The 56,619-nt window shown below is 67.1% G+C and carries 50 protein-coding genes and 2 pseudogenes (1 of these 52 only partly in view); 30 read left to right on the forward strand and 22 right to left on the reverse strand.

All coding sequences use genetic code 11. The features are described from left to right. Positions 1-162: 162 nt before the first annotated feature. Positions 163-564: a DUF1801 domain-containing protein gene (locus ACFVYC_RS19935; protein ID WP_387553527.1), complete on the reverse strand. Its 402-nt coding sequence runs from the start codon at positions 562-564 to the stop codon at positions 163-165. A gap of 58 nt (positions 565-622) precedes the next feature. Here ACFVYC_RS19935 and ACFVYC_RS19940 point away from each other — a divergent pair, with 58 nt between their 5' ends. Further along, the gene (locus ACFVYC_RS19940; protein WP_387553529.1) at positions 623-949 is read left to right on the forward strand and encodes a hypothetical protein; all 327 of its coding nucleotides are present in this window, start codon (positions 623-625) and stop codon (positions 947-949) included. Positions 950-1,216: 267 nt separating this feature from the next. Here the strand turns inward: ACFVYC_RS19940 and ACFVYC_RS19945 are convergent, their stop codons facing one another. Continuing rightward, complete coding sequence (locus tag ACFVYC_RS19945) at positions 1,217-1,516, reverse strand: hypothetical protein (protein WP_387553531.1); 300 nt, start codon at positions 1,514-1,516, stop codon at positions 1,217-1,219. Between the two features lie 344 nt (positions 1,517-1,860). Between ACFVYC_RS19945 and ACFVYC_RS19950 the strand changes: the two genes are divergently transcribed. The 5 genes from ACFVYC_RS19950 to ACFVYC_RS19970 all read left to right on the forward strand — a co-directional run bounded on the left by ACFVYC_RS19950 (position 1,861) and on the right by ACFVYC_RS19970 (position 5,695). Next, the gene (locus ACFVYC_RS19950; RefSeq protein ID WP_387553534.1) at positions 1,861-2,397 is read left to right on the forward strand and encodes a proteasome activator; all 537 of its coding nucleotides are present in this window, start codon (positions 1,861-1,863) and stop codon (positions 2,395-2,397) included. A 93-nt stretch (positions 2,398-2,490) separates the two neighbouring features. Then, the gene (locus tag ACFVYC_RS19955; protein ID WP_387553535.1) at positions 2,491-2,667 is read left to right on the forward strand and encodes a hypothetical protein; all 177 of its coding nucleotides are present in this window, start codon (positions 2,491-2,493) and stop codon (positions 2,665-2,667) included. A 340-nt stretch (positions 2,668-3,007) separates the two neighbouring features. Beyond that, positions 3,008-3,388, forward strand: a complete 381-nt coding sequence (locus ACFVYC_RS19960) for a VOC family protein (RefSeq protein ID WP_387553536.1) — start codon at positions 3,008-3,010, stop codon at positions 3,386-3,388. Between the two features lie 157 nt (positions 3,389-3,545). Beyond that, on the forward strand, positions 3,546-4,727 hold the full coding sequence (locus ACFVYC_RS19965) for a DUF1524 domain-containing protein (RefSeq protein ID WP_387553538.1): 1,182 nt from the start codon (positions 3,546-3,548) through the stop codon (positions 4,725-4,727). 65 nt (positions 4,728-4,792) lie between these two features. Further along, entirely contained in the window at positions 4,793-5,695 is a 903-nt protein-coding gene (locus ACFVYC_RS19970) for an excalibur calcium-binding domain-containing protein (RefSeq protein ID WP_387553540.1), read from the forward strand. Positions 5,696-5,821: 126 nt separating this feature from the next. Here the strand turns inward: ACFVYC_RS19970 and ACFVYC_RS19975 are convergent, their stop codons facing one another. Both ACFVYC_RS19975 and ACFVYC_RS19980 read right to left on the reverse strand, forming a co-directional pair. After that, on the reverse strand, positions 5,822-6,256 hold the full coding sequence (locus ACFVYC_RS19975) for an ester cyclase (RefSeq protein WP_387553542.1): 435 nt from the start codon (positions 6,254-6,256) through the stop codon (positions 5,822-5,824). 129 nt (positions 6,257-6,385) lie between these two features. After that, positions 6,386-6,784: a DUF1304 domain-containing protein gene (locus tag ACFVYC_RS19980; protein ID WP_387553544.1), complete on the reverse strand. Its 399-nt coding sequence runs from the start codon at positions 6,782-6,784 to the stop codon at positions 6,386-6,388. Positions 6,785-6,905: 121 nt separating this feature from the next. Here ACFVYC_RS19980 and ACFVYC_RS19985 point away from each other — a divergent pair, with 121 nt between their 5' ends. The 4 genes from ACFVYC_RS19985 (at position 6,906) to ACFVYC_RS20000 (ending at position 11,120) form a co-directional block, all read left to right on the forward strand. Beyond that, positions 6,906-7,955: a helix-turn-helix transcriptional regulator gene (locus tag ACFVYC_RS19985; protein WP_387553546.1), complete on the forward strand. Its 1,050-nt coding sequence runs from the start codon at positions 6,906-6,908 to the stop codon at positions 7,953-7,955. 311 nt (positions 7,956-8,266) lie between these two features. Continuing rightward, positions 8,267-8,929 (forward strand): LuxR C-terminal-related transcriptional regulator, encoded by a 663-nt coding sequence (locus ACFVYC_RS19990; protein WP_387553547.1) that lies wholly within the window; start codon positions 8,267-8,269, stop codon positions 8,927-8,929. Next, on the forward strand, positions 8,926-10,125 hold the full coding sequence (locus tag ACFVYC_RS19995; RefSeq protein ID WP_387553549.1) for a sensor histidine kinase: 1,200 nt from the start codon (positions 8,926-8,928) through the stop codon (positions 10,123-10,125). Before ACFVYC_RS19990 ends, ACFVYC_RS19995 begins: the two co-directional genes overlap by 4 nt. Beyond that, positions 10,122-11,120, forward strand: a complete 999-nt coding sequence (locus tag ACFVYC_RS20000; RefSeq protein WP_387553551.1) for a hypothetical protein — start codon at positions 10,122-10,124, stop codon at positions 11,118-11,120. The genes ACFVYC_RS19995 and ACFVYC_RS20000 overlap by 4 nt, the downstream gene beginning before the upstream one ends. 7 nt (positions 11,121-11,127) lie before the next feature. Here ACFVYC_RS20000 and ACFVYC_RS20005 read toward each other — a convergent pair. Then, positions 11,128-12,424, reverse strand: a pseudogene (locus ACFVYC_RS20005) (hemolysin family protein). A gap of 105 nt (positions 12,425-12,529) precedes the next feature. Here ACFVYC_RS20005 and ACFVYC_RS20010 point away from each other — a divergent pair. Beyond that, positions 12,530-13,744, forward strand: coding sequence for a hypothetical protein (locus ACFVYC_RS20010; RefSeq protein ID WP_387553553.1), 1,215 nt, complete (start codon positions 12,530-12,532; stop codon positions 13,742-13,744). A 5-nt stretch (positions 13,745-13,749) separates the two neighbouring features. Here ACFVYC_RS20010 and ACFVYC_RS20015 read toward each other — a convergent pair whose 3' ends face one another. Next, positions 13,750-15,333 carry a serine hydrolase domain-containing protein gene (locus ACFVYC_RS20015; protein WP_387553555.1) on the reverse strand — a complete coding sequence of 528 codons (1,584 nt, stop codon included), beginning with the start codon at positions 15,331-15,333 and terminating at the stop codon, positions 13,750-13,752. A gap of 147 nt (positions 15,334-15,480) precedes the next feature. On the opposite strand from ACFVYC_RS20015, the gene ACFVYC_RS20020 reads away from it, so the two are divergent. Next, the gene (locus ACFVYC_RS20020; protein WP_387553557.1) at positions 15,481-16,668 is read left to right on the forward strand and encodes an FAD-dependent monooxygenase; all 1,188 of its coding nucleotides are present in this window, start codon (positions 15,481-15,483) and stop codon (positions 16,666-16,668) included. Here the strand turns inward: ACFVYC_RS20020 and ACFVYC_RS20025 are convergent. The 3 genes from ACFVYC_RS20025 to ACFVYC_RS20035 form a co-directional block, all read right to left on the reverse strand. Further along, entirely contained in the window at positions 16,665-17,711 is a 1,047-nt protein-coding gene (locus tag ACFVYC_RS20025) for a glycerophosphodiester phosphodiesterase family protein (RefSeq protein WP_387553559.1), read from the reverse strand. The genes ACFVYC_RS20020 and ACFVYC_RS20025 overlap by 4 nt on opposite strands. 102 nt (positions 17,712-17,813) lie before the next feature. After that, positions 17,814-18,320, reverse strand: a complete 507-nt coding sequence (locus tag ACFVYC_RS20030; protein WP_387553561.1) for a MarR family winged helix-turn-helix transcriptional regulator — start codon at positions 18,318-18,320, stop codon at positions 17,814-17,816. A gap of 97 nt (positions 18,321-18,417) precedes the next feature. Next, positions 18,418-20,598: an MMPL family transporter gene (locus ACFVYC_RS20035; protein WP_387553563.1), complete on the reverse strand. Its 2,181-nt coding sequence runs from the start codon at positions 20,596-20,598 to the stop codon at positions 18,418-18,420. A gap of 507 nt (positions 20,599-21,105) precedes the next feature. On the opposite strand from ACFVYC_RS20035, the pseudogene ACFVYC_RS20040 reads away from it, so the two are divergent. Further along, positions 21,106-21,228: pseudogene (locus ACFVYC_RS20040) on the forward strand (DUF808 family protein); the annotation flags it as partial. A gap of 65 nt (positions 21,229-21,293) precedes the next feature. Here the strand turns inward: ACFVYC_RS20040 and ACFVYC_RS20045 are convergent. Both ACFVYC_RS20045 and ACFVYC_RS20050 read right to left on the reverse strand, forming a co-directional pair. After that, positions 21,294-22,259, reverse strand: coding sequence for a lipid kinase (locus ACFVYC_RS20045; RefSeq protein WP_387553565.1), 966 nt, complete (start codon positions 22,257-22,259; stop codon positions 21,294-21,296). A gap of 106 nt (positions 22,260-22,365) precedes the next feature. Further along, a complete protein-coding gene (locus ACFVYC_RS20050) occupies positions 22,366-23,604 on the reverse strand; it encodes an MFS transporter (protein WP_387553567.1) in 1,239 nt (412 codons plus the stop codon). Between the two features lie 192 nt (positions 23,605-23,796). On the opposite strand from ACFVYC_RS20050, the gene ACFVYC_RS20055 reads away from it, so the two are divergent. Continuing rightward, the gene (locus ACFVYC_RS20055) at positions 23,797-24,060 is read left to right on the forward strand and encodes a hypothetical protein (RefSeq protein ID WP_387553569.1); all 264 of its coding nucleotides are present in this window, start codon (positions 23,797-23,799) and stop codon (positions 24,058-24,060) included. Between the two features lie 5 nt (positions 24,061-24,065). Here the strand turns inward: ACFVYC_RS20055 and ACFVYC_RS20060 are convergent, their stop codons facing one another. Then, positions 24,066-26,768 (reverse strand): PEP/pyruvate-binding domain-containing protein, encoded by a 2,703-nt coding sequence (locus ACFVYC_RS20060; RefSeq protein ID WP_387553571.1) that lies wholly within the window; start codon positions 26,766-26,768, stop codon positions 24,066-24,068. 200 nt (positions 26,769-26,968) lie between these two features. On the opposite strand from ACFVYC_RS20060, the gene ACFVYC_RS20065 reads away from it, so the two are divergent. Further along, positions 26,969-27,868, forward strand: a complete 900-nt coding sequence (locus ACFVYC_RS20065) for a diacylglycerol/lipid kinase family protein (protein WP_387553573.1) — start codon at positions 26,969-26,971, stop codon at positions 27,866-27,868. Positions 27,869-27,912: 44 nt separating this feature from the next. On the opposite strand, the gene ACFVYC_RS20070 is transcribed toward ACFVYC_RS20065, so the two are convergent. Next, the gene (locus ACFVYC_RS20070) at positions 27,913-28,185 is read right to left on the reverse strand and encodes a hypothetical protein (RefSeq protein ID WP_387553575.1); all 273 of its coding nucleotides are present in this window, start codon (positions 28,183-28,185) and stop codon (positions 27,913-27,915) included. A gap of 490 nt (positions 28,186-28,675) precedes the next feature. On the opposite strand from ACFVYC_RS20070, the gene ACFVYC_RS20075 reads away from it, so the two are divergent. Continuing rightward, complete coding sequence (locus ACFVYC_RS20075) at positions 28,676-29,557, forward strand: response regulator (protein WP_387553577.1); 882 nt, start codon at positions 28,676-28,678, stop codon at positions 29,555-29,557. Here the strand turns inward: ACFVYC_RS20075 and ACFVYC_RS20080 are convergent. Continuing rightward, a complete protein-coding gene (locus ACFVYC_RS20080) occupies positions 29,531-30,022 on the reverse strand; it encodes a hypothetical protein (RefSeq protein ID WP_387553579.1) in 492 nt (163 codons plus the stop codon). The genes ACFVYC_RS20075 and ACFVYC_RS20080 overlap by 27 nt on opposite strands. Before the next feature lie 166 nt (positions 30,023-30,188). Here ACFVYC_RS20080 and ACFVYC_RS20085 point away from each other — a divergent pair, with 166 nt between their 5' ends. From ACFVYC_RS20085 to ACFVYC_RS20105, 5 genes are all read left to right on the forward strand, one after another. Further along, entirely contained in the window at positions 30,189-30,665 is a 477-nt protein-coding gene (locus ACFVYC_RS20085; protein ID WP_387553580.1) for a hypothetical protein, read from the forward strand. A gap of 216 nt (positions 30,666-30,881) precedes the next feature. Further along, the gene (locus tag ACFVYC_RS20090; RefSeq protein WP_387553582.1) at positions 30,882-31,934 is read left to right on the forward strand and encodes a 3-oxoacyl-ACP synthase III; all 1,053 of its coding nucleotides are present in this window, start codon (positions 30,882-30,884) and stop codon (positions 31,932-31,934) included. Next, the gene (locus ACFVYC_RS20095; RefSeq protein ID WP_387553583.1) at positions 31,928-34,627 is read left to right on the forward strand and encodes an alpha/beta fold hydrolase; all 2,700 of its coding nucleotides are present in this window, start codon (positions 31,928-31,930) and stop codon (positions 34,625-34,627) included. Before ACFVYC_RS20090 ends, ACFVYC_RS20095 begins: the two co-directional genes overlap by 7 nt. Beyond that, complete coding sequence (locus tag ACFVYC_RS20100) at positions 34,624-35,619, forward strand: NAD-dependent epimerase/dehydratase family protein (RefSeq protein WP_387553585.1); 996 nt, start codon at positions 34,624-34,626, stop codon at positions 35,617-35,619. The genes ACFVYC_RS20095 and ACFVYC_RS20100 overlap by 4 nt, the downstream gene beginning before the upstream one ends. Positions 35,620-35,663: 44 nt before the next feature. After that, the gene (locus ACFVYC_RS20105; RefSeq protein ID WP_387553587.1) at positions 35,664-36,440 is read left to right on the forward strand and encodes a type 1 glutamine amidotransferase domain-containing protein; all 777 of its coding nucleotides are present in this window, start codon (positions 35,664-35,666) and stop codon (positions 36,438-36,440) included. Positions 36,441-36,535: 95 nt separating this feature from the next. Here ACFVYC_RS20105 and ACFVYC_RS20110 read toward each other — a convergent pair whose 3' ends face one another. The 3 genes from ACFVYC_RS20110 to ACFVYC_RS20120 all read right to left on the reverse strand — a co-directional run bounded on the left by ACFVYC_RS20110 (position 36,536) and on the right by ACFVYC_RS20120 (position 40,138). Further along, positions 36,536-37,537: a bile acid:sodium symporter family protein gene (locus ACFVYC_RS20110; RefSeq protein ID WP_387553589.1), complete on the reverse strand. Its 1,002-nt coding sequence runs from the start codon at positions 37,535-37,537 to the stop codon at positions 36,536-36,538. 116 nt (positions 37,538-37,653) lie between these two features. Continuing rightward, positions 37,654-39,237, reverse strand: a complete 1,584-nt coding sequence (locus tag ACFVYC_RS20115; protein ID WP_387553591.1) for a nitrilase-related carbon-nitrogen hydrolase — start codon at positions 39,235-39,237, stop codon at positions 37,654-37,656. Between the two features lie 184 nt (positions 39,238-39,421). Beyond that, a complete protein-coding gene (locus ACFVYC_RS20120; protein ID WP_387553593.1) occupies positions 39,422-40,138 on the reverse strand; it encodes a DUF4386 domain-containing protein in 717 nt (238 codons plus the stop codon). Between the two features lie 90 nt (positions 40,139-40,228). Between ACFVYC_RS20120 and ACFVYC_RS20125 the strand changes: the two genes are divergently transcribed. Continuing rightward, a complete protein-coding gene (locus ACFVYC_RS20125) occupies positions 40,229-40,918 on the forward strand; it encodes a TetR/AcrR family transcriptional regulator (RefSeq protein WP_387553595.1) in 690 nt (229 codons plus the stop codon). Here the strand turns inward: ACFVYC_RS20125 and ACFVYC_RS20130 are convergent. After that, positions 40,915-41,610, reverse strand: coding sequence for a DUF2306 domain-containing protein (locus ACFVYC_RS20130; protein ID WP_387553597.1), 696 nt, complete (start codon positions 41,608-41,610; stop codon positions 40,915-40,917). The genes ACFVYC_RS20125 and ACFVYC_RS20130 overlap by 4 nt on opposite strands. 290 nt (positions 41,611-41,900) lie before the next feature. Here ACFVYC_RS20130 and ACFVYC_RS20135 point away from each other — a divergent pair, with 290 nt between their 5' ends. The 4 genes from ACFVYC_RS20135 to ACFVYC_RS20150 all read left to right on the forward strand — a co-directional run bounded on the left by ACFVYC_RS20135 (position 41,901) and on the right by ACFVYC_RS20150 (position 46,835). Then, a complete protein-coding gene (locus ACFVYC_RS20135; RefSeq protein WP_387553599.1) occupies positions 41,901-43,244 on the forward strand; it encodes a GntP family permease in 1,344 nt (447 codons plus the stop codon). Between the two features lie 53 nt (positions 43,245-43,297). Further along, positions 43,298-43,924, forward strand: coding sequence for an MBL fold metallo-hydrolase (locus tag ACFVYC_RS20140; protein ID WP_387553601.1), 627 nt, complete (start codon positions 43,298-43,300; stop codon positions 43,922-43,924). A 154-nt stretch (positions 43,925-44,078) separates the two neighbouring features. Further along, on the forward strand, positions 44,079-46,322 hold the full coding sequence (locus ACFVYC_RS20145; protein WP_387553602.1) for an MBL fold metallo-hydrolase: 2,244 nt from the start codon (positions 44,079-44,081) through the stop codon (positions 46,320-46,322). 192 nt (positions 46,323-46,514) lie between these two features. Next, positions 46,515-46,835, forward strand: coding sequence for a GYD domain-containing protein (locus ACFVYC_RS20150; protein ID WP_387553604.1), 321 nt, complete (start codon positions 46,515-46,517; stop codon positions 46,833-46,835). 76 nt (positions 46,836-46,911) lie between these two features. On the opposite strand, the gene ACFVYC_RS20155 is transcribed toward ACFVYC_RS20150, so the two are convergent. Next, a complete protein-coding gene (locus ACFVYC_RS20155) occupies positions 46,912-48,891 on the reverse strand; it encodes a PEP-utilizing enzyme (RefSeq protein ID WP_387553606.1) in 1,980 nt (659 codons plus the stop codon). A 51-nt stretch (positions 48,892-48,942) separates the two neighbouring features. Then, positions 48,943-49,593: a PEP/pyruvate-binding domain-containing protein gene (locus tag ACFVYC_RS20160; RefSeq protein WP_387553608.1), complete on the reverse strand. Its 651-nt coding sequence runs from the start codon at positions 49,591-49,593 to the stop codon at positions 48,943-48,945. 290 nt (positions 49,594-49,883) lie between these two features. On the opposite strand from ACFVYC_RS20160, the gene ACFVYC_RS20165 reads away from it, so the two are divergent. Beyond that, positions 49,884-51,398, forward strand: a complete 1,515-nt coding sequence (locus ACFVYC_RS20165; RefSeq protein ID WP_387553652.1) for an MFS transporter — start codon at positions 49,884-49,886, stop codon at positions 51,396-51,398. A 185-nt stretch (positions 51,399-51,583) separates the two neighbouring features. Then, a complete protein-coding gene (locus ACFVYC_RS20170) occupies positions 51,584-52,834 on the forward strand; it encodes a methyltransferase (RefSeq protein WP_387553610.1) in 1,251 nt (416 codons plus the stop codon). Here ACFVYC_RS20170 and ACFVYC_RS20175 read toward each other — a convergent pair. After that, entirely contained in the window at positions 52,831-54,441 is a 1,611-nt protein-coding gene (locus ACFVYC_RS20175; RefSeq protein ID WP_387553612.1) for a hypothetical protein, read from the reverse strand. The two genes, ACFVYC_RS20170 and ACFVYC_RS20175, sit on opposite strands and share 4 nt — an antisense overlap. A 321-nt stretch (positions 54,442-54,762) precedes the next feature. Here ACFVYC_RS20175 and ACFVYC_RS20180 point away from each other — a divergent pair, with 321 nt between their 5' ends. Continuing rightward, positions 54,763-54,888: a hypothetical protein gene (locus ACFVYC_RS20180; protein ID WP_387553614.1), complete on the forward strand. Its 126-nt coding sequence runs from the start codon at positions 54,763-54,765 to the stop codon at positions 54,886-54,888. Positions 54,889-55,403: 515 nt separating this feature from the next. After that, positions 55,404-55,769, forward strand: a complete 366-nt coding sequence (locus tag ACFVYC_RS20185) for a type II toxin-antitoxin system HicB family antitoxin (protein ID WP_387553616.1) — start codon at positions 55,404-55,406, stop codon at positions 55,767-55,769. 185 nt (positions 55,770-55,954) lie between these two features. Here ACFVYC_RS20185 and ACFVYC_RS20190 read toward each other — a convergent pair whose 3' ends face one another. Then, positions 55,955-56,619 carry the end of a PHP domain-containing protein gene (locus ACFVYC_RS20190; protein WP_387553618.1) on the reverse strand. 922 nt of this gene lie beyond the right edge of the window, so only the last 665 of its 1,587 coding nucleotides appear in the window; its start codon lies off the right edge, out of view; it ends in the stop codon at positions 55,955-55,957.

Below are 56,619 nucleotides of genomic sequence, written 5' to 3' on the forward strand. Positions count from 1 at the left end.
GGGATCCATGGTGTCGCTCATGATCAGTCCTTCCCGCCAGGCAAAGCCCGGCGTGTCAGGCCAACCACGGATCCACCGTTATTCAGACAGTCCCCAGCCGCCGGGGCTGGGCAGGGGACAACCAACGGACTGGGACGGGACAACCAGCGGACTGAGGCGGGGTCAGCCGTCGGAACCGGCCTTGAGCCTCCGCCAGCCGCCGGCCCGGTTGTTGGCGATGATCGCACGGAACATCTCCACCAAAGCTTCCTGGTTGATGGGCTCGCCCTGGTGGTACGAAATCATCCGGCCGGTCTTGTTGCCGTGGCCGGCGGTGATGATGTTGTGCGGGTCCGGGGTGATGCCGCCGTCGTACAGGAAAACGTTGACGTGGTCCTTCGCCGCGAGCAGTGCGCAGACGTTGCCTTGCAGGACGAAGTAGGGCTGGACGGTGCGTTTGATGGTTTCCTCGACGGCGGGATCGGCCGCGTGGACCAGGTGGCGCACCTGCCGGCAGATGTCCTGCTGCCAGGGCGGGAGCGCGTCGATGTACTGGTCCACGCGGGGGTCCTTTTCGTAGCTCATCGGTGAACTCCTTCGATGGGGTTGTTGCCCGCTGCCCGGGGCTCCTAGGGTGGGAGCCATGGCTGATACTTTTGCGTCCCTGGTTGAAACATTCAAGAACATCGGCGTCTCCAAGGCCTACGGTTCCCCGGTCCAGCTGGGAGGGGAAGAGGTCATTCCCGTCGCGCTGGTGTCCTTCGGATTTGGTGGCGGCGGCGAGCCCGGGCAGGAAGGTGCCTCCGGCGGTGGGGGAGGCGGCATGGTGCTCCCGCTCGGCGTCTACCGGAGCTTGGAGGGCCAGGTAATGTTCCGGCCGAACACGGTGGTAGTGCTGGCCTGCCTGGTGCCAGTGATCTCGGCAGTGGGCGCCGCCGTGCGCAAAGCCATCCGCGCCGCCAAGTCCTAGCGCCCGGCCGTTGGGCTGGAAGGGAGGCCGACGGCGGCAGCAGGCTCCCGCCGTCGTGCTGAGCCGCGCGGCTGCACTGACCGCACGGGTGCCGTTGACGATTCCCTCGCCGCCATGTCCGAACCGGACCTCAGCCAGAACCTCCGCCCAGCACGTCCACGTGCACGTGGTCGAGGTGGCGCAGGATCTCGTTGCGGGGCTCGGGTGCGTCGTAGTACTGCCACTGCCCGCGAGAGCTGTGCACGCTCCAGAACCTGTCGTCGAAGATCACGTATTGGATGTCCAGGTCCTCGGCGTGGGCGACGAGCCAGTGGGCCAGGATCCATCCCTGGCGGCCGATCCCCGGCAGGCCAGGGTGGGACCGGCATTTTCGGGTGGCCCGTCTGCCAGCCGCTGCAACACTGACTCGTCGATGCCGGAGGTGTCCGGGGCCTCCATTCCGCGGCCCAGGAGAGCGGCGGCCGTTGTAGCCAACTGCGCCTCCTCACGGTCGAGCCCCACCTCTCCCTCAGCGGTCTCAACGGTGCAGTCCGGGCGAAGCAGCAACGAGCCGTTCTCAGTGCGCAAACCACTGAGCAACCCGGGCCCGACGATCACCAGCGCCAAGGCGAGCCCACCGAACAGGAAAAGGCCTAAGAGCAGCCGAAGCCGGCCGCGCGGACGCTTGTGCCGAGGATGATGCGTCCCTTCCGCTGTGCCGCAGTAATTCCGTTGTGTTGCACTGATCCAGTCATAGCACTTTGTTCGGTGTCTATTCACTGCTGGTGCTTTCGGCCTCGGAACCTGCGCAATGCATCCCTTCGGCGCAATGGTAAGTATGCTTACCTTGATGCCGGCTTCATCCGCCGGCGTTCGTGGGGCTGTCCGATGCGCCTCGACAGGAAACAACCGCGCACGCGAGAGGACCAACCGTGACCACCGGACCCGACAGCCCGCCCGCCGATCCCGGCGCCTGGGGCACCGCCGGCAGCCCGCCGGGCCGTTTGGCAGACGATCCGGCGAAGGTGCTGCGGATTGGAACGAGCATCATCCGGCTCTTTGAAGAAGCCCGCAGCGGAATTCTCGACGACGACGCGAGGGCACGGCTCGCGCACGTCCATCAGCGCTCGGTGGAGGAGCTGCAGGACGGTTTGGCGCCCGGCCCGGCAGGGGAGCTGCAGCGGTTGTGGCAGCCGCTGACGAATGAAGCTTCGGCGTCGGAGGACGAACTGCGGATCGGCCAGGCGCAGCTCTCGGGGTGGATTGGCGGCCTCGTGCAGGACATCCAGTCGACTCTCGCGGCGAAACAGGCAACAACGCTGCAACTGCGGGAGCCTCTGCAGCTGCCCCTCCTGGATCCGCCAGGTGACATGCCCACGGTGGTGCTGGGCGGTGATCAGTTGGGGCCGGGCGAGGGCCTGGAACCAACCCCGGACGACGACGTCGAACTTCCGGGCCAGTACCTTTGACGGCGCCGGATTCGGGGCCACTGCAGTCCCCGTCGCCATGAGTCCCGTGCGTGGTGGCCTGTTCCCCCGCTGGCGGGTGTGAGACCATCCGGTATGGGTGATAACAACCAACTGGACAATGACGTCGTGCCCGCAGGGGCTAAACACCTGTCAGGGGAGCGGGAGCACCGCCACCCCACTGCTGAACAAGCCCGCTCCATCGGCCACCGCCGGCGGGACGCGGAGGCCAAACTGGAGCAGCATTTGCGCGAAGCCCGCGACAAGGCCTAGAGCCCACCCCCCCGGGCCCGCGCAATCAAACGGCGGGTGCGCCTGCCAGCGCACGGGCTCCTCCGGCGTGCCGTAACAACCACCCCACGTTGGCCGTGGGCAGGCGACGCTGAAGAACACCGAAACCCTATTTCCGAAGCCGCCAAACAGTCCCATAATGGGCACATACGCTTCGGGGACCCTCGCGCCGTTGATGGCTGGCGGGGCGCTTCAGAGTCCCAGGTGGCCGTCCCGGCACTCGGCGGACGGACGGCCACGCGGTTCCGGACGGTGTTGTTCCGGACCGTAACCGGGGGAGAGCATCGCCATCACTGCGAAAGCAATGCACAAAGGAAACATCATGCTCAAGGACTCAGCACTTATGGCTGTCCTGCCCGCGAAGGACATCAGCAGGGCCAAGGAGTTTTACCGGGACAAGCTGGGGTTGGAATCTTCTGACTCCATGGAGGAAGACAGCCTGCTGTACCGCTGCGGCAACGGAACCTCGTTCTTGGTCTACCAGACAGACAACGCGGGCTCGGCCAAGAACACCCAGATGGGCTGGGAGACGAACAACCTCGAAGGCGAAATGGAAGAACTGCGGCGCCGGGGCGTCACGTTCGAAGAGTACGACATGCCGGGCGTGAAGACCGAAAACGGCGTTGCCACCAGTGAATGGGGAAAGGCCGCCTGGTTCCTCGACAGCGAAGGCAACATTCTCAACCTCACCCAGCGCGCGTAGCCGCAATCAAGAATTGATCAAGACGGAATCAATGTTGTCCCAGCTTTGCCGCAGTTTCGGCTTTCACCCGCATTCCGCGAAATAGGCTCCAACCATAACCACTGCGGCTTAGCAAAAGGCCCGGCTTATTTGCCGGGCCTTTTTTATGGGGGAAAACATGTCGAATTACGAGACGTTGCTGGGGTCACCAGTATCTCCGGGGCAGGGACCAAGGCGGCCTCGTAAATCCGGGGCCATCGCCCTCGCCGTATCGCTTGCCCTCTTTGTTGGCGGCGCCGTCACTTTGCCGCAGGTCTTTGAAGCGGACGGTGAAGCTGCCGCATCGGAAAGCACCGCTACGGCAACGACCGCGGCAGCGAGCGCGGCTGCCAAGGCCGCACCGGCGCCGTCGCCCGTTCCCACCGCCCGGGAGACGGGCGCGCCACTGGATCCCGAGACCATCACCGTGGTTCAGGACGCGACGGTAGCCGCCCCGAAGACGCAGCCGGCTTTCGCCACGAAGGCGGCCGACCTGCTGGCGACTCTCCCCATCAAGGGCCGCGCCCCCAAGACCGGGTATGACCGCGGTTTGTTCGGGCAGGCGTGGGCTGACGTTGACCGCAATGGCTGCGACACCCGAAATGACATGTTGAAGCGGGACCTTACCGTGATCACGTACACCAACAGCGTCCCCTGCAAGGTGCAGTCGGGCATGCTCGCAGACCCGTACACCGGCACCAGCATCAGCTTCCTGCGGGGGAATACGACCAGCACCAAGGTCCAGATCGACCATGTGGTGGCGCTGAGTGACGCCTGGCAGAAGGGCGCGCAGCAGCTGACCACGGAGCAACGGACGGCTTTCGCGAATGACCCGCTGAACCTGCAGGCGACGGACGGCCCCACCAACCAGAAGAAGGGCGACGGGGACGCCGCCACCTGGCTGCCGCCGAACAGGGGATTTCGGTGCGAGTACGTGGCCCGGCAGATTTCCGTGAAGGCGACGTACAGCCTGTGGGTCACGCAGGCGGAGCACGACGCGATGGCCGGCATCCTGGCGAACTGCTCCGGCCAGCTGGCGCCGACGAACCAGCAGGCGCCCGTTCCTCCTCCTGCACCTGCCGCTGAACCGGCACCGGCACCGGCAGTGGCCGCTCCTGCTCCGGCTCCGGTTGCTGCTGTTCCGGCTCCTGCTCCGGTGGCTCCGGCGCCCGTTGTCCCCGCCCCGGTTGCCCCCGCAGCCGCCTACTACGCCAACTGCGCCGCGGCCAAAGCCGAAGGTGCCGCCCCGCTTTTCGCCGGACAGGCCGGCTACCGCGCGGGCCTTGACCGCGATTCCGACGGCGTCGCCTGCGAACGCTGACCCAAAGTCCCGGGGTATCCACGCCCCACCTGCATCACATCACCGACATTTCCTAGGGGGAAAAATTGACACATAATCCGTATGCTCCTGCGCCCCAGCAGCGCCGCTGGAAGCCGACAGTACTTTTTTGGATCGTGGCCGCACTGCTGCTGCTTCTGCTGATTCCGTTTGCCGTGGTCGGCGGCCTGGGAATGGTGCTGTTCCTCCTTGGCCTGATCGCTCTGCTCACGGGGCTTTATGCTCTGCTGTTCAAGCGCCGCTCGTGGGTTGGGCTTCCGCACCGCAAGTCCGGCGGTCTGGTGGCTGTTTCCGGTTTTGTTGCCCTGATCCTGGGTGTAGGGGTGGGTGGTGCTACCGCCCCGCCCCGGGCGGATGCCGACAAGGCTGCCCTCGTGAGCCCTGCTTCGCAGTCGGCAACGGCAACCCCGACTCCCACGCCGACGGCAACAAACCCTGTCAACAAGACCTGCGCCACTGATGCTGCAACGCAGAAATACAACAGCCAGACGCTCGTCTGCACCGTGGGAAGCGACCAGCGTTTGGTGTGGATGACGGAGTCCGACTCCAAGCGGGTGGTCGCCGAGAAGGCTGCGGCAGACAAGGCAGCGGAGGAAAAGGAAGCCGCTGAAAAAGCCGCCGCTGAGAAGGCCGCGGCTGAAGCAGCTGCAGCCGCGAAGACCGCCGCCGACCAGGCAGCAGCAGACCAGGCGGCGGCAAAACTGGCCGCGGAGCAGGCGGCAGCGGCAGCTGCGCAGGCTGCAAAGCCAGCGCCAGCACCGGCCGCACCGGCTCCCAAGCCGGTTCCCGCGCCGGCCCCTGCACCCGCTCCGGCTCCCGCCCCGGCGGCGGCTCCCTTTGCCAACTGCACGGCAGCGAAGGCAGCCGGAGCAGCGCCGGTATATGCCGGCACCCCCGGCTACGGAGTGCATCTCGACAGGGACCGCGACGGCATCGGCTGCGACAAGTAGGGTCCATCCACCCGAACTGACTCATCGTCGAATGAGTACCCGGCGATGAAGATGCCGTGGAGACCCTCTAGCAGGGTGTCCACGGCATCTTTGTTTGTTGTTCTTGGCGTACAACCCGTCAGTGCGTCAGTGCGAGGTCAGCTCGCGCATCAGTCCGAGCTGCGACAGGAACTCCACTTGGTCGAAGTAGAAATGGTGCGAGGTGATCTCGCCGTTCTCGACCGTCGAGATGTCACAGCTTCTGATGCGAAGGTGTTTGCCGGTGGCCGGCATGGTATCGCCGGAGGGCATGCGCATCGGTCCGGTGTTGGTTCCGACCACATAACCCTCATCCACCGCCACGCTCCCGGCCTCATGCTTTGCCGCGTACTCGTACCGCACATCCGGCATGGACTCCCAGAAATCGAAGAGGTAGCTGGTGATGGCGTCACGCCCGCGGAGTTCGCCCTTGTCAGGGGTGTAGGCCACGGCGTCGGCGGCGTAGCAGCGTGCCAGCGTTTCTTTGTCTTTTTCGTTCATGGCCGTAGTTAAGCGATCCATGATCTCGCGTGCCTGACCCATTGTGGACCTCCAATTTTTGGGCGGCCTCACGGAAGCGGGGGCCGCTTCGGGGATTGGCCCTTGCTGATGCTGGAGCCAATTTAAGTACACGACCCCCGCAGAGGACTGTCAACGAGCCGTGCTACCCCTTTAGAACGGCAGCGCAATCAGGGCGATCAGGGCCGGCACCGTGGCGCCGAGAGTCCCCGGGATGCTGTCGCCCTTCTTCGGGTAGTGGCCCTGCATGTCCGCCAGGAACATGGCCGGAGCGGTCAGCACCATGTTCGCGCAGCAGTAGATCACCAGGGTGTAGCCCACCACCGGGTGGCCCATGTTGACCGCCACCACCCCGGCCAGGACACCCAGGCCGATCACCAGGTTGCGGAACCCGGTGGGAATGGCCCACATCATCACTGCCGGAACGTTCTGCGGCGGGGTGCTCAGGAACTTCTGCGCCCCCGGCCGGTGCAGCAGGAAGCTCTCCAGCGGAAACACCACGATGTAGATCACGGCGGCGAGGACCGCGGAAACCTGGGATACGGCGTTCATAGGGGAAAAGTACGACGCCGGCGCCCCCGGCCGCCATCCCCGCACCGGGGGTTTGGGGATGCGTGGGGAACCCCCACTTTGGGGGATTGCGGCCAGGCCCATCCGGCGGATACTGGAGACTATGTGGGAGGAGCGCGCGGAGCGTGCCCGGCGGGACATCGCCGCCCTGGCCGCCAGCGGTGTCAGCCTGGCCGACCTGCACACGGCGGCGCTCGCCGTCGTGCAGCAGCAGGTGCCGTTCGAGCAGGGCTGCTGGGCCGCCGTCGACCCCGACTCCATGGTGATGACCTCCGTGACCAACTGGCGGCCGTGGCCCGTGGGCGCGGCCGAGTACCAGGAGTACTCAGCCCGCTTCGCCGAAACCGAGTACACCGGCCAGGAACCCAACACATTCGCTCAGCTTCTCAAACGCCCGCAGCCCGTCGCGAGGATGTCCGACGCCCCGCACCGGGAGGTGGTCCGCAGCGTCCGGATCAACGCGCTGCTCAAACCGCAGGGGCTGGAACACGAGCTTCGGGCGGCATTCCGGGTGGACGACGCGTGCTGGGGAGTGGGCAGCATCTTCCGCGAAGCCGGCCACGACTTCACAGACCGCGAGGTGGAGTTTCTGGGCGCAGTGGCGGCCACGCTGGCGGCGGCCACCAGGATCGCTGTCCGCGTCGGGCACCCAACGGGACCGGCCGCCGTCGGGCCCGTGATTGTCCTGGCCGGGCTGCATGGCGAGCTGCGGGCTGCCACGCCCGCCGCCGCAGCGTGGCTCGCCGAGGTGGAGGAGGCGGCGCCCGGCCGGTTCAGCATGACGCTTTACTCGGTGGTGGCGCAGGCCCACGCCTCGGCGTCGGGAACAGCACGCGCCAGGATGCGCGACGCCGGGAACAACTGGGTGATGCTGCAGGCCAGCCGCCTGATCACCGGTGATGACCCGGAGCAGATGGTGGTCACCGTGGAACCCGCCACCACGCACGACCTCGCCACCCTGCTGCTGATGGCCTACGGAGTCACCGCCCGGGAGCGGGAGGTCTGCCTGGAAGTACTGTCAGGGAATCCGACAGCGGACATCGCCCGCCACCTGTTCATCTCGCCGCACACGGTGCACGATCACCTGAAGTCGCTGTACGAAAAGGTTGGGGTGGGCAGCCGCGGGGAACTGGTCGCGAGGCTGGTGGCATAGACGGCGGAAAGCGCCCGGGAGCCCAACAACCCCCCAAATTCCAGCGGTTGGATTCCCGGCCGCCATCGGCCGCCGACGAACAGCTGCCGCGCCGCGTCGATCACTCCAGAACTGAGATTAGCGACGGCGGCCGGCGGCCGGGAGCCCTGGCCGCCAGGGAGTTGCACGTTGTCACCGGAAGTGGGGACAGCCGCCGGCTCTGTGACGCGAGATGGACACGAAGCACGTCACACTTGGTCCCTGCTGGGCTGCGCCCGAGAATAAGTCCATCGGAGCGGTCCGACGACGAAGGGGGCAACGCGTTGGAGCCAGTGCGCGCAGGAATCATCGATGACCATGAAGCGGTGCGGATCGGCTTCGCGGCCTCCGCCGCCCGGGATGCCCGCCTGAATTCACCGCCCGTCACCGTGATGGGGGCCGCACCCACCGTTACCGCTTTCCTCGACGCCGGCACTGACCTCTGCGACGTCGTCGCCCTGGACATGTCCCTGGCCGACGGGTCCCGGCCGGGCGAGAACGTGGCCCGGCTGGCCGCCGCCGGCTACCGGGTCCTGATCTTCACCCTCGGTGACAACGTGGGCTACCTGCAGGACGCCCTGGCGAACGGCGCCATGGGAGTATCGCTGAAATCCGAGCCGGTTGCGGAAACCTTCGCCAAACTGCGCCGCATCGCCGCCGGGGAGACCATCGCCAGCCAGGAACTGGCCGCCGCCATCGAGGTGGACGCGGATTTCGTCCAGGCAAACCTGTCCGACCGTGAACGCGAGTGCCTGGGCATGTACGCGGACGGGCTGGGCCAGTACCAGGTGGCACGCCGGATGAACATCGCCGAGAGCACGGTCAAGAAAAACATCGACCGGATCCGCGAAAAGTACGAGGCAGCGGGCCGGCCCGCCAGCACCAAAATCGACCTTTACCGCCGGGCGGTGGAGGACGGCATCCTGCCGCCGCTGCTTCCGTTGCGGAAGAAGTGAAAGGTTTTTCGCCGGCGCTGGACGGCGTCTCGGCCCTGGCCACGCACCGCCTGATGGGCAGGGGCGTCGCCGCGTTCGCTGCGCTGCTCCTGCTCCACGCAACCGGTTCAATTATGGGCCAGACACCCCATGTGGCGAACTGGTGGAACTTCCCGTTCCTTTGGCTGTTCCTCGCGCTTGTGGCCGCCTTCGCCGGAGCTTCCGTCAGGGGCAGGGGACTGGTGTGGATCGCCCGTGCCCTGGCATTGCTGGTCCTGGCCGGGCTGGCGCTGTGGACGCTCGCCGTTCCCGCCACCATCCCCGAGGGCTTCGGTACTCCCTGGATGTGGGCGATGATCAATGTCGGCGCCGCCTGGTGCGCCTACGGGGCCGGAACCCGCATCGGCTGCACCTACACGGTGGCAGTAGGGGCGGTGTTCTTCGCCGTCCGGACCACCCCGCAAGGCGGTTCGGCGTCTTCCCTGGTGGCGCTGGAGGACGCCCTGTTCGCCACCGTCCTGGGCCTCATCATCTGCGTCACCATCGGCATCCTTCGCCGCGCCGCCGAACGGGCGGACACCGCCGCCGAAAACGCCATCGACAGGTACCGGGAGGCGGCGGCGCAAACAGCGCTGGGCAACGAACGGCTGCGCCTGGACGGACTCCTGCATGACAGCGTGATGACGGCGCTGCTCACCGCCGCCCACGCCGGCTCCGCCGAGGAACGCGCGGCGAGCGCGAACCTGGCGGCCAGTGCCTTGGACCGACTGGAGCAGCAGGGGACAACGTCGGAAGCAGCGCCGGCCACACTGACGGAGATTGCTGCCCGTATCAGGTTCACGGTTGCCGGCGCCACGGAGGGCCCGGTTATCCACGTTGTCTGCGATGCCGCGGAAAACTTGCTCCTGCCCGGCGCTGCGGTGCGGGCCATTTTTGAAGCCGCCACCGAAGCCGTCAGGAATGCTGTCCGCCACTCGGAGGCCGCGCGCTGCGAGGTCCGGCTGACGGGGCACCGCACCGGGAACCAGGCAAAGGTGAGCGTCTCGATCAAGGACAACGGCCGCGGGTTTGATCCTGCCTTGGTCTCGGACCGCAGGCTGGGCATCAAGGTCTGCATCGTCGGCCGAATGCAGGCAGCGGACGGGTCCGCGGCCATCCACTCAAGCCACCGCTCCGGCGCCGAGGTGCGGCTGGACTGGGAAGGGGTTGCGGCATGATCCGGGCCATTTCAACCAAGGTCATGAGCCTCCTCTGCGCCGTGTTCGTCGCCGTGCACATCGCGCTTGGCCTGCTGTCGCTGGACCTGGTGTCCGCCGCGGGCCCCGTCTACATTGCGATGGCCGTTTACGTCGCCGCCGTGGTCCTGCTGCTGGTTCCTAAGCCCGGCAAGCTCCCGCTGGCCTCGGCACTCGCTGCGCTGGCCGCCGTCGTGATGGTGACGGTCCTCGTCAGCAGTGTGCTGCCCACGGACCGCTGGCCCGGGTATGCCTCGTGGCATCTGTCCGCCGCCTACACAATGCTGGTGATCGTGAACGTCCGGGGGAGGGTGCTGCTGTCCTGGATCGGCGTGCTAATCTCGGCCGTCCTGGTGACGCTCTGGGGCGCCGGCGCCAGCATGGGACTGGTGGGAGGGCTGATGATGAACATAGCCACGGTCGGCTGGGTCCTGGTGGCCACCGGGATCGGGCACCTGCTGCGCACCAACGACAACAAGGTGGCCCAGTACAGCGCTGATGCCCGCCGTGCCGCCGACTGGTACGCCGCCGAGCAGGCCGTGCACGTTGCAAGAACAGAATGGCTGGAGCACGTCCGGAGGATTGCCGGGCCGGCGCTGCAGCGCATCGCCGAGGCCGGCCACGAGATCACGCCGGCCGAACGGCAGCAGCTCCAGCTCCTCGAGGCGCAGTTCCGTGACGAGATCCGCGGACGCGTCCTCGCCACCGACGAGGTGGTGGACGCCGCACGCCGGGCGCGGGAACGCGGGGTGACCGTGCAGCTGCTGGACGACCGCCGGCAGGAACTGGCGCCGCGGACGCTGGCGGCGGTCTCTGAAAGCGTGGTGAACGTCCTGAACCGGGCACGGACCGGGACTGTCACCGCCCGGGCGAGGCCGGAGGGCGGTGCCCAGGCCGTCACCATCTACGCATCGACGCCGGAGAATCCGGACGAAGCCACGTTCGTGGAGTTCCCGGAACGGACACCGGAGAACTGACCGGCTTTTAGCCTTTCCCGGGTCCTCCCGCCGGCGTCACCCGGATGCGGACCACCCGGAGCCGGTCCATCGCGGTCACCGTCAGCACATGGCCGTCCGCTTCCACGCTGTCGCCGGTGCGGGGCAGGCGGCCCAGCCGGTCGATGACGAAGCCGGCCACCGTTTCGTAGTGCCCCTCCGGCAGCTCGATACCGGACGCGGATGCGAACTCCTGGATGGTCAGCCCGCCGTCAACGTCCAGCGACTCGTCGCCTTTGGTGACCCGGTCCTCGTGGTCTGCGCCGGCGTCGTACTCGTCGTAAATCTCACCCACCAGCTCTTCCACCAGGTCCTCCAGGGTGACGATGCCGTCCGTGCCGCCGTATTCGTCCACCACCAGGGCGATGTGCTGGCCCAGCCGGCGCATGCGCTGCAGCGACGGCAGCACCTTGTTGGTGCCCGGCAGCGGGAGGATCTCCCGGACGATGTCCCGCACCTGCCCGTCGTCGTGCTTCCCGTCCCGGGGCACGAGGTCACGGACATGGATGAAGCCCAGCACGTCGTCGGGCGTTTTGTCGATCACGGGATAGCGCGAAAAGTGCCCATCCCGCACCATGTTGAACGCCTCGGTGATGCTGAGGCTGCCGTTGATGAAGGTCACGTCGGTGCGGGGGCGCATCACCTCCTGCAGCGACCGGTCCCCGGCGCCGAAGACGTCTGACAGGATGCTGCGGCTGTGTTCTTCGAGCATGTCGCTCTCCGCCACCATGTCCCACAGTTCCTCGGAGCTGACGCTCTCCTGCTTGGCGTTCGGGTCGCCGCCGAAGAGCCTTACGACGGCGTCCGTTGAGACGGAGAGCAGCCAGACGGCGGGCCGCATGATTTCGGAGAGGACGCCGAGGGGCGGGGCGAGGACTTTGGTGAAGCCGACGGCGCTCTGCATGGCCAGCCGCTTGGGCACCAGTTCGCCGAGCACGAGGGACAGGTAGGCCACCAGCAGCGTCATGCCGATGAAGGCTGCCGGTTCTGCGGCGGCGCCGAAGCCGACGGCCGCCAGGAGGGGTTCGACGTCGGGCGCGATGGTGGAGGCGCCGTACGCGGCGGAAGAAACCGGAGAGCGTCACGCCGATCAGGACGGTGGAGAGGAACCGGTTGGGGTTCCCGGCCAGCGCGGCGATCCGGGCGCCGCGCTTCCCTGATTTTTCCATCCGGCGCACCTGGCTTTCGCGGAGGGACACCAGCGCCATCTCCGTGCCCGCAAACACCCCGCCCAGCAGCACAAAGAAGAGGACCAGCAGGAAATTGAGCAGGGTATCGCCATCCATGATCAGACACTACCGAATGAGCGTGCGGGGTGGGCGGCGGGCTGTGCGGGGCCGGTAGGATCTTAGGGTTGCCGCGGGGGTCGGCAACAGTTTTGGGGGAAGCACGTGAAGACCGGTCCGATCAGCCGCACCGCCAGGGCCGCCATGGCCGGCGCCGTTGCGCTCCTGCTGGCCTCCGCCGTCGTGGCTGTTCCGGCGTCCGCTGATGACTTGACTGAGATTGACGTGACCGGCCAGCCCCTGGGCGTGGCGGCAGGCCCGGACGGGGCGGTGTACGTCAGCGATTACAACTGGGAAGGCGGCGTCAGCGTCTTCCAGCCAGGGGAGACCCGCCCCTCCCGCACCATCTCCGTGGGGCACTTTTCAACGTCCGTGGCCGTGACGACGGACGGGACGCTCTACGTGCTCCAGACCACGGAGGAGATGCAAACGGAGCTCGGTGTGGTTGCCCCGGGGGCCGGGGAAGTGTCCTCCACCATTCCGCTGTCCCGGGGCGGGCGTTGGCTCGCGGCGGCGCCGGACGGTTCGCTCTACGTGACCAACCCGGCCGAGGGCACGGTGTCAGTGGTCCTGCCGGGCCAGGCCCGGGTGGAGCGCGTCATAGACGCCGGAAACTATCCGGTGGAGGTGGCCGTGGCAAAGGACGGCACCCTTTACGCCGCCAACCAGCACGCGGGCGCCGTCACCGTTATCCCGGGCGGTGCCGCCAGCCCCTCGCACGCCATCACCGTGGGCAGGACGTCCGGTCCCCACGGGATTGCGGCCGCGCCGGACGGAACCGTGTACGTGGCCAACGTCCTCTCGAACGACGTCGCCGTCATCGAGCCCGGCGGCACCGCGGTGGCACGGAGGATCCGTGTGGGCCGTGAACCGCAGGAGGTTGTGGCCGCGCCGGATGGGACGGTTTATGTGACCAACAGTGGAGACAACTCTGTCTCCGTCATAGAGGCTGGAACGGACAGGGTGGCCCGGACGGTCCCAACCGGGGAAGACCCGGGCCGGCTCGCGGTCCGGGCCGATGGTGCCGTGGTAGTGGTCAACCGTGCCGGCAAATCACTCACCGTGATCGACGCCGGACCGGCTGGCCCTGCTGCGGAGGCCTTGCCCGGGGAGGCCTCCGTGACAGGGGCCGACGGCGGGGCGGTGCCACCCGCGGAGGCGGCGCCTTCAGGCGGGGCTTCCGCTGTGCCGCTCCCGGCCGTCGCTGCAGGGTCCGCCGGACTGCTCCTGGCCGGCGCGGCCGCGCTCATCCTTGTGCTGCGGAGGCGCCGGACGGACACCGCGGCAGCTCCGGCCACGGCCTGGACCTTGGACCAGTAAAAGGTTCAGTGCCGGGCACCTTCCCGCCCCCCTGCAGCTACCTTGGCGAGCACCCAGACCGTCCGCGGCAGTGGCCACAGGAGGGCGAGGGCGAGAATGGGAACCAGCGAGATGCCGACGTCGGGAAACTGCCGGACGATCACAAACAGGTGCGTGTCGAACCGGGCGGGGGCGTAGACCAGGCACAGCCACAGGGCGAACCCGTCCAAGGCGAGCGCGACGGCGGCCCACGCCAGGGGCGCCCACCGTTTCTTCTGCGGTGCTTGCCTGCGGAGCAGGAACCGGAGCGACAGCCACAGGCTCAGCAGCTCCGCCAGCAGCAGCGCCATGGACACCGCCCAGCTGTACTGCTGCAGCCAGTCCTCGAAAACCACGGCGGGCACGGGGGAGTGCCCGTGCAGGATCCGGAGCAGGTTGGTATCGATCGACTTCAGCCGCGACGGGGCAGCGGTGTCATTGCCGTTGATGACCAGCGCGACGCCGAGGCCGGACTCCGGAACAGCGGCCAGGTACGTGTGGCTGTTGCCCCATTCCCCCTGGTGCTCCACGAGCCGCGGCAAGGCCGCATCCGGGGCGGGCGGTGCCGCCGGACCCGCGGATTCGACGAGTGCCCGGCTGAACCAGCCCATCGCGTAGCTCTGTGAATCGCTCACCCGGACCCGCGGCTCGAACATTGCTGCCACGCTCTCAGGGCGGAGGATCCGGGCGCTGCCGTACTGCCCGCCGTCGAGCAGTGCCGTGAGCTGGCGCCCCAGGTCCTCCGCCGAGGCATACAGGGTGGAGGACGGCATGCCGGCGGTGGGCGCCGGCACGTCCGTCTTGAGCCAGAACAAGCCGAACCAGCGGGAGTAGCCGGCGGCAGCGTTGTCCGCGCGGGCGGCCGCCCGGGTGGGATGGCTGTTGGCCATCTGCAGCGGCCCGAAGACGTGCTCCTTCAGGTAGTCCCCGAAGGGCTGGCCGGAGACCGTCTGCACCAGGACGCCCAGGACGTTGAAGTTGGCGCTGGCGTAGTGGAAGGCCGCACCCGGTTCGCCCGTGAGGGGAGAGCCGGACAGGGCTCGGACCTCCGCTTCGAGGGCTTCCGGACCCTGCGCGTCGGAGGCTTCGAAGGCTGTGTCCTTCGAGGACATGCCGCTGGCCTGGTGGAGCAGGTGGCGGACCGTGATCGCGGCGGAGCGGCTGTCGTTTAAGGTGAACCACGGCAGGTAGGTCTGCACGGGCTCGTCCAGTTCTAGCCGCCCGGCCTCCACCTGCTGCATCACGGCGATGGCGGTAAAGGATTTGCTCGTGGAGGCCAGCAGCACCGGCGTCCGCGCGGTCATCGGCCGCCCGGAATCGTCGGCGCGGCCGAACGCGGCGGAGTGCACCTGGACCCCGTCCCGGACCACGGCGACGGCCGCACCCGGGATCCCGAGGGCGTTGAGCTGGTCCTGCAGGAAGTCGTCCAGCGCCGCGTAGGTCTGCCCGGAAGTCCCGGGGCCCGGCGGTGCGGTACCGGGCGGGGCGGGCTCCGGCGTCGTGAGGCCAAGCATCCCTGCGGCCAGCAGGCACACCAGGAGCCACCGCGAGGACCCAGAAACAGTTCGCATGCCCACACCTGCGTTCGGCTGACGGTCCCTTTACGGTAGGGCCTGGCCGGGGCGAAAACAATGCATCTGGCCGCGGCCCCTGCCCAGCCGCGCCGGCCGTGGGTACGTTTGGCTCATGCAAAGGATTCCGTCCCTGGTGGTCAGGTCATGAGGGCGGTGGTTGTGGGGGCGGGCATCGCGGGCCTGGTGGTGGCCCGCCAGCTTGGCTTGGCCGGCTGGGACGTCGAAGTCCTGGAGAAGGCTGCGGCTCCGCGCCTTGACGGCTACATGATGGACTTCTTTGGACCTGGGGTGGAGGCCGCGGAGCGCATCGGTCTCTACCCCCGGCTTGCAGCCGTGACCTATCGCGTGGACGCAGTCGAATATGTCGATGGAAGAGAACGGACCACGTCCAGCCTCGACCACGGCCAGTTCGCCCGCTTTGCCGGCGGGAAGGTCCTCAGCCTGCTGCGTCCCGACCTGGAGCTGGCCGCCCTTGCTGCCCTCGACGACGTGGCACCCGGCCGGGTGCGGGTCCGTTACGGTGCGCCGGCGGGTGGAATAGTCAGTGGCGGGGACGGCGTGCGGGCCGCCGTCGATGGCTTGCCGGACGTGGCGCCCGCCGACGTCCTCGTGGGCGCGGACGGCATCCACTCCGCCGTCCGGGCGCAGGTCTTCGGTCCGGAAAAGGAGTACCTGCGCCCTCTGGGCATGCGTGCTGCCGCCTTCATCGTGACCAATCCGGTTCTGAACGCCCGCTTCCGGAACCGGTTTGTCCTGACGGACAGCCTTAACCGGATGGCTGGGATCTATGGCCTCCGCTCGGATCAGGTGGCGGCCTTTATGGTCTATCGGGATGCTCCGGGCGCGGCTGGGGAGCTGCCGGCAGGGAGCCCCAGGGAGCGGCTGCGCCTGGAGTTTTCCGGGCTCGGCGACGCGGTGGACCGCCTGCTTGAGCTCTGTCCGGAGCATCCGTACGACGACGTCGTCGCCCAGGTTGTGATGCCGGGCTGGCAGCGGGAGCGGTGCGTTCTCCTCGGGGATGCCTGCGGGGCGGTGTCGCTCCTTGCAGGGCAGGGCGCCTCCCTGGCTGTCGCCGGCGCGGCGCTGCTGGGTGACGTGCTCGGCCCGGTGTCGGCGCCTGAAGGAATTGGCCCCGCGCTTGGTGAGTTCGAGCGGCGCTGGCGGCCCGTGGTGGAGGAAGCCCAGTCTGCGGGGAGGCGCGCGGCGTCCTCGTTCCTCCCCGCAAACAGGGCCCAGCGCCTACTGCGGCGGTGGATCATCAGGGCAAGCCACCTGCCCGGAGTTGATCGGCTGGTGGCCCGCCAAATCGTGGGCCGGAGCGGAAAAGGTTAGCCCTTCACCTCATACGCCTTGGGCAGCTTCAGGCCGCGCTCCTCCATAAGGGTGCGCAGGCGGGTGGGGTAGTCGGTGATGATGCCGTCCACGCCCAGGTCCATCAGGCGCTCCATGTCCGCGGCGGTGTTCACGGTCCACGGGATCACGGGCAGGTCCAGTGCGTGGGCTTCGGCGATCATCTCAGGGGTGACGGAACTGAACGTGGGGGAGACGGCGTCGTACCCATGGGCAGCTGCCGCCTTGGGCAGGGAACCGGCGTAGTCGTCGATGTCGATGCCGCCCAGGTTGCGGCTGGCACCGGGCTGGCCCACCCCCATCCAGGCGTTGCCGCTGGAAAGCGCCACCAGCGGCAGCTCCGGCGCGATCTCCCGGGTGAGGTTCAGAGAGGACCAGTCGAAGGACTGCAGGGTGGTCCGGTCCGCCATGCCGGAGGCTTGGATCTCGGCCACCACGGCCCGGGTGAGGGACTCCATGCCGGCGCCGCCCACCTCGCTGCTCTCCACCTTGGTCTCCACGTTGAAGCGGACCTTCGCGGCCTTGGCGTCGCGGACCAGCTGGTACACGTCCTTGAGCTCCGCGATCCGGTTGCCCTCGATGACGTCCTGCACCGGGTAGCCGGACAGCTGCTTAAAGCCGCAGTCCAGGGTCTTGATCTGCGCGAGCGTCAGGTCAGCAACCCGCTTACCGACGTAGCCGGCGTCGCCGGTGTCCTTGCACTTGCCGGCCTGGATGGTGTCGTCGTGCCACACCACCACCTTGCCGTCCTCAGTCAGGTGCGTGTCCAGCTCCAGGGTGGTCACGCCCAGCGCCAGGGAGTTTTCGAAGGCGGCCAGGGACTCCTCAGTCCATTCACCGCGGCCGCCGCGGTGGCTCTGCAGGTCGAAGGAGCCGTTGCGCTCGTTCGTTTTGATCGCGGAGGTGGCGGTTCCGGCAGCGTTCGACGACGGCGTGCCGGCTTCGTTCTCGGAGCTCGCGACGGCGGGGCTCGCCATGGCGGCGATCAGGGCGGCGGTTGCCGCGGCAGTCAGGACGTGGCGCATGGGTGGTTCCTCCTGGGATGACGGGGGCCGGCTGGTGGCCGGTGACCCGTTCACCCTAGGGAGGTCAGGTTGCGCGGTTGGGGCAGGAAGTTGGAGGGGAGGTTAACGGGGCTGGTCCGCGCCGAATCGGCGTTCGAACACCCCTTCACTGTCAGTGCCCTGGAGGTACTTGCGAAGGGCAGCGCCGACGAGGGCCTGTTCCTGGTCAGTGAGGACGGAAGCTGCATGGGCCTCGAGTCCCGCCTCGATGTCCTTCAGGCTGGGGATCAGGCTGGCGCCGGCCTCGGTCAGCTCCAGCTGGACCGCCCGCCGGTCCGCCGCCGAGGTGCGGCGGTGGACCAGCTGGCGGGTGACGAGCATGTCAACGATGCGGCTGGGGCTGCCGGCTTCGCACACAATCATCTCGCCCAGGCTCCTCAAACTAAGGGGTCCGAACGAGTGGAGCACCAGGAGGATCTCGGCCTGCGACGGAGTCAGCTCCAGCGGGGCGAGCAGTCTCATCAGGGCACGGTTCCCTTCGCGCTGGGCAGCAAGGACCAGGTATCGAAGCTCTGAAGGAGCAAGCATTCGGTCGCTGTCAGTGCTGTGCAGGGCTGCGGGGCTCGTCATTCGATGGTTCCTGGGGTTGAAGGTGGACGAAGGCGTCGATGGGGACGGAAGGCTTCCGAAAACGATAGCATGTCATCTTTTTCCGCCGGGGGCGAGGCTACACCGGAGCGGGGACCTTCTCCGGCACGGCGGCGTCCAGCTCAGTTTCCTGGCTCTTCCGGGGACCCAGGACGCGGGGCCCGAGGACCCGCAGGACGGCGGGCATGATGAACATCCTTACCACCAGCGCGTCCAGGATTACGGCGATGGCAAGTCCGATGCCGATCTCGCGCACGATGCTGATCTGTGCGGAGGAGAACGAAGCGAAGACGGCGACCATGATGATGGCCGCGCTGTTGATCATGGACCGTGTACCCCGCACGCCGGACGTCACAGCCTCCGTGAACGGCTTTCCGTGTCCGAAGGCTTCGACGATGCGGGCAATGATGATGACCATGTAGTCCATGGACAGCCCGAACATCACGGCGAACAGCAGGACCGGAGTCACCGAGTTCAGCGGTGCGTTGCTTGCCGCGCTGACGATGCCGGTCAACAGGCCCAGGCTCGCGAGTAGCACCAGCGTGTTGAAGAACAGCGCGAGCACCGGGAGGATGATCGATCGGAAGGCGAAGGCGAGCATCAGAAAGGTCAACACAAACACCACGCCGGCGATCAGGGGAATGGACTCGATAAGCGTGTTGTCGAAGTCCACGCCCTGGGCGGTGGCGCCAGTGACCCCTGTTGTGTACCCGGCTGCGGCTTCATCCACGTGGCTCCGCAGGTCGCTGACCAGCTGGTGGGCGCGGACAGAGTCCGGGCCCTCGGACGGGTCCACCAGGATGCGGGTGGTGTAGCGGCCGTCCTCGTGGGCCCAGAGACCCGCGGCGCCTTCAGCTCCCGCAGGGGTGGCCAGGGCGGCGGCGAGCTGCTCACCCGTGACCCCGCCACTGGTCAGCGAGGTCACCGCGGCGACTCCGGGCTGCGAACCGGCGTAGTCACTGACGCGCTCCACGGTAGCCAGAACGTCAGGAAGCGGCGTGGAGTCCTCAGTGCTCAGGACCACCTGGACCGGAAACAGGCCCTTGTGGCCAATGCGCTCTTCGATCGTTTCCAGTCCTGTGCGTGCAGGGTCTCCGGCGGGCAGGACGGTAGCGCTGGCCACCGGCGACTGGAGCGAAATCCCCAGCACCGGCAGGGCAACCAGGAGCATGGCGGCGATGCCTGCCGCAGCCAATACGCGCGGGCGCTTGCCGCCGGCCGGACCGGCACTGCGTGCCGGCCGGGACTGGAACCGGGTCGGCAGCCGGACGGTTCCCCAGTTGATCCGGTGCCCGAGGAGGCTCAGGGCGGCCGGGAGGACGGTGATGCTCAGTGCGATGGCGATCAGGGTGACCACCACACCGCCCAGGGCGATGCTGGTGAAGGCCATAACGTTGGGGATGAACAGCGCCACGAGGGCGACGGCGACGGCCACGCCACTGAAGATGACGCTGCGCCCGGCAGTGGCGGAGGCTACGGCCAGGGCGGCGCCGGTCTTGTTGCCGGCGTCGAGTTCCTCACGGTAGCGCTTGATGATGAAGAGCGAATAGTCGACGGCGACGGCCAGGCCGATCATGGACACGATGTTCGAGTACAGGATGGAGATCTCGGTGAAGCGCGTTACGGCAAAACCGATCGCGCTGGCGACGCCCAAGGCAGTGCCTGCCATGAGCAGGGGCACCAGGGTTGCGGCCACGGAGCGGAAGACCAGCAGGAGCACGATGATCAGGATCGGAAAGACGATCATTTCGGCCCGCGTCGCGTCCTCCTTGGAATGCACATTGAGCTGGTAATCCAAGGCCGGCTGGCCGGTTACGTAGACGGAAGCCCCCGGGATCTTGTTCTCCACAGCCTTTTGCAGGTCGGGGACCTTGTTCTGGATCGAGGTGTTGTCACCCGGGAAGCCCGCCATGATCAGCGCCGTGCGCCCGTCCGATGACAGGAAGTCCGGGTTGTCAGCGGGGGTTTGGATGGTGGTGGCACCGGCTTCCTTCAGCGGCTCCACCAGTTGCGGCAGGCTGGAGTCGCCCAAGGGGGCATCGGCATCGACGGCGATCAGCAGCTGGTTCGGCTCGTCGCCGAAGGCTTCCTCCACAGTTGTCTGTGTGACCAGGGCTTCTGCCCGCGGATTCGTAAACCCGCCGGCGGACAGGGATCCATCCAGCTGCAGGGCGAAAGGAACGGAGAGCGCCAAAATGAGCAACCATCCGGCGAGGACGGACCTTGGATGTTTCAGGGCGGCACGGGTTATGCGGAGCATGGGGTTTCCTTCACTTGGGCGGAAATGCATGACATGTCATTCATGATGTGACATGTATTTGTGCATGTCAACCAGGTCATGCCGATGCGTCGAGCCGGCGAAAGCGCCGCATCAGGGCGGCGTGCTCCTCGCTGCCCTCGATGATCAGGGCCAGGGCGGAGGCAATGAACGCCATTTGCGGTTCGGTGAGTGCCGCGCTCGCCCGCTCGTGAACGGTCCGAAGTCCTGCACTACTGCGAGGATCTCGGCCTGCGTCCGCGTCAGCCCGTGGTCGCGCATGAGGGCGGCGACTTGGCGGCTGCCCTCGTGCTGGACCGCGAGTACAGCAAGCCGGAGCTTTTCTCTTGCCCTGCCGTTACGAAACACCCTCCGCCGTCTGGTTCTTTACGCACAGGTAAACCCTGGTTGTTGCCGCGGAGTACCCGACGCCGGCAGTCATCAACTTCATGATCACCCACGGGCGGGGACTGGCCTGCCTGAGAATTACGCCCGGCTTCCAGCGCGTTTCTTCACGTCATCCTGCCGGCGCTGCTGCTCATCAGCACCTTCGCCCGCCCGTTCATCCTGAAGCTGGGCGGCACCTATCTCTGCTTCGAAGGCGCCGAGAAGGTCTGGCACAAGCTCCGCGGACAGGGTGACGTCCGCGCCACACTGGGCGGCCAACATGCCACCAAGCACGACGGCGATCCCGCGCCTTAGTCTGTAGGCGGCGGCCAGACTGTGGGGCCAGGCCCGTCGAACAGTGCACTGGTGCTGCTCTGGGGTACCACCACGTGAACGGCGTTGCGCTGGATGGTGAAGTCGGTGGGCGTGACCGCCGCGATCTCGCCGTCGAGGTTCACGGACAGCGGCGGCTCGGTGACCAGCCGGACACTCCGGCTGGTCAGGTGATACACGCGCTCGTGCTTGACGAAACTTCCGTCCTTGAGCAGCCGGGCGATACTCACATGGTCCCGGAGCCGCCCCGCCGGTATGGCGTAGATGTCCAGGAGGTGATCGTCAATCCCTGCCGTCGGGGAGACCATGTTGCCCCCGCCGTAGTGCCGGCCGTTGCCGACGGCCACCTGCAGCACGTCCTCGAGCTCCAGCGTCTCGTGGTCCCCCTCCGGGAACTCAAGGCGGGCCCGGAACGGCTTGTGCCGGGAGTAGGCGCGCAGGGTGGCAACGGCGTACGCCAATGGCCCGATGGTCCGCTTCAGGCCGGGGCTGAGCGCCTCGGTCACACCCACCGACAGGCCAACGGAAGCGACATTCAGGAATGGCTGCCCGCTGGCCCGGCCGAGGTCGATGTCCACCACTTTCCCGTCGGCGACGGCGGCGCACGCCTCGGCGAGATTGTTCGGGATCTCAAGCGTGCGGGCGAGGTCGTTGGCGGTTCCCAGCGGAAGGACGCCGAGCATAACGTCGGTGCCGGCAACGCGGCCGGCAGCGAAGCTCACTGTCCCGTCGCCGCCGCCGACAACCACCAGGTCGTGCCCGTCCGCAACCACCTGATCGAGGGTTTGGGCCAGCTCCGCCCCCGACAGCACGCGGTGCACGGAGGAGATGGGCACGCCCGCCTTTTGCAACGTGTCCAACACCAGTTCGTGTGCTGCTGCTCCGCGGCGTGATCCGGCGTTAATCACCACTGCAGCAGAGCGGGCCTCCCGGGCAACCTTCATGTGGGCCATGTTAGGTCGTCGACCTGTGAATTCCCGCAACCGTCGGGGCGCCGAGGCGCGCGGGCAGAAGGTGTCCTCGTTCCGGGGCAAGCCAACCGGTTGGAACCTAGTGCGTTTCCTCAAGTTCCTTGACGGGCCGCGGGCTCTTCCAGGTGGACTCGCGCGGGCCCGGCGGGTAGGCCGCCGTCTTTCCGGCCCAGGCGATGACCAGTGCAGCGATGACCGGAAGGGCAGCGGCGGCCGGCACGAGCAAAGGCCCGGCCACCACCAAGGCGGCGGAGCCGTAGAGCGCGCCGATGGTGATGCCCAGCTGGATGGTGAGGACCGTGAGACCGTTGGCGGCGTCCTTGTTCTCGCGGCCGGCGCGGAGGATGGCCGACTGGTTGTAGATGCCGATCGCGCCCAGCCCGGCGCCCCACACCGTCATCAAAGCGAGCGCGAAGACGAGGCTGCCGCCCACAAAAGGCAACGCCAGCATCGAGACGGCGATGGCCGCCGTCGTAATCAGAAGCGAACGGCGCGGGTGCGAATCAACGGTTGTCCCCGCGATCCAGATGCCGAGCAGGCCGGCGACGCCGAGGACGGTGAGGGAGAGGCTGATGGCGTAGTCGGGCAGGCCGGCTTCGCGGATGTACGGGGCGATGTAGGTGAAGAGCGCGAAGTGGGCCAGGACCAGCAGCGGCCAGGCGATGGCCACGGACTTCACGCCGGGCTGGGCGATGGCCGCGCGCATGGAGGGGCGGATCTCGCCGGCGCCGCGCCGGACCGAGGGGAGGAAGAAGAAGCCGAGGACGGCGAGGAGCACACCGAAGCCGGCGAGGGCCAGGAACGCCGAGCGCCAGCCGAGGATGGTGCCCAGCGCGGTGCCGATCGGCGCGCCGATGGCCAGGCCCAGGCTGTTGCCGCTGAAGACGATCGCGAGCGCCTTGCCCACCTTGTCCGCCGGGACCACGCGGGCCACGTACGGGGCCATGGTGGTCCAGAGCAGTCCGTGGGCCAGGCCACCCACCAGCCGCGCCACCATCGCGAACGTGAAGTCCGGGGCCAGGCCCACCAGGGCGTTGCTGAGCGCGAACGTCAGGACGAGTGCCACCAGCAACGGCCGCTTCGGGATGTTGGCGAGCAGCCGCGCGGCGGGCACCACGGTGATCACGATGACGGCGGCATAGGCCGCGGCGAGGTAGCCGGCCACCGGCTCCGACACATTCAGGCCAGCGCTGATCTGGGGGAGCAGGCCGGAGGGGAGCAGTTCGGTGGTGATGGCGGTGAAGGCGATGGTGGCCAGGACCATCATGGCGGCAAGCGGGAAACGCTTGGCCACCGGCGCGGAAATCGCGGAGGACATTAAGGGGGTTCCATTCAAGGAGGAGGGGGAGTGGAACCGGGCGCGGCTGGCCGAACAATTCCTCCACCAAGTTTACCCGGTGAACCAGGGGCTTGCGTGCAGGTCCGGCGTGGCGTGAGGGGCCCTGCTGGTACCTGTCACGCGCAATCTGCGCCAGACTTGGAGCCAGGCCCACAACGAAAGCAGATTCCCTTGATTACTCTCCAGCAGGACGCCGAAGGCTTCATCCGGATGAACCGGCACTACCCGGCCAGCGTCCGCATCAGAATCACTTTCACTGACGGCAGCACCGGCGAGTTCTCAGGGCTGACCCTCAACAACGCCTACGACGCAGCGCTCGCGGAGTTCCGCGCGAAGAACGGCCTCGACGCGCGGGGATTCTCCCGGACCTCTGCGGGCCGCACGAACTCCGGCAACAAACTTGATTTCGTTCCGGTGCATCCCGGGATGGAGTAGCCCCCTCAGCCCGCCGCGTCCACACCTGGCGGGGCACCCGCGGCCGGACGCTCCACAGTGACCGTTCCGGCGTCGCCGTCCACCAGGATCTGCTGGCCGGTGGCAATCCGCTGCGTGGCCACCCCGGTGCCGAGGACGGCGGGGATGCCATACTCGCGGGCCACGATGGAGCTGTGGCTCAGCGGGCCGCCCACATCGGTCACCACGGCGGAAGCCATCGCGAACAGCGACGTCCACGCGGGAGTGGTGATGCGGGCCACCAGGACGTCCCCGGGCTTCATCCTGCCGAAGTCCTGCGGACCGGCCAGGACGCGGGCGGGGGCGCTGACCCGGCCTGCGCTGGCTCCGACGCCTTTGATGACGTCGCCGGCCTGGTGCTGCGATCCCGCCGGCATCATGGACCCGAAAGCCCGCTCCATCCACCGGCTCTCCGGAAGCATCTGCGGGGCAGCCGCCTTCGCCTGGCCCCGCCACAGCATCCTGCGCTCCTCCACGGCGGCGGCGCGGACGGGCCGCTCCGCTCCGGCAATCACGACGCCGGCCCGCGCCCCGGGTGCCGCCTGTTCAGCAGGTGCGGTGAGGCCGAACTCGACGGCGCTCCGCAGCTCCGGGAACCGCAGCCAGAACACGTCGTGCGGCGCTGCAACCACACCCGAGGAAACCAGCCGCTGCCCGAGCTCCAGCAGCATCCGCCGGAGCAGCGGCCAGGCCAGGCCGACGTCGGCCAGCGCGTCCTCCCGCAGCGGGGCGAGGTCCTGCGCCCACCGGAGCAAACGGAAGAATACCGCCCGGCGCCGCGGCCCCAGCCGCCCGGCCATCTCCGAGGTCAGCGACTCCCGCCGCTCGGTCAGCAGCCGCTGCCGCTCATGCGGGTCCGTGCCCTGCCCGCGCAGGTAGAACTTCACCGTCTCCAGCAGGGCGGACGGGTCGTCGGCCGCCACCGGGCTGGCGAAATCCAGGTTGTAGACCGCGTGGCCGTACAGGGCCAGATGCTCCCTGAAGGTGAAACGCCATTCCTGCCACAGGACGTTGTCCACCCCTGCCGGCGGCGAACCGGTGCGCTGGCTCCCGGCGAGTTCCGCCGTCGGCCGTTCCAGCAGGGCAGCCGTCAGCCCGGGATCGCTGCGGGCCCAGCCGGCCAGATCGTACAGTGACTTCTCCGCGCGGATGGGTTCGCTGTCGTAGCCCAGGAGGAACGTCTGGGCCGGAGGGTCGCCCTCGCGCCGGACCAACTTGTTGTAGAACGCCCGGAAGGAGATTTCGCTGGTGGCGGCGAGCGGAATGATCGACTGCACCGCGGTGTAGTACACGGTGCCAGCGTCCAGCAGCGCCTGCACGCCCGCCAGCAGTTCCTCGCCGGAAAGCTCCGCCGGGGGCTTCGCCTGCCAGTCCTTGATCACGCGTTCGTACCGGGGGTGCGAATACTCGCTCCAGCCGGCCACGCCCATGTGCGCCCTGCCGCGGGCCAGCGAACGCATTGCCGTCAGCGACATGCCCATCATCCGCCACATCGCCGAGTTGCGGTAATAGTAGTAGGCGTAGCCGTTGATGGTGGGCAGTCCGATGTCGCCGTCGCGCATCACGTTTTTGCCCACCGCCGCGGTCATCAGGGTGGTCAGCGACCGCGCCACGGAACCGTCGATCATGTCGGCGAACAGCGGCGAGAGCGGGTCCGGCAGCTGTTCCACGATGCTCGCCCGGAAGTAGAGCCCCTTCGGGTAGGGCAGGGGCCAGGTTTCCGGGGTGTCGGCGGCAGGTTCGGGCAGCGCCGTGATGGGCCGGGACTGCAGCAGGAAGAACTGGCCGCCGGCCCGCGCCCACTCGATGTCCTGCGGCGCGCCAAAATGCTCCGCGATCCGCTGGCCGTACCCGGCAAGCTCGGCCGCCGCCCGGTCATCAAGCACAGGCGTACGACGGCGGGCTGCCGCCACCGGCTGCTCCCGCGTTCCGTTCTCCGCGTACACGGTCATAACGTCCTTGTCGGCCGTCTGCCGCGACACCACGGAACCGCTCCCGGCGTCGAGCACCAGGTCATCGGTGGTGACCGTCCCGCTGACCACCGATTCGCCCAGGCCCCACGCGGCGCTGATCACCGTCTGGTCCCGCCGCCCGTTGGTGGGGTTGGCGGTGAACATGACGCCGGCGGCGTCGGCCTCCACCATCTGCTGGATGACGACGGCGAGGCGCACCTCCTCCGGTCCCACGCCTTCGCGGACGCGGTAGTTCATGGCGCGCGCCGTCCAGAGCGAGGCCCAGCAGTCGATCACGGCTGTGGCCAGGGCGTTCGCCCCGCGGATGTTCAGGTAGGTTTCCTGCTGCCCGGCGAAGCTGGCCGAAGCGAGGTCCTCGGCCGTGGCGGAGGAACGGACGGCCACTGCGGTGTCCCCGCCGCCGAGGCGGCCATAGGCATCTGCGAGTTCGGCGGCGATCCCGGCCGGCATGCTGGCGCTCCGGAACAGGCCGCTGATTCGCTCCGACGCGTCGGCGTAGTCCTGCGGCGAGGCCTGCAGTGACAGCCTGGCAAGTTCCTGGATGGCCGATTCAAGGTTGTTTTCAGTGACGAACTTCGAGTAGGCCGTGGTGGTCAGGACGAATCCCGGCGGGACCGGCAGCCCGGCCTGGATCAGCCCGCCCAGGCCGACGGCCTTGCCGCCGGCCAGGGCGACATCGTCCCGTCCCACATCGGCTAAACCGTTGACATAGGTCATGACCGCGCGTCCTTGCTGTCCTGTGGTGTGGGCCTGCACTGAGACTGGTGCCCAATATTCTGGCACTGCCGGGGGTGCTAGGCCATAGGTTCAGGACGCCGTGACCAGGTCCGTAGGGCTTTTAACAGCGGTACCTCCGGGACGAACGTGGCCAGGGCTGCGCTGGACTTAACTGCATCACCGCCTGAAGGATGGGCACCATGGCTGATGACCGGGCACCTGCTGCCTCCTCCTTTGACCGGGTAGTCCTGATCTTCAATCCTGGTAGAGCCGGAATGACAGAACGGATCGACGGCCTGCAGCGGGATCTGGGCCTTGACCTGCAGGGTCTGCCTGTTGAACTGCTCCCGACTGAATCCGCGGGGCATGCCCGGGAACTGGCACGGTCCGAGGCCGCGCAAGGGGTTCCGCTCATTGTTTCGGTCAGCGGTGACGGCGGCTACAACGAGGTGGTCAACGGGGTGATGGACGTGCTCGACAGCAGGGCGGTGTGCACGGTGCTCCCTGCCGGTAACGCCAACGATCACCATCGGAGCATGCCGGCCAGGTCGCTCACGGACGCCATCCGCGAGAGCCGCGTCCGCCGCATCGACCTGCTGAAAATTACGTTCCGCGGTGCACGCGGCGAGCAGGTCCAGTACGCCCACTCCTACGTGGGGTTTGGGCTCACTCCGTTGATGGCGATCGGCATCGAAAAGGGCGGAAAGGGGAAAGTCCTCGAGCTCGTTTCCGTTGCCCGGACACTCTCCGGCCTGAGGCCGTTCGAACTCGTGCGGGACGACGGGGCCACGGCGCAGTTCGACAGCCTGATCCTGGCCAACATCTCCCGCATGGCGAAGTACGGAACGGTGAGCGAGTCGCACCACCCGAATGATGGCCGATTCGAGGTGGTGACGCTGCCCCATGCCGGGCGCTGGAAAATGGCGCTGATGACCCTTCGGGCCGTCACGCTGGGACTGGGGCATCAACCAAGCGTCAGCAGTTATGCCTTCACCACGCGCAATGCTGTTCCTTGCCAGATTGACGGCGAAGTGGTCCATGTCCAGGCGGGCACCCATGTGCTGGTGGAAAGCGCCACGGGTGCCCTCGCCACGATCTGACGGATTTTCCAGGCTGCGTTCGTGGTGCTCGGGCCGGGGTGAACTTACGGTTGCACGGAGTCGAAGAACTTGGGGCCGGGGTCCGATTGCCCGGCCTCGGTCTCGGCCTCGCGGGATTTCATCCGGATGAAATCCACGTCCTGCTGGGAGAGCGTAGTTTCGCCGTGGGGGTCCTCGTTGAGGGGCTCACCCGTTGCTGCACTGATTTCTGCAGACAAGGTTCGCGGGAGGATCATGCAGCCGGGGTTATCAATCAGCCACTGTGTAACTGTGGAGGGAAGCCGGTGCCATTGGTCTTGGATAAGCGTGTCGGTCATGGTGTGCCTTTCGGGGCTTTGGTTCACGGCGTGTGTTCGAAGACGGGACCCGCGGGAACGTGGAACGGTTGTGACTGGAGGTTCAGGGGAAACTCGGTGCCGCCTGCAAGCCGCAGCCTTGGGGCTGCAGGAGATTGGACTCATTTTTCGGAAAACCGGATGTCCAGTCACGACGTCCCGAGATGCTGTGAGTCTACGCCCCATGGCGCCCTTCATGGCGTTCAGGACTGCGGCAAATATCTGGCGGGCAAAACCTGCCTTGCTCACAGCCAGGACAGGTCATGAATAACTGCGGGTTTGCCGCTGTGCCTATGATCCCAGGGCCGTTAGGTCTAGGGTCGGGAGTCCAGGCCTGCAAGCATAAATGCGCACAGGCTGCTGTCAAACACCGGATGGGGATCCGGTGTGGTTCGTCTTCGCAACGGTGAGGTCGGCGTCAGGGATCCGCAAACAGTGCCTACCGGTCAGAGGGCAAAGAATTGGATCGGCAATGACGGCTGACCGGGAAATTCCCCTGCACCACTCTTCCAACGGACAAAGCGTGTATCTGTTGGACAATCACGAGCTCGAACGGCGGGGACTGCGCCAGCTGCTGGAGTCGAACGGAATCCGCGTTTCCGGGGAATCAGGGTCTGCGCGTGAAGCCGTCCGGCAGATTCCTGCCCTTCGCCCGGATCTGGTCATCCTTGACGATGATCTTCCCGACGGTTCCGGTGCGGGCGTGTCGTCGGCCATCGCCGCGGCCGTACCAGCAATCCGGTGCCTGCTGATAACCAGCGACGCGGACGAAACTGTGCTGATCGACGCCATCCTGGCGGGCGCGTGGGGGTGCCTGTCCAAGCAGGATGGCAGCACGGAGCAGCTCAGGCTTATCCGCCGTGCGCTGGGCGGGAACACAGCATTCAGCCGCCTGTTCCAGCCGGCTCTCCTGAACCGCGCCCCGGGGCCGGGCCTTGCGGACGAGAGATCCTGCACCCTGACCAAACCAGAAATGAATGCCGCGATCGGAATGGGGAAGGGCCTGAGTAACAGCCAGATCAGCCACGACATGTCATTAGCGGAACACACCGTGAAGGACCTCGTAACGTCCTTGCTGACGAAGCTCAGCATGGCGGGTGCCGCAGCGTCTGCCATGCCTGCAACCGAACAAAATCGCTCCGGACACCCAGCCGGCGGGGTATCCCGGTTCGGCCGGTTCAGGGGCGGGGTCGCCGACGTAGCGGCCGCGCTGCTGATCTGCACCAGCGAGGCCAACACGCTTCCGATTAGCGACGCCATGCGGGCAGGGGATGCAGCCCGGCTGGCCGACGCGCTGACCGTAACCCGGGCCGGGTGGTCTGGCCCTTCAGATGGTGGCCGACAAGCCTGGTAGAGACGGCGCCGAAGCGCCGAATAAGGGATGCCGGCCGGACCGGTAAGCAGAGTCGATGACGGGTTCGAGTTCCTCAAGCACGGTCCGGCTCCCCGGGAGAACCACATGGGCCAGGAATTCCGATTCGAGAGTGGCGACGCCTGCCGTGGCCGCGCCGAGCTTGGCATCTATCGACACGGCCAAAGCGTGCCAAAACCTGCGGATGGCGCGATCCAGGACTTTTGCCTTCGCGTCCCGGAGAGGGCCCTGCGCTATGTCCCCTGCGAGTAACAAGGTCCCGTCAGAATGCGGCATTGAAACGACGATGCGGAATTGCCTTCCGCCGCCCCTGAAAGCAATCGCGCTCCGGTTCCCACGCTGGCTGACAAGAACGTCCGTTGCCCCGTAGTCCAACAGCGCCTGTTTTATGTGGTCCCGGGACGCCCCGCTGCTGATGGAGTCGCCACGGGTGTAAGGACTTGTCATCGTCCAACTATGCGCCTTAAGGCCGCTCCTTCCTATGCCCCAGCCGCTGGGCCGCTGTACAGGTGGCGGTTGGTACTGGTAGGAGGTCTCATGGGTGCGGCCAAAGGGTGTTTCCGTGACGCTGCCCACCGTAGGCTATGGGCATCCATCACACCCAGGAGGCAGCATGCGCAACAAAGCTAATCGAGTGACCGAGCCCGAGCACGTCCTTCCCCTAGCTGAAAACCTGATGGTCCACCTGGCCAAGAACAGGGAATGGGCCACACCCGGGGTGCAGGCTGCGCTGCAAAGGGCGGTGGCCGGCCTGGATACCGGCATTGAAACTGCATCTCCGCGCCTCCAGGCGGTCGTGCGCCGGCTCGCTGAAGAACTGGCAGGCGGGGTGGAGACAATGACACCGCGGGTCCAGGAACGTCTGAAGCGGGTTGGGCCCGAAGCCACCGTGGCCCCCGCCCCGGTCAAGAGTGCATGGCCGGCGCCGCGGATCGCGGCGTTGATCGCAGCCGTCCTGGCCATCGGCGGGTTCGCTGTGTGGCGGTCTTTGCGGACGGCACATGAGGAGCCAGTGTCCTCTGCGCTTGAGCAGGAGCGGCGCGGCGAGGACCTCAATGCTGATCCGGACCTGAACGCGGGCCTGATCTAAGGGGATCCGCATCTAAGGGGGACCCCGCGAGGGCCCCCTCTCTGCTTTCTTGGCCCCGCTTGGCGGCCCGCCCATGCCCCTGTAAAGTATCCTAAGCATGCTTACCATACGCGTTCCCGGTCCACCGGCACTGTCAGAAACTGACGCAGAGTGCGGACCGGGAACGCGTACAAGTTAAGCTTTGTGTTTGCGCTAATGGGTACAGGTACCGCATGGATGCGTGACGGAAACGAACAGGGGCTTGATTTGGCAGGGAATGCAACCTTCCGGCACAGCAACACCGCGCTGCTCTCGGTGAGCAGTGTCGAGGCTCCGAGGATCGTGAGTTCCACGGATTTCGACCGCCGGTTGGCTCCGACCCTGCGGCGGCTGAAGTTCCCCACCCGGCTGCTGGAGCGCGTTGCCGGCGTCACGCACCGCCGCTGGTGGGCGGCCGGGACGTCGTTTGACGATGCCGCGGCCGAAGCGGGCGCGAAGGCCCTGGCCGAGGCCGGCGTCGAAGCGTCCGACGTGGGCCTGCTGATCAACACCTCGGTGACCCGGCGGAATCTGGAACCGTCGGTTGCGGTGAAGATCCACCACGGGCTCGGCCTGCCGTCGTCGGCCATGAACTTCGACCTGGCCAACGCCTGCCTGGGCTTCGTGAACGGCCTCACCCTGGCGGCCAGCATGATCGACTCCGGCCAGATCAAGTACGCGGTGATCGTCAACGCCGAGGACGCCGAAGCCACGCAGGAAGCCACGCTGGCCCGCCTCGAGCGGCCGGAAACCACACGCGAGGACTTCAACCGCGAGTTCGCCACCCTCACCCTGGGCTCCGGAGCCGCTGCCGCCGTCCTGGGCCCGGCCGACGAGCACCCCGGTGCGCACCGGATCGTCGGCGGGGTGATGCGTGCCGGCAGCGAACACCACGAGCTGTGCGTGGGCGGCATTGACGGCATGAACACCGACACCAAAGGCCTGCTCGACGGCGGCCTGCAGCTCGTCGTCGACGCCTGGCACGAAGCCCGGCCGGAGTGGGACTGGGCCGCCATGGACCGGTACGTCACGCACCAGGTCAGCAATGCGTACACGCAGGCCATCATCGACGCCATCGACCTGGACCCCGCCAAAGTGCCCATCACGTTCCCGCACTGGGGCAACGTTGGCCCGGCCTCCCTCCCCATGACCCTCGCCGCCGAAGCGCAATCCCTGGAAACGGGGGACCGGGTCCTCTGCATGGGCGTCGGGTCCGGGCTGAACACCGCGATGCTGGAAATCGTTTGGTAACCGCGGGCTGGCCCGGCGTCCGCCCGGAATGGTCGCGTGAGATTAATGTTCCATCCACGTCCGACGCCGATGCGCCGGGCACCGTGCGCCGCTGGCACCTGCTCGACAACGGCGCCGAGCTCGCCCGCCTAGGGCTGACTCCGGCCGGCACCCTGCTGTGTGTGCACGGCAACCCCACCTGGTCCTATCTGTGGCGGACGCTGCTGGCAGCGGGATCGGATCCGGCTCACCCGTGGCGGGTTGTAGCGGTGGACCAGCTGGACATGGGCTACTCGGAGCGCACCGGCACCTTCCGGCGGCTGGCGGACCGGATCAACGACCTCGGCGACCTGACGGACGCACTCAGCCTGGACGGGCCCGTGGTGACGGTGGGCCACGACTGGGGCGGCGCGATCAGCCTGGGCTGGGCCCTGGCGCACCCGCAGCAGCTCACCGGGGTGGTGCTCACCAACACCGCCGTGCACCAGCCCTCGGGTTCGGAAATCCCGCCTGCCCTGCGGTTGGCCCTGCACCCCGCTGTGCATAAGTGGGGGACCACCACGTCGGACACCTTCCTGCGGGTGACGCACTCGCTGGCGCACCCGACGCTGCCCGCAGACGTTCGCGGCGCGTACATGGCCCCGTACCGCGGAGCCGACCGCCGGGCCGGGGTGGGGAACTTTGTGGCCGACATTCCCGTGGACGCCTCCCACCCCAGCTTTCCGGCGCTCACCGGCGTGGCGGAAGGGCTGCGCGGGGTGACGGTCCCGGCGCTGATGCTCTGGGGTCCCCGCGATCCCATCTTCTCGGACCGGTACCTCAAGGACCTCACCGGCCGCCTTCCGCACGCCGAGGTGCACCGTTTCGAAGGCGCCGGCCACCTCGTGGCGGAGGACCGGGACATTGCTTCGCCGGTCTTCCAGTGGCTCGTCTCGCAGCCTGATGTCAGCAAAATCGGATGCCCGGAAGAGGAAGCCACAACAACGACCGGCGGCCGTGGCCAGCAGAATGCGGCCGCGCCGGCGCCCCCGGCCTTCCGGCCCCTGTGGGACCTGCTCGGCGGGCAGGCGGCAGGGCCGGCGGGAGCAGATACCGCCGTAGCGGAAATGGCGCCGGACGGCACGGTGGCCCGCTCGCTGAACTGGCAGCAGCTGGACCGGAACATCCTGGACCTGGCCGCTGGGCTGCGGGCCGCCGGAGTGGGACGCGGCAGCCGGGTGAGCCTGATGGTGCCGCCCGGGGTGGACCTGACAGTTGCCCTCTACGCGTGCGTGCGGCTGGGCGCCGTGGTGGTGGTGGCCGACGCCGGACTGGGAACCAAAGGCCTGAGCCGCGCCGTCAAAGGGGCTACTCCGGATTTCCTGATCGGCATCGACAAGGCGCTGGCGGCGGCCTCGGTGCTCGGCTGGCCGGGACGGCGGATCAGTGTGCGCGCCTTGCCGGCCGTCCGCCGTCGGATGCTGGGCGTCGAGACCTCCCTCAACGCCCTGGCGCGTTCCGGCGCCGGCCGCAGCCAAGGACAGTTGACGGACAGCGTGGATCCTGACGCCCCGGCCGCCGTCCTGTTCACGTCCGGCTCCACCGGCCCCGCCAAGGGCGTGCTCTACACGCACCGGCAGCTGGCGGCGATGCGGGACACGGTGGCAGAAACGTTCGGGATCCGTGCCGGCGCCCGGCTGGTGGCGGGCTTCGCCCCGTTCGCGCTGCTGGGGCCGGCGCTCGGGGCGGTGTCGGTGACGCCGGCCATGGACGTCACCGCGCCCCGCACCCTGACGGCCAGTGCGCTGGCCGATGCCGCCGCGGCCATCAACGCCACGGTGGTCTTCGCCTCGCCGGCGGCCTTGCGCAATGTCCTTGCCACCCGGGAAGGCCTGAGCGCGGCCGGGCAGAGGGCCTTGGACGGCATCGAACTGCTCCTGTCTGCCGGCGCGCCCGTCCCGGAACCGCTGCTGGCAGAGGTGCAGCGGCTGTTGCCCCGGGCCGCGCTGCACACCCCGTACGGGATGACGGAGGCGCTGCCGGTCACCGACATCAGCCTCGAACAGATCCAGGCGGCCGACGTCGAGGCTGCCGCCGGCACCGTACCGGGAGCCGGCAACGGCGTGTGCGTGGGGTGGCCGGTGCACGGCGCCCGCGTGGCAGTCATCCCGTTGGCGGCGGACGGCACCGCCCCCGGCTGCCACCCCGTGATTGAGGCCGGCGTGACCGGCGAGATCCTGGTCAGCGCCCCGCACGTCAAGGAAGCGTACGACAGGCTCTGGCTGATCCAGCGGGAGAGCAGCAGCCTGCCCGGATGGCACCGCACCGGCGATGTGGGGCACTTCGACGCCGCCGGCCGGCTCTGGGTGGAGGGCCGGCTCGCCCACGTGGTGACGGCGCCCGGTGCTGTGGTGACGCCCGTGGGCGCCGAGCAGGCCATCGAACGCCTGGACGGCGTCCGGCTGGCGGCGCTCGCCGGGGTGGGACCGGCCGGCACCCAGGCCGTTGTCGCCGTCGTCGAGACCGTACCTCCTGCGCGAAGGGCCGGCCCTGCTGAGCCGCAGCTCGCCGGGCCCGTCCGCAGCACTGCCCGGAAGGCCGGCGTGGATGTCTCCGCCGTGCTGGTGGTCCCCGCGCAGCCCACCGACATCCGGCACAACGCGAAGATCGACAGGACCCGCCTGTCCCGCTGGGCGTCGCGGGTGCTGGCGGGCGGCCGGCCGGGGAAGCCGTGAGGGTCCTCGTCACCGGCGCCAGCGGGCTGCTCGGGGGAGAGGTGGCCCGGCTGCTGGTGCGGCAGGGCCATGAGGTGGCGACGTTCCAGCGCCGCCCGTCAGGGGTCGACGGCGCCACGGACTTCCGCGGGTCACTCGCCGACGAAGCGATTCTGCGGGAGGCTGTTCGGGGCGCGGAAGGAATCATTCACCTCGCCGCCAAGGTTTCGTTCACCGGCCAGGCTGCGGAGTTCGATGAGGTGAACGTCGAAGGGACGCGCCGCCTGCTTCGGTGCGCCCGCGAGGCCGGGGTACGGGACGTGGTGTTCGTTTCGTCCCCATCCGTGGCCAACTCCGGCGCCGCCATCGCCGGGCTCGGCGCGGAGCCGGCGGACCCGAAGCGAGCGCACGGTGACTACTCCCGCACCAAGGCCGAAGCGGAGCTGCTGGCGCTCGCGGCAGACGCCGCCGACTTCCGGGTCGCGGCGGTGCGCCCGCACATCGTCTGGGGACCCGGGGACACCCAACTGGTGGAACGGGTCCTGGCACGCGCCGGCCGGCGCCGCCTGCCGTTGCTCGACTCCGGCGCCGCCCTGATCGACACCACGTACGTGGACAACGCCGCCGCTGCCATCGTCGCCGCGCTGCACCGGATGGACCACGTTCACGGCAGGGCCCTGGTGGTGAGCAACGGCGAGCCGCGTCCCGTCGGCGAGCTGCTGGCGGGCATCTGCGCTGCGGGCGGCGTCCCCGCGCCGTCGTGGACTGTGCCGGGCGCGGTGGCGCGAGCAGCTGGGGCGGTGGTGGAGAAGCTGTGGACCTGGGCCCGGCGGGAAGAGGAGCCGCCCATGACCAGGTTCCTCGCCGAGCAGCTCTCCACCGCGCACTGGTTCGACCAGCGCGAGACGCGGGAACTCCTCCACTGGACACCCGCCGTCTCACTCGATGAGGGGCTCGCAAGGCTGGCCGAGCACTACAGGGGCCGGCCGGCGTCGGGGGTTCACGGATCCTGAAGTGGGCCGGGCGTAGGGTGGGACGTGGACGAAAGGAGCACTTCATGAAGAAAATCCTCATGGTACTGACCAGCGTTTCCGAGATCGGCGATACCGGCGAGAAGACCGGCTACAACGTGGCCGAGGCTGCCCATCCGTGGAAGGTATTCAAGGATTCCGGGCATTTCGTCGACTTCGCCTCCATCCAGGGCGGCCAGCCCCCGCGCGATGAGGTGGACTCCACGGATCCCATCCAGGTGGCCTTCACAGAGGATGAGACCACCCGCGCCGGCCTCTACAACACGGCGCGCGTCGACGTCGTTGATCCCGACCAGTACGACGCCGTCTACCTCGTGGGCGGCCACGGCACCATGTGGGACTTCCCGGACAGCGAAGGCCTGCAGAACCTGGTGGCCAGCGTCTACAACGCCGGCGGCCTGGTGGGCGCGGTCTGCCACGGACCGGCCGGCCTGCTGAACGTGGAACTGGAGAACGGGCTCCGCCTGGTGGAGGGCCGGAAGGTGGCCGCCTTCACCAACGACGAGGAGGTTGCCGTAAAGAAGGACAAGGTCACCCCGTTCTTCCTGGCAGACCGGCTTGAAGAGCAGGGCGCCACCCACGTTTCCGCTGACGTCTGGGAGGAGAAAGTGGTGGTTGACGACCGGCTGGTGACCGGCCAGAACCCGGCGTCAGCCGCAGGCGTGGCCAAGGAGATGGAGAAGCTCTTCGCAAAGGTCATCCGCAAGGAAAAAGCCGAGGAGCAACACGAAGCGGAGGCTCTGCGCGCCGAGAAGGACGCCGAGAAGGAAGCCAAGAAGGCTGCCGCAGAAGCGGAGCACTAACTCCGCAGCGCACTAAAACGGACGGCCACCCCGGCAACGGGATGGCCGTCCGCTGTTGTACGTGCGCGGGCGGTTCGGGCCAAGCGCCCTTACGCCTACTCCGTGACGGCCGCCGGCACCGGCTCATTGCCATGGAGAGCAGGAGCGCTGCGGCGGCGCCAGTAAGCAGTCAGAACTGCACCGGACACGTTGTGCCAGACTGAGAAGATGGCGCCAGGCAGGGCCGCTTCGGGAGTCAGGTACTGCCGTGCCAGCCCTGCTGCAAGTCCTGAATTCTGCATGCCCACTTCGATGGCAGTGGTACGCCTGGAAGGAATGGGCAGCCGGCACAACCGTGCCGCTGCGTAACCGAGCGCATAGCCCAGGCCGTTGTGCAGAATGACGGCCGCGAGTACCAGCAGGCCTGCTGCGAAGATCGCCTTGGCGCTGCCGGCTACCACCGCAACCACAACCATGGTGATGGCGAGGACCGAAACCCACGGAAGGGCGGGGAGCGCCTTGTCCACGAGGCGGGGCAGGAAGAGCCGGACAACAAGTCCCAGCAGCACAGGGAACAGCACAATCTGGACAATGGACCACGCCATCGAACCGGCGTCTACCGGCATGTACTGACCGGCCAGCCACAATGCAAGCACCGGTGTCAGCAGGGGAGCGATCAGGGTGGAGACGGAGGTCATGGCCACAGACAGGGCGACGTCACCCTTGGCCAGGTAGGACACCACGTTGGAAGCGGTTCCGCCGGGGCAGCAGCCCACCAGGATGACGCCGGCGGCCAGGGCCGGCGGCAGCCCCAGCGCCGCCGCGACCAGCCAGCCCAGGAACGGCATGATGGCGTACTGCGCTACGACTCCGATCACCACCGGGATGGGGCGCTTGGCGATGACGGCGAAGTCAGGGGGCGTGAGGGTCAACCCCATGCCAAACATGATGACGCCCAGAAGGGGATTGATCCAGGGTGCCAGCCCGGTGAAAGCGGTTGGCGCGGCAAGCGCAATGGCGCCCCCAGCGAGGATAAGAATGGGAAACAGCGTTACGGCAACGCGCGCGCTGCGTTCTTCGGCGGCGGATGCCGTGGAAGGTTCAGATAAGGGAGACATACCTACCGGATTATCACAGTGAGCGAGATGTCGCGGAATCAGCGCGAGTTGATGACGCAACAGCGGAAATTGCGCCTGGGACGGCGGCGCTGAGCGGCATTGCTGCGGCCGGCTCGTCAGTGGTCCCCGCGGTGTCGTCCTGGCCGGAAGGCTGCGGCGGCGAGGACAAGGGTTCCCGCGGCACTGGCCCAGGCGAAGGTGTCACCACCCACCGCGTACCAGGTGCTGGTGCCCTCGGTGGGCACCGATGCCACCAGGGTTTGTCCCACGGCTACGAAGTAGTCGGCTTTGTGGCCCAGGAGACGGCCCTGTGAGTCCGTGGCGAGGGAGATGCCCTGCCGGGTGGGGCGGACCACGGCCGTACCGTTCTCGATGGCCCGGAACGGTGTCTGTTGCGCGTGCCAGGCGGTGATGCTGTCCCAGTCGCTGGAGGGCAGCAGCAGGATGTCCACCCGTGCGGCTCCCGCCTGGCGGACCAGATCGGGGAAGAAGTCGTCCTGGCAGATGATGGTGGCAAGGCGCCCGTACGGCGTCTCGGCGGTCGGGATGATGCCCGGGCCGGGGTCGTGTCCGTCGCCGGGTACCGGCTTGGATTTTAGGTAGTCCCACACCACTGCACCGCCCGGGTCGAGCAGGACGGCGTGGTTCTCGTTCACCGGGCCGCCGTCAGCGGAGCCGCTGGCGGCCAACTGAACGATCATCGAGACCTGCAGGTAAACACCGTGCTCGCGGGCCAGATCCGCAGCCCGGGTGACGACGTCCGACTGGTCCTCCTCCAGCGTCCGTGCCGCCGCCTCCGACCAGGCGACGATCTTCGCGCCGGCCGTGGCCTCCAGCGCCGACCGGCGGAACAGTTCATCGAGCACCGGTGTGAAGTGCTCGTCCCGCACCGCGGCTCGTTCGGCTGGAGGTGCCGCCCTGATGTCCGGCGCGCTGTAGGCCAGCTCGGACAGCTGCCTGTCCGGTGCCAGGGCGGCGACGCGGACGGTTTCCGCGCCCGGTGCACTGAAGGCCAGCCGGGCGCCGCCGAAGAGCAGCGCGGCAACAGTGACGGCCGTGAACAGCCCCACCGGGGACATCACGCCGGAGCCTGACCAGCCTCTCTCCCACACCTCGTTGACCACCGGCGCGAACCAGCTGACCAAAAAGGTCAGTCCCCAGATGCCGGTAACGGACACCAATTGCAGGAGCGGCAGACCGGCGTATTGCGAGTAGGCCGTGCTGCCGGCGGTCCCAAAAGGGTTGCCGATGGTGCCCAGGAATTCAATGGTGGTCACCGCTGCAGGGAACACCAGCGTGCGGGGGATGCCGGCCAGGCGCGGGGCCAGGACACGGTCCACGGCGAACGGCAGCGCACCGCCCAGCCCGAGCGCGGCGACGAAAAGGTAGTAGCCGGGTCCGTCGACCACCGGGAAGAAGCCACCCCGCAGCCCGACGAGCAGCGCACCCGACATTGCCAGTACCAGGACCGGAAACCCCACCAGCAGCCGTTGGCTGCGGGTGAAGCGCAGCAGGAAAACGGGCGCCAGCCAAGCCGTCAACGGGATGAGGGTCTGGAGGTTGGCGAAGGGCAGCAGTGCGGTGCCGACGGCGAGCCAGACCCACGGCCACCGTCCGCGCTGGCGGGACCGGGGCGGGCTTTGCTTGCGGTGGTTCCCGCCAACGTCTGGCGGGACGGTCCCGGCAGCGGGCCTCTTCATGCTGACTCCTCGGGATGGTGTTCTCGGGAATGCGTACGCCGAGTCCCCGTGGGTGGTGGCACACATGATGCCACCGCTTCCGGCATTGCGGAAGGTTCCGCCGAAGGGGACGTGGGAGGCGCGAGCCAGGTGCCGCCGTCGTAAATTACGACGGCGGCACCTGGCCTGGGAGCGTTTCCCTCCATCAGCGCAGGGCGCCTCGCCGCAGGGGGAGCCTGCGGCCTTTGATCAGGAGCCAGAAGATGAAACTCGTTTCGCCGATGATGGCAAACAGGGCGTACACGGGGGTAAATCCCGCCATGAAGATTACCCCGAGCGCGTCCACGATGTATCCCGCGCCGGAGATGAGCAGGAGGACTCCGAAGACTTTGGGGACGAAGGTGGAGCGCAGTTCCAGGTACCCGATCAGGAGGAGATGGAGCCCGAACAGTCCCAGGCTGATGAGCCAGATGGCGCGGAACGATTCGATGGCGTGCAACGCCTGGCCGGGATTCTCCAGCAGGGTGAAGGCGTACGCCAGCTGGGCTGCTGCCACTGCCAGGAGCCCTGAGTACGTGGCGCGCAGCCAGGCCGCGGCCGCGGACAGGTGCCGGTTAACGCCTCTGAACAGTGCGTACCAGGCGGCGGAGACCACTACATCGAGCAGGACGACCAGAAAGATGCATCCGACGCCGGCAAGATAGACCGGGCCCGACTGCGTGATGTCCTGGGCTGTCTTCGCCGCATCTCCGGGGGTGATGAGTGGCACCACTGCGCCGAAGTATCCGGCCGTCATGAGGACCACCATGGCCACCAGACCCAGCCCGGATATCAGGCTCGCGGTGCCGGGGGACCAGCTGCGGAAATCCAGTTGTGAGGTGTTGCGGGAAGCGGTGGTGCCGGTTGCTGGGATAGTGGTCATGATCTTTGCCTTACGTTGTAAGTTTATGATGTAAGCAAGCTACGCCTACGGTGTAAGGTAAGTCAATGGAGCCGGGAGAAAGAGGGGGAAATGCCCGCGAAGAAGATTCAGCGGACTGAGGGCCGGGCGCGTTTGAACCGCGGCAAGGTACTGGAGACTGCCATCAGGCTGGCGGATGAGGGCGGAATCGAGAAGCTTTCCATGCGCCGTCTGGGGGATGAGCTGGGTGTGGAGGCGATGTCGCTGTACAACCACGTTTCGAACAAGGAGGACCTGCTTAACGGGATGATCGATGCCCTTTACGGGGAGATCGATCTGCCGTCCCATGACGATGACTGGAAGACCGCCGTGCGCAAGCGCTCGGAATCGGTGCGGGCAGTCCTGTTGCGCCACCCGTGGGCAAACGGGCTCATGGATTCAGCCACCCAGGCCGGCCCCGGCACGCTGCGCCACCATGACAGAGTGCTCGGGACGTTCCGAAACGGCGGCTTTTCCCTGGCCATGGCGGCCCATGCCTTTTCCGCGCTGGACAGCTACGTGTACGGCTTCGCGAAGCAGGAAAAAGCCCTGCCCTTTGACTCGGGCGAAGAGGCGGCCGCCATGGCCCACGTGATGCTGGCGCAGCTACCGCCCGGCGAGTACCCGTACCTCCATGAACTGATGGCCAAGCATGTCCTTCAGCCGGGGTACAGCTATGCCAATGAGTTCGCGTTCGGGCTGGACCTGGTGCTCGACGCGCTGGAGCGGGCCAGGGATTCAGGACCGGAGCAGAAGGCCTAAGCCGGCTGTATGGAAGGGTGGGGCCTTCGGGCGGACCCGTGTGCGCGGCGGTGAATGAAGAATTCCGCCACCGCCAGGCTGAGGACCCAGGACGCCCCGATCAGGAGCGCCCGGCTCAGTTCGGTCACCGGCCCCACCAGCACGACCCAGGGTATGGTCACCACAACAATGGTTCCCTGGGCGATACCGATGGCGTAGGCGCGGGACATCCACTCGCTGTGCCGGACGTAATTCCGCCGCCGTACCGCGATGAATCCCAGGACGATGAACGCCACCATCGCGGACCCGAAGACCAACCGAAGGATGAGCAGCAGCGTCCCGTCCAGGGGCGGCAGGTCGTAGAAAACGGCCATCCACAAACCGGACAGGGCGGCGAGCAGGCCCAGGGGCGCGAGGATGCGCCCGGCGATCTTGTGCCAGCTTGGCCTGCCGCGTTGGCCCCGGCGCAGTGAGGGAACGAACTGGAACGCGCCCAGCACCAGGTACACGGTGACTGTAGGGATATGGATCAGCACGGGGACAGGCGAATCGAAGAATCGGGCGTTCTCCGGCGTTACCTGGCCTCCGGACAGATCGGCCAGGCGGACAGTCCCGGCGATGATCGGCACGAGGCTGAGGAAGATCAGGGCGGCGGGCACGAGCCACCGGGTCCTGGCGTGCGGGCGGGATCGGGAAGCAGTTGCAGAGGTCATGGGTGTCGCTTCTCTGAAGTGGTGGCTTGTGCCTCGGCACGGACATCGTGGTTCATGCAGGGCTGGCGCTGGGATTCCACGCGTAAATGCCGGAATGACAGTGCCCAGCAGCACCTCTTCGTACGGCGTACGCTCAACCTACTGCACTCGGGTCCGGTAAGCGATACTCGCGTGCAAGCCCGCTACGTAGGGCCCATCGGGACGGATGGTGTTGTAAATACCTGTTTTCTGCGGGAACCCGTTGATGTACGTTGGTCCCAGTTGACTCCCCTTACCGGCAGGAGCGGGCAATGATCGCCCTTCATACCGTGATAGCCATCGTTGTTATCGTCCTGCTCATCATCAAGGTCAAGGTGGACCCGGTGATCGCGCTGATCATCGGCTCGCTCTACCTTGGCCTCGCCACCGGTGTCGGCTTCACGGCGACGATCCTGGCGATCACCACCGGTTTCGGCGAGATCATGGGTGAGGTGGGCCTGCTCATTGGCTTCGGCGTGCTCATCGGGGCGATGCTCCACGCGATGGGCGCCTTCAAGAAGATGGTGTCGATGCTCGTCAACGGTGTCGGCGCGAGGCGCCTTCCGTATGCGCTGACGGCTGCGATGGCCACAATTTTCCCTTCGATCTACGTGGACGTGCAGGTGGTTCTGGCTTCCCCGGTGGCGCGCTCCACCGGGCCCTTCATCGGCCGGACGGGTCTGCCGCACATGGCAGGTGCGCTCGGGACCGGGATCTTCGCCGGCTACGTCTTTGTGCTCCCGGGACTGGCCGCGGTCTCCATCGCGGGCCTGCTGAACATCCCCCTTGGCATCTGGCTGGTCTACGGCCTCGTGCTGGGGCCGTTGACCGCCATCGCCACCACGTTGATCTTCCGGTTGCTGCTGCGGGGCCGGTACTGGGAGGAGGCGAAGGACGAAGAGGTCGATGCAGCGATGGTGGAACTGGAGACCACCGAGCTGGTGGAGGAGGACACCGCCACCCCTCCGCTGTTCGTCTGCCTGCTGCCCATCCTCGTGCCGCTGGTGATGATCGCCTTCGGCGCCTTCGCGGACCTGTTCGGGTTCTCCAACGACTTCATCGCCTTCCTCGGCGACGCCAACTTCGCGCTCTTCGTCGGTTTGCTCGGTGTCTACGTGCTGTGCCGGCGCACCCTGGGCTCGAAGGGCACGGACACGGCCATGGGCGAGGGCTTCCACACCACCGGGGAGATCCTGCTCATCACGGGCATCGGCGGGTCGCTGGGCGCCGTGATCGGGGAGACCGGGCTGGACAGTATCCTGGCCGGCCTCTTCACTGCCGACGCCGAGGCGCCGGTGATCCTCAGCATTTTGCTCGCCTGGCTCATCGCCGCAGTGCTGCACCTGGCCATCGGGTCGGTGTCGGTGGCAGCCATCGCGGCGGCAGGGATCATCGGTCCGGTACTCGGGTCCATCGACGTCCCGCCGATCGTCATTGGCCTCGCTATTGCGTCGGGCGCAATGTTCGCCCTTCAGGTCAACAGCAACTTCTTCTGGATGTTCAAATCGCTTCTCGGGCTGTCGACCCAGGGGACGTTCAAGACGCTGACGATGGTCACCTCGATCGCCTCGCTGGTCTCCCTGCCGATGGTTATGGCAGTGGCGCTCATCCCGTAGGGAAGATGACTGGCAGCACAGATTATGCCAAATTGAGACAGCGGAGGAGCCGTATGTTGGAGCTTGCCCCGGGGGTTCGTCAACTGGCCGGATTTCCGCGTAACAAGATCAATGTCTACGTAGTGGAAGACGTCCTGGTGGACGCAGGCACTGTCGCCGCGAGGCGCCGCATCTTGCGTGAGACGCGTGGCCTCAACCTGCGCGCGACCGTTGTTACTCACGCCCATCCTGACCATTTCGGTTCCTCGCGCGCCGTCTGCACCAAGCTGGATCTACCGCTCTGGGCTGGTGCGCTGGACGCCTCGTCCGTCGAATCGGGCAAGGCAGTGACAGGACCCGGGCGGCTGTCCCGGCTCTTGGGGAAGTACAAAATGGCACCAGGACACAGGGTGGACCGGTTGCTGAAGGAGGGCGACGAAGTTGCCGGCTTCACTGTGCTTGACGTCCCCGGGCACACGCCAGGGCACATCGCCTTGTGGCGTGAAGCGGACAGGGTGCTCATTTGCGGGGACGTTTTCTTCAATCTCCGCCGCCTGGCCCAGCCTCCAGGCATTTTGACCTGGTCGCAGGAGCGGAACAGGGAATCGATGCGCCGCCTCTCAGACCTGCGGCCTCGACTTGTTTTGTTCGGTCACGGCAAACCGGCCACGTACGGCCCGTCAGACCGCATGGCGTTTTGAAGATGCCCGAAGGATATTGCCATTAGGACTGCACCAGGCCCATACCTTTGCCGCATAAAACCATGCCAACGCGGACTTGGACGCGCGTTGTCCCGTGCTTCTATCGTTCCATTCAACGGCGTCCAAGGGAGGACGCCGAACGAAAGGTGCAAGTATGGGTTCCGAGTTCAATCGCCGTTCCTTCTTCAAAGCCAGCGCGACGGCCGTAGGCAGCGGGGGCGTGGCTGCCGCCGCCCTCACCTCAAGTCCAGGCACCGCACAGGCGGCACCAGCCACGCCAGCGAAACCTTTCGTTCCGCTCCAACTGAAGAACGGCGTGGCGTCAGGTTTCGTGATCGGCGCCCCCACGGTCTCTGACCGGGAAAACCACGCTGTGGTCGGGGTGCCGATGCTGTGTGAGGGCGGGCCGCGCCTGGCAGTTACGCAGCCCGTCCGGCCGAGCGCCGCGGAAGAGATCGCAGCGGGCCTGAGCGCCGGGATGCTCGTCGACTTCGTCGTCAAGCAGGGTGAAGTTGTCGTGGGGGATGAGCAACGCGACCCTTTCCACGTGGTGCTGACCAAGAGCGGTACGCCCATTTTCACTACCCAGAAGTATGGTCCGGAGCTGGCACCGCGGAACGGCGGTCCCGGCCAGATGGTCGCTGCCGGCTGGGTGTACAACAAAGCCGCAGGAGCAATCACCATCGGGGACGGCCGTGTGGTCACCGAGGACATAAGCGGACGCCCGTTGCCACAACCGGTCAAGCGGTACGAGGAGACCTATCAGGTGGCCTCCGACGTTGAGGTGTACAGCGTCGACACGATTAACTGGGGTGCTTCCGGCTCCTCGAGCTTCGACGCCATCCCCGTCACCAAGGACTACTCCTACTCCACTACCCAACGTCATGCCGCCTTTGTTGTATTTGACCGTGACCACCGGAAAGTGAAGCAGGCTAAAGTCAGGCAGATCTTCTTTTTCACACCGCACGACGAGTCGGACGGCAAGCCCGTCTGGGACGTGCCCACTCAGAGCGACCTGCTGAGCACCAAAGGCGTCGACCCCGTCTCGGGGAAGCGGTACGTGGACATCGTTGCAACCCGGCCGACCACCGCGGCGTACACCCGAAGCACGGAGCCCTTCGAGATCGTCCCGGGCACCTTCTTCTTCGTCGGCGACAACGAGGTTTCCTGCTACCTGTTCAAGACGAACATGGGGACCCGGAACCCCCAGGACGATCGACTGGTCCTCCTGGACACCGGATGGCCGAACAGCGGATACCAGTACTGGAAGAACATCGAGGCCATGGGCTTCGATCCGCGCGACATCGATGACATCATCATGGCGCACGGTCACCTCGATCATTACGGGGCCACCGTAGAGCTCGTGACGATGATCGAGAACTCGGGCGGAAAGGTCCGGCTCCTCTCGCCCCGCGAAGACATCGCGGGTCTTCCCAGCGACGCGGCCGGTAATGTCTGGAACCTGCCGCCGGCGCTGCCGGCCAGCGAGACGCTTATTCGACAGCGCAGCGAGCCCTTCACCTACGACGAGTGGATGGATTTCGGCAACGTCCGCATGCTGCCGCTGTGGTCGCCCGGCCACACTCCCGGGTCCACCTCCTTCATCTTCGAGGTGGAGAACCCCGAGGACGGCGAACGCCTGATTTTCGGCTACATGGGCGGATACGGCTGGAGCCCCAAAATTGTGTCCCCCACCAACGGATGGCAGCGTCTGGGCTTCGCGTACAACCTTGCCTGGCTGCAGCAGCGCTTCGAGCCTGATTACGTCACCGGGCAGCATGCGAATCAGTTCCCGATCATCGAGATTTACCAGGCACTGAAGGCGTACAACAACGATCCCGCGAACAGCGGCCGGCAACTGAGCATGCTGAAGGCGATGAACCGCGGAGAATGGGTCAACTATCTGGAAAAGCGCTACGCGGTGGCGACCAACGCGGTGGCTGATGACCAGCCGGGTTACCAGAGCATCGAAACATTTGGTCCCTTCAAACCGGGCCGGGAGAACGGCGTCGCGGACGTCCGCGTCCGGCTCGTTGATGGCGGAAAGGTGCTGCACGGCTACGACCGTGCCCTCAACAAGAACCCGCAGATCCCGTTGCTCGAAAATGGCGCCACCATCCTGATCGACAGCTTCGTGCATGACCCGGACGGCTGGTACGTGCAGTTCGAGCTCGACGTACTGGACTCCTACGGCGGCTACCTGCCCGGCGTCGGGCCCGTCGAGTCCATCCGTCCTGAGGTGACCGAGATCCTCCGCACCCAGCGGTTCTCGAGCCGCGAAGAAGCCGAGCTAATAACGAAGTCGGTCGAGGCGGGCAGCACCTACCGCGTCACGCTGACACCCGCCAGCGCCATCGTCATTCCCGACGGCGGAGCACCGGTCTTCAGGGAAGGCTGACGGCAGAAGGAAGGGGGGCTCGGTGGAATTCCGCCGAGCCTCCAAGACATCTTTAGGTACCCCGGGCATATTGACTGCCCGCAGCCTGAGGAATAGCTTCTGCGGTAGCGGGGCGTCTGCCCCGCTTCCACGGAAAAGGGGCCCGGTCCGGGCCACTTCCGCACGGCGAAGGCGCCGGGGAGAGGAAAGACCATGCCGAAGTATCTGTTTGAAGCAACGTACGTGGGCAAAGGAATCCAGGGGCTCATGCAGGAGGGCGGCACCAAACGGCGCGAGGCCCTGTCCGAGGCTTTGAAATCCGTCGGAGGAACGCTGGAAAGCTTTTACTACGCCTTCGGCTACTACGACGTCCTGGGTGTTTTCGAGGCGCCGGACGACGCAAGCGCTGCAGCACTGTCGCTGCTGATCAATTCGAGCGGGAACGTCAACGTCCGCCTGAAACCGCTCCTCACGGTAGAGGACATCGACGAGGCCGCCAAGAAGACGCCGTCCTACCGGGCGCCGGGGCAGTAGGGGACTCTGCCACCTTGGGGAGATGCCGCCGTCGTAATGGACGACGGCGGCCGCTGGCTTGGTGCCAGGCCAGACCTCACCACGCAACGGTTCCGGCGGCCCCGTCCACGGTGATGCGTTGGCCGTCGCGCAGCCGCGTGGTGGCGTCCGCAACACCCACCACGGCGGGGATACCGTACTCGCGGGCCACCACCGCTCCGTGCGACACCACGCCGCCCATCTCCATCACCAAGGCGCCTGCCGTCATAAAAAGCGGCGTCCAGCCGGGGTCAGTGGACGGGGCCACCAGGATTTCCCCCGGTTCCAGGTGGGCGCCCACCGGATCCATAATCACCCTGGCCTTCCCGCTGGCGGTGCCCGCCGAAGCCGGCGTGCCCGTCAGCCGGTCCGCGGCAGCCTCGTGGGGCTTCGCGGCGGCCTCGACGTCTGTGCCGTCCGAGAGCAGAAGGCGCGGAATGCGCCTGCGGCGGAGTTCGACGTCGTACAGTTTCCGGCGGCGGGCCACGATCCCCTTCAGGTCCGCGCCGCGCAGGCCCACGCGCAGTTCCTCGAAGTCCAGGAAGAACACGTCGCCGGCGGCGTCGATGGTTCCGTTCGCTGCAAGTTCGGCGCCGACCTCCAGGAGCTGCCGGTGCATCTCGGCGAGCACCATCACGATGCAGAACTTGGGAAATTCCCGCAGGCCGGCGAGCTGCCGGGTCCGGCGCAGGCACAACGCCACCAGGCGCCCCCGCAACCTGCTCTTTGTTCCGGCGCGCTCCACCAGTTCGCTGATCCGGGCTTCGGCATGGGCGGCGGCCGCGGCGAACGGGCGGTCCGGGGCCTGTCCGGGATCTTCCACCCGGAGGTAGTTCGAAATCATTCCGAGAATGTGATCCGGTTCCTCGGACCACCTGGGCATCCCCAGGTCGATCTCCGCCACGGCCCGGTGGCCGTACTTGGACAGGAACTCCTGCAGCCCGGACCGGGCGGTGCCGGGCAGCGTTCCGGCCCTGTAGCGGGCAGCCAGTTCACCGGGCTTCAGTTCCTTGAACACCCGGCGGGTCTCCGGATCCCCGCCCAGCGACACCGCCAGGTGCCACAGCTCCAGGTCCATGATGGTGGTCACGTTGTGGGGCAGCCCGCGCAGGACCGCCTCAAGTTCACGCGGCCGGGCTATTCCGCGCAGCAGACGGCGGGCCGCGGCCAGCATCAGGTATCCCACGGACGGCGCCGGCAGGGTGCCCTGGATCAGCCCGTTGATGGTGGTGGCCATGATGTCCTCGGTGTGCTGGAGCCGCCTGGCAGCACTGGCCGGCGCGGGGAGGACCAGCCGGGCTGCGAGGCGGTCCTGGTACCGCCGCGCCCTCCGTAGTTCCCGGTCCGGCCAGAGCAGGGCGCGGATCATCGCGGGAATGAGGCCTAGCGTTCGGCCCAGGTTTCCGGCACCATTGCCTCTTGCGCCGCTGCGGGCAGGGGCGGCGCTTCCTTGGCGGCCGGGGCTTTTGCGGGGCTGCCGGGCAACGCTGAACCGCGGGTCCTCCAGGAGGGCGGGGAGGAGGGCGGCGCTCCGTCCGTCCGCGAGCGGCAGCATCCGCGCCAGTGCCTGGCGGTGGGACTTGTTGCGGAGAAGCGGCGTCAGCTCGATGTACATCCGTAGTCCCGGGTTCGTGTATTTCCAGGGCCCGTTGTTACCCCTCATGAGGGCCAGGACGGAAAGCCCCATTGGCGTGATGGGGCGCGTGAGGCCCTGGAGCAGGGTGCCGCACAGGTAGATCCGTGCCTCCGCGCCGGAGGCTGAGCCAACCGTGCTGTCCATGTTTGCCTGCCCGTTGAACGGATCGTCATCCGGCAGCGGGTACAGGGTGGTGATGGGCCGCGACTGGGTCAGCCAGGCCTTGCCGCCGCCGTCGATCACCCACTCCACGTCCTGGGGCGCACCGAAAAGCTGCCGGGCGGCGTCTCCGAGTGCTGTCAGCTCGCGCAGCTGCGGCTCTGTCAGGCTGGGCGCGGGGCCCGGCGGCTGCTGCAGGATCCGGCCCGACGCCGTCTCCACCACGAAATGGTCGGGGTTCACGGCGCCGGACACCACGGCCTGGCCCGGCCCGGGGCTGGCATCAATGACGGTCTAGGTGCGGGTGCCGGTCACCGGATTGGCGGTGAACAGCACACCGGCCGTGCCGGCGGGGACCATTTGCTGAAGGACGACGGCGAGCCCCACCTCGCGGTGGCTGATCCCGTTAGTGGTGCGGTAGGCCACCGCCCGGTCCGTCCAGAGCGAGGCCCAGCAGCGCCGGACGGCCTCGACGACGGCGTCGGCTCCCGTCACGTCTACGAAGGAGTCCTGCTGCCCGGCGAAGCTGGCAAACGGCAGGTCCTCGGCGGTGGCCGAAGACCTCACCGCCACCGGCCCGCTGCCCAGGGCGGCATACGCCTCGCGGACGGCGGCCTCGACGTCTGGCGGTACCGGCGCTGCCGCCACCGCCTCGCGGGCCCGCCGGGCGAGGCGGTTCCGTTCGTCGTCTGGAAGTCCACGATCGCCGTCGGACAGTGCCGCCTTCTCCAGCCTGGTGCCGTCCGGTCCGGCGCCGTCCAGGCGGGCGGTGATGGCGTCCAGCTCCGGGGGCGCGGCCTTCAGGTAGCCGTCTGTGGTCAGGCAGAACCCCGGCGGAACCGGAAAATCCGCGGCGGCAAGCCGGCCAAGGTTGAGGGCCTTGCCGCCCACGGTGGCCAGCGACGCTGACGCCGCTTGGCGGAGGTCAAGCACATACCCGGGCATGACGGCTCCTCGACGGCGGTGGACGCTGATGCCGATCAGGCTAGTCCCGTCGTCGGGCGGCGCACAGGGGAGAAATGCCCTACTTTGGCTGTCGCTGCCAAACTCCGCCAGCAGCCCGGCCGGCAGCAGTGCGAGGACCCAGGATGAACCGGGCAGGGTTCCAGCATCCGCTGTTGCGGTACCCCGGCGGTAGCAGGATGATCGGAAGTGTTGGGCTCCTGCCGGCCAGCCGGGCCGGAAGTACGACGGCGTGTGCCCAGCTTTACGAGCGAGGCGGCGGTGAGCGGGCCATGACAGAGCACCACGGGCAGAAGCGGCGGCTGAAGGTATCCGACGTCAACGTTGTGAACCGCCGCACGCTGCGGAAGGCGTTGGGCGGGACCATCGTGGGCAACACGATGGAGTGGTACGACGTGGGGGTGTTCGGCTACCTCATCACCACCATGGGGCCGGTGTTCCTGCCCGAGGCGGACAGGGCCGTGCAGAACCTGTTCCTGCTGGGGACTTTTGGTGCCACGTTCATCGCCCGGCCGCTGGGCGGGATCTTCTTCGGCTGGCTGGGCGATAAGATCGGCCGCCAGAAGGTGCTGGCCATGACGCTGATGCTGATGGCCGCCGCGACGTTCGCCGTCGGCCTGCTTCCTACATATGCGGTGCTGGGCATCTGGGCAGCGGTGCTGCTGGTGGTCCTCAAACTGGTGCAGGGCTTTTCCACCGGCGGGGAATACTCGGGCGCCACCACGTTTGTGTGCGAGCATTCGCCGGACCGCCGCCGTGGCTTCTATGTCAGCTTCCTGGACATGGGCAGTTACCTCGGCTTCGCGGCAGGCGCGGCCGTGGTGTCCGCCCTGCAGCTGACCCTGGGCCAGGAGCAGATGGAGGCGTGGGGCTGGCGGATCCCGTTCCTGATCTCCGGTCCGCTGGGCATCGTGGCTGTCTACTTCCGGATGAAGATCGAGGAGTCGGCGGCCTTCAAGGCCACCATGGAGGCCGAAGCCGTGGCGGCCACGCATCCCGAGACAGGGGAGGAGCTGCGTCCCGTAGGCCCGCTCGGAATTCTGAAGGCCCACTGGCGGCCGATCGTGCTGGCCATGATCCTGGCAGCGGCCGCCAACACCGTGGCCTACGCCCTGACGTCCTACATGCCCACTTACCTGACCAGCAACAAGGGATACAGCGAGCTGGAGGGGACGCTGCTGACCATCCCGGTCCTGGTGGCCATGGCGCTGGGCATCCCCTTCACCGGGTTGCTTTCGGACCGGATCGGCCGCCGCCGTGTGCTGTGGATCGGGGCCTTGAGCACCGTGGTTCTCGCGGTTCCGGCGTTCCTGGCGATCGCCGTGGGCAGCGTCCCTATGACGTTGCTGGGCCTGGTCCTGATCGCCTTCCCGGTGGCGTTTTCGGTGCCGAACCTCGCGTCAGCGCTGCCGGCGCTGTTTCCCACCGAGCACCGCTATTCCGCCATGGGCATGGCGTACAACGTGGCGGTGGCGATCTTCGGCGGGACGGCCCCGTTCATCATCGCGGCCCTGATCGAGCTGACCGGCGACGACATGGCGATCGCGTACTACCTCATGGCCGTGGCCGCCATCGCCGCTGTGGCCATCCGGTTCCTGCCCGAATCGGCCCGGCGGCACCTGCCCGGGTCCATGCCCAGCGTGGAGTCGGAGGAAGCTGCCCGGAAGCTGGTGGAGACGCAGGACACCAACCCGCTGCTGGACGTGGGCTCGCTGCCGTTTGAGAGCAGCTTCGAGATCGCGCGGGCCGAGCACAAGGGCGGGCCCGGGAAGCCGACGGTGATGTAGGCCCTGTATCCTGACAAAGGTAGATTTATGGACTCCAGCCGCTATCGATCAAGAAGCTCGGTCCTCTGCCGGATGACGGTCTGGAATCTTGGGCCGTAGCCTCGGACGTCGTGGAATCGCCGCCGCAATCGTCGGTCTCCGGTCCGCCCCCCGGACTCTTGGAATGGATCTTTATCAGTACCGACATGCCAGCTCCCGTAGGAATTCCGACGCCGGAGCCCAAGCCCTCGCGCACAGCCGCGGGGGATGAGCGTGCCCTCGTGTCCTGGGTCGAGGCTGGTGTCAGCATGGCCGCGCGATGGCGATCTGCGAACGGCAGGCCGGCGCCGGCGCGCGTCGAAGTGGTCTCCGACTCCCTCACGGCCGATGATGCGAACCGGATGGCGTCACAGGGGATCGCAATGCTCTGGCACGGTGACTTCCACAACGCGCGGCAGATCCTCAACGCCCTGGACCGGCGGGTAGGCGCCGGAAAGAAGATCGCAGGAACTCCGGCCGAAAAGTTTTACCGGCATCGCCAGTCCCGCTCGCACCGAGCTCGCATTCTTGGCCTGCTGCTGATTCCTCTTGATTTGGGCCCGGTGGTGCCGCTGCGCCGGGCACCGGATATCCGGGAGGCCGCCGCGGAAGCGTACGGTGATATCGGTGAATCTTCCGTGGTGTCCCTGCATGAGCTTGTCGGGGCCATTGGCGCCCACGAGTGGCGACGGAATGGCGTCTACGTCGATGCCCTGCAGGGCCGCATCCACCCGCACTATGGCACGTTCTTCCCCACCCGCAGTGAGTATGTGGATCTCGTGGCGGCTGCTGCGCTGCCCTCTGACACGCTGGCGTTCGACGTCGGAACCGGCACCGGGGTGCTCGCCGCGGTCCTCGCCCGCCGCGGCGTCCATCGCGTGGTGGCAACGGACAATGAACCGCGTGCCATCGCCTGCGCCGCTGAGAATTTCCGGAACCTCGGGGTCCAGGACCGTGCCGAGGCCGTCCTGACTGACATGTTCCCGCCGGGACGGGCACCGCTGATTGTGTGCAACCCGCCCTGGATTCCGGCCACGCCGCATTCCACCCTGGATAGCGCCGTCTACGACCCCGGAAGCAGGATGTTGTTCCGCTTCCTGCACGAACTAACCGACCATCTGGAGCCGGGCGGTGAGGGCTGGCTTGTCCTCTCCGACCTGGCCGAGCACCTTGGCCTGCGGTCGCGTGAGGATCTGCTGACCGCCATCGAGGCGGCCGGGCTGAAGGTGGTGGAACGGCTCGACACCAAGCCAACGCATCCGAAGGCATCGGACCGAGACGATCCTCTGTTCGCGGCGCGCGCGGCCGAGGTCACGTCCCTGTGGCGGCTTGTTCCCCGATGGTCACAAGTGCACCGGGTATCGAGCCGGTTCAGGCTTAGGGCTCAAAATCAGCCTCAGCGTTTGCGGCTGGACTAGCCGGTCCTCGGGGCGAGGAGGATCTGCACGGCCTCCATCCGTTTGCCCAAACCCGCAGTGCCTGCCGTTCCGCCGTCGGCCACCCATGACTGCCAGCCCACATCCTGTACGTGAGCGCGGTAGTAGATCCTGTATTGGTTCGCCATCTCACCGGTCAGCCTGATTTCAAACGCTTCCAAACGGAGCCCTTGCCCGGTGGTGCCGATGGGATTTGCCGAGGATGTCCACGGCTGCCAACCGATGCGCTGCACATGCCCACGCCACTCGACGCCCCCGCTATAGGCCGTGCTGGAGACGGTGAGGCGCAACGCCTCGACCCGAAAAGCTCGCCCCGTGGTCCCGGCGACGGTCCCGTCCGAAACGTTTGGCATCCAGCCGACATTTTGAACGTGGGCGGCGTACACGGCGGTGAATGCCGGTGCCACCTTTGGAACCAGCTCGATGGTGACGGCCTCCATCCGCAGGCCCTGCCCGACGGTGCCGGCCGTGGCCCCGTCGACCCCGTGCGGCTGCCAGCCGACGTTCTGCACGTGGGCGCGGTACCTGATGCTGTACTGCGAGGCGAGATCCCCCGTCAGCCGCAACTCGAAAGCCTCCAGGCGCAGACCGAGCCCGGTGGTCCCGATGGGGGACGCCGCCGTCGTCCATGGCTGCCAGCCAATGTTCTGGACATGCCCCCGCCACAGGATGTCGCCCGACAGGCGGTCTCCAGCCGCCGAGAGGCGCAGCGCCTCCAGCGGCAGTGCCTGGCCGGTGGTTCCTGCGGTGGCACCGTCCGAGACGCTGGGCTGCCAGCCGATCGTGGCGACGTGGGCCTGGTAGACCCCGATGCACGTCATGTTGTAGTCGTAGGTGCCGTCGGTCCATTGTGCGAGGTGGACGGTGCCGCCGGAGAAGCTGGGATTCGCGCAGAGGTCGGATGCTTCACTGGCGAAGTCGAGGCGCCCGGCCGGTGACCAGACGGGCACGTCGGGCAGCTGCCACGAACCGGTGATGGCCTCCCAAGCGCTCTGATACGAGTAGATACCCTGTGGGAACCCGGCGTCGGCCAGTGCAGCCAGGAGCCCTGAGATGACGTACCGGTTCTCCTGCCGCTCGGCTGCTGTTGAGCTGGGCCAGGGCTGTTGCGGGCGGGGCTCGACGTCCACCCAGATTCTCTCCGGCCGCCATCCCACCGTGGCGAGGGACGCGAGGGCCGCGCGCCCTTCGGCGTACCCGACGTTGCGCAGCCGGTCCGGCCTGGTGCTTGTGGGGAAGGGACCGTCGTCGCCGTAGGTGTCGTATTGTGCCGTGGTGGGGAACGTGGCCATGGCGTAGGCCGAAGCCCGGACGCCGCGGTCGAGCACCCACTGGTACTGCTGCTGCAGGCAGGGGTTTTCGGTGAAGGCGAGTCCGCGCGTCAGCCCCACCACCAGGAATTCCGTGTTCTCCGGCGGCATGGGCAGGCCGCCGGGACACTGCGGCCACGAAACGTCATGCCCGTAGTCGACCGCCCGGGCGGGTGGAGTGAACAGCACGCCGAGCGCGAGCACCAGCAAAACCGCCAGGAGCCGGGGCGCGAATGCCCGGGAGCGGCGGCCAGGTTGTAGAACACCAAGGCCGGCCATGATGGCCCCTCCTGTTCGAGGATGCCCTAAATTATCCCACCAGGGCTGTCCCGCTGCCAGTGGAGACAGGGGGAGGCGGTCACAGCGGGACACGATGACGGCACCCGGCTTCACGCTGAGGCAGGGTCTAAAAGCCGAACAGTGTGGCGGCCAGCAATCTGGACGAGGGTGAGGTCCAGCAACGGCGTAGGAACGTGGAGCACCCGGGTCCTGCGCGCGAGGTCGCCGAGGATGTGTTCGGCTTCAGCGGGCAGTCACGCACTCAGGTCCCGACAGAGGAGAACGTGAGATGCAGATGCACGGGCAGCTTAGGCTTGGCCCATGTCTACTGATGATGAGAAGGACCCGCCCGTGCCCGCAGACGTCGAGGGTAAGATCCCGAAGAAAGTTCACGACAAGCCAGGCCCAGATGTTGCTGAAACGCCGGCCGATGAACCTAACGATTAACTAGTTCGGTCTCACGTGGCCCTCCCAGCCGGCAGTGCCCGGAGCCGGTGACGATGTTCCTAGTTCCGTCGTTGGTTACCGCTCCTGACGCCGCGGGGAAGTGCGCGAATGGCCTTCCGCGCTCGCGCGTTCAGTGGCGCCCGGTCGGTCGTGGTCGGCTAGCAACACCAAGCATCCCAGACCGTCGGTCTCAGCCCTACGGCTGGATAAGCCCTGCGTGATTGGGGCTTTTTTCCCAACATGTGTTCACCCCGACACCGCCGCCTTCGCAGCCTGCTTGTCGTTCATCCGCTCGGTCAGCCAGGGGGCCCGGCCGCGGTGTCGGTGCTGGACGGTGACAAGCACGCGGTGCTCATCGACTGGACCAAAAGCCGAGCCCTGCCGCGGGTTCCCCTGCGGAGGGGGCGTGTCCGGCAAGTGTCGGGCTCGGCGTCATTAGGCCACCTTGAGGAGTGGTGCCAAAAGTGGCACCATTGCCCTGTGGCGCGGCAATCGATCGGAGCAAGGAGAAGTAGATGTCCACTCGAAAAGCAGCTGCTGCGCCGTCTGCCGTGGCGCAGTATCGATACTCGGTCCAGTGGTCGCCGGAGGATCAAGAGTTCGTCGCCACTGTTTTCGAATTCCCTTCCCTCTCCTGGCTGGACGAGGATCAGTTTCAGGCGCTCCGCGGCATTGAGCGGTTAGTGTCCGACGTCATCCACGAACTTACGCAGTCGGGTGAGCCCGTGCCCGAGCCCATCGCGACGCAAAAGTTCAGTGGCCGCCTCAACCTCCGGGTACCGCCCGAACTCCATCGCAAGCTCGCGATTGAGGCTGCCAATCACGGTGTGCCCCTGAATAAGTACGCGACGGAGCGGTTGACGGCCCAACTTTCCGGTTAGCAGGTATGCCGTGGGGCATGACAAGGAGGCCGACGGCGACACTGAAAAGTCGTCGTCGGCCTCCCTCTTGTGCAAGTGCGAAAGGGCCGGCTCGCGTACCTGGTGCGCACCACCCCGCTAAAGGGGTATGGAACACCCGGGTCAGGCGAGTGCTGGGCTTTCGGGGCGTCAACCAGAAGCGAAGACTAGTTAACGACCTCTACGAAGACGGGGTTGGTGTAGAACCACAGGTCTTCCCACGGATCGGCGTTTCCGATCTCATCCATGGCTGGCCCCGCGGGGTCAATATCTGCGCCGAGGAAGCCTGGCTGGGACTTCTTCCCGTCAGTTCCGCGGAGCCGGATATAGAAGTGATCAGAGGAGGCTTCGATTTCCTGTGTCCAGCTGTAACTGCCGTTCCGGAGCGTCAGGTCCTTGACGGGCAGCTGTGTGATGACGCGCGTATCCGGAGCGGTCATGGTGTCTGCGTCGGCCACCGGGCCGGTCACCTTGCCAAGGATCACGTCAACCCGGGCCAACTCTGGAATGAAGCCGGCGAAGTTTGGCTTTGATGCCGGGGCGATGGAGACCGTGAGCGTGACCTTCCTGCCCCGCTTCGTGCCAAGCTTTCCTCCGAGCGTGACCGACTTGGCCTGGTCCGAGAGACTCACATCAATGGCATCGATCAGGCATCCGTGGTCCACCCACACACGCCCCTCACGCAGCCCCTGCATCACCGAGGCGTGGCTGACTTTCTCGGCCCCCACGTGGGTGCGGCTGTAGTAGCCGGGCCAGAAGTCGTTCTCGGTGAGGTCCACTGTTCCGCTGTAGACCGGGTCTTCGGTGCGGCCCTTGGCGTCGAAGTCGCTTC

Source organism: Pseudarthrobacter sp. NPDC058329 (assembly GCF_042879835.1).
In the GTDB taxonomy this organism is placed as follows: domain Bacteria; phylum Actinomycetota; class Actinomycetes; order Actinomycetales; family Micrococcaceae; genus Arthrobacter.

Coding starts and splice junctions, on each gene's coding strand:
- ACFVYC_RS20035 (WP_387553563.1), bottom strand. CDS start 20,598: ATGCTCCGCATAACCCGTGCCGCCCTGAAACATCCAAGGTCCGTCCTC.
- ACFVYC_RS20160 (WP_387553608.1), bottom strand. CDS start 49,593: ATGCCCGGGTATGTGCTTGACCTCCGCCAAGCGGCGTCAGCGTCGCTG.
- ACFVYC_RS20135 (WP_387553599.1), top strand. CDS start 41,901: ATGATCGCCCTTCATACCGTGATAGCCATCGTTGTTATCGTCCTGCTC.
- ACFVYC_RS19975 (WP_387553542.1), bottom strand. CDS start 6,256: ATGGGTCAGGCACGCGAGATCATGGATCGCTTAACTACGGCCATGAAC.
- ACFVYC_RS20110 (WP_387553589.1), bottom strand. CDS start 37,537: ATGTCTCCCTTATCTGAACCTTCCACGGCATCCGCCGCCGAAGAACGC.
- ACFVYC_RS20045 (WP_387553565.1), bottom strand. CDS start 22,259: ATGAAGGTTGCCCGGGAGGCCCGCTCTGCTGCAGTGGTGATTAACGCC.
- ACFVYC_RS20085 (WP_387553580.1), top strand. CDS start 30,189: ATGCGCAACAAAGCTAATCGAGTGACCGAGCCCGAGCACGTCCTTCCC.
- ACFVYC_RS20065 (WP_387553573.1), top strand. CDS start 26,969: ATGGCTGATGACCGGGCACCTGCTGCCTCCTCCTTTGACCGGGTAGTC.
- ACFVYC_RS19935 (WP_387553527.1), bottom strand. CDS start 564: ATGAGCTACGAAAAGGACCCCCGCGTGGACCAGTACATCGACGCGCTC.
- ACFVYC_RS20090 (WP_387553582.1), top strand. CDS start 30,882: ATGCGTGACGGAAACGAACAGGGGCTTGATTTGGCAGGGAATGCAACC.
- ACFVYC_RS20015 (WP_387553555.1), bottom strand. CDS start 15,333: ATGCGAACTGTTTCTGGGTCCTCGCGGTGGCTCCTGGTGTGCCTGCTG.
- ACFVYC_RS19960 (WP_387553536.1), top strand. CDS start 3,008: ATGCTCAAGGACTCAGCACTTATGGCTGTCCTGCCCGCGAAGGACATC.
- ACFVYC_RS20175 (WP_387553612.1), bottom strand. CDS start 54,441: ATGGCCGGCCTTGGTGTTCTACAACCTGGCCGCCGCTCCCGGGCATTC.
- ACFVYC_RS20120 (WP_387553593.1), bottom strand. CDS start 40,138: ATGACCACTATCCCAGCAACCGGCACCACCGCTTCCCGCAACACCTCA.
- ACFVYC_RS20060 (WP_387553571.1), bottom strand. CDS start 26,768: ATGACCTATGTCAACGGTTTAGCCGATGTGGGACGGGACGATGTCGCC.
- ACFVYC_RS20115 (WP_387553591.1), bottom strand. CDS start 39,237: ATGAAGAGGCCCGCTGCCGGGACCGTCCCGCCAGACGTTGGCGGGAAC.
- ACFVYC_RS20050 (WP_387553567.1), bottom strand. CDS start 23,604: ATGTCCTCCGCGATTTCCGCGCCGGTGGCCAAGCGTTTCCCGCTTGCC.
- ACFVYC_RS20145 (WP_387553602.1), top strand. CDS start 44,079: ATGGGTTCCGAGTTCAATCGCCGTTCCTTCTTCAAAGCCAGCGCGACG.
- ACFVYC_RS19980 (WP_387553544.1), bottom strand. CDS start 6,784: ATGAACGCCGTATCCCAGGTTTCCGCGGTCCTCGCCGCCGTGATCTAC.
- ACFVYC_RS19940 (WP_387553529.1), top strand. CDS start 623: ATGGCTGATACTTTTGCGTCCCTGGTTGAAACATTCAAGAACATCGGC.
- ACFVYC_RS19965 (WP_387553538.1), top strand. CDS start 3,546: ATGTCGAATTACGAGACGTTGCTGGGGTCACCAGTATCTCCGGGGCAG.
- ACFVYC_RS20180 (WP_387553614.1), top strand. CDS start 54,763: ATGTCTACTGATGATGAGAAGGACCCGCCCGTGCCCGCAGACGTCGAG.
- ACFVYC_RS20075 (WP_387553577.1), top strand. CDS start 28,676: ATGACGGCTGACCGGGAAATTCCCCTGCACCACTCTTCCAACGGACAA.
- ACFVYC_RS20080 (WP_387553579.1), bottom strand. CDS start 30,022: ATGACAAGTCCTTACACCCGTGGCGACTCCATCAGCAGCGGGGCGTCC.
- ACFVYC_RS20125 (WP_387553595.1), top strand. CDS start 40,229: ATGCCCGCGAAGAAGATTCAGCGGACTGAGGGCCGGGCGCGTTTGAAC.
- ACFVYC_RS20105 (WP_387553587.1), top strand. CDS start 35,664: ATGAAGAAAATCCTCATGGTACTGACCAGCGTTTCCGAGATCGGCGAT.
- ACFVYC_RS20150 (WP_387553604.1), top strand. CDS start 46,515: ATGCCGAAGTATCTGTTTGAAGCAACGTACGTGGGCAAAGGAATCCAG.
- ACFVYC_RS20070 (WP_387553575.1), bottom strand. CDS start 28,185: ATGACCGACACGCTTATCCAAGACCAATGGCACCGGCTTCCCTCCACA.
- ACFVYC_RS20000 (WP_387553551.1), top strand. CDS start 10,122: ATGATCCGGGCCATTTCAACCAAGGTCATGAGCCTCCTCTGCGCCGTG.
- ACFVYC_RS19955 (WP_387553535.1), top strand. CDS start 2,491: ATGGGTGATAACAACCAACTGGACAATGACGTCGTGCCCGCAGGGGCT.
- ACFVYC_RS19985 (WP_387553546.1), top strand. CDS start 6,906: ATGTGGGAGGAGCGCGCGGAGCGTGCCCGGCGGGACATCGCCGCCCTG.
- ACFVYC_RS20030 (WP_387553561.1), bottom strand. CDS start 18,320: ATGACGAGCCCCGCAGCCCTGCACAGCACTGACAGCGACCGAATGCTT.
- ACFVYC_RS20185 (WP_387553616.1), top strand. CDS start 55,404: ATGTCCACTCGAAAAGCAGCTGCTGCGCCGTCTGCCGTGGCGCAGTAT.
- ACFVYC_RS20025 (WP_387553559.1), bottom strand. CDS start 17,711: ATGCGCCACGTCCTGACTGCCGCGGCAACCGCCGCCCTGATCGCCGCC.
- ACFVYC_RS20020 (WP_387553557.1), top strand. CDS start 15,481: ATGAGGGCGGTGGTTGTGGGGGCGGGCATCGCGGGCCTGGTGGTGGCC.
- ACFVYC_RS20170 (WP_387553610.1), top strand. CDS start 51,584: ATGCCAGCTCCCGTAGGAATTCCGACGCCGGAGCCCAAGCCCTCGCGC.
- ACFVYC_RS20130 (WP_387553597.1), bottom strand. CDS start 41,610: ATGACCTCTGCAACTGCTTCCCGATCCCGCCCGCACGCCAGGACCCGG.
- ACFVYC_RS20140 (WP_387553601.1), top strand. CDS start 43,298: ATGTTGGAGCTTGCCCCGGGGGTTCGTCAACTGGCCGGATTTCCGCGT.
- ACFVYC_RS20165 (WP_387553652.1), top strand. CDS start 49,884: ATGACAGAGCACCACGGGCAGAAGCGGCGGCTGAAGGTATCCGACGTC.